This window comes from Synechococcus sp. CBW1107, assembly GCF_015841355.1.
Taxonomy (GTDB): domain Bacteria; phylum Cyanobacteriota; class Cyanobacteriia; order PCC-6307; family Cyanobiaceae; genus Regnicoccus_A.
The window spans coordinates 2,101,706-2,156,191 of record NZ_CP064908.1 but is presented as its reverse complement, the minus strand read 5'-3'; the positions used below and the strand labels follow the sequence as shown (position 1 = coordinate 2,156,191).

General features: G+C 62.5%; 58 protein-coding genes, 4 tRNA genes, 3 rRNA genes and 1 pseudogene (3 of these 66 cut by a window edge). 44 read left to right on the top strand and 22 right to left on the bottom strand.

Features of this window, described 5'->3' with window-relative positions; all coding sequences use genetic code 11:
* The 3 genes in view from I1E95_RS11210 to mtnC are tightly spaced (at most 58 nt apart) and all read left to right on the top strand, a layout consistent with a single transcriptional unit that may run on beyond the window.
* Nucleotides 1-820, top strand: the 3' portion of a protein-coding gene (locus I1E95_RS11210; RefSeq protein WP_197162295.1) for a DNA-formamidopyrimidine glycosylase. The gene continues 26 nt to the left of window position 1, outside the view; only the last 820 of its 846 coding nucleotides appear in the window; its start codon lies off the left edge, out of view; its stop codon occupies nt 818-820.
* Between the two features lie 58 nt (nt 821-878).
* On the top strand, nt 879-1,526 hold the full coding sequence (mtnB, locus tag I1E95_RS11205; protein ID WP_231594585.1) for a methylthioribulose 1-phosphate dehydratase: 648 nt from the start codon (nt 879-881) through the stop codon (nt 1,524-1,526).
* On the top strand, nt 1,523-2,323 hold the full coding sequence (gene mtnC, locus I1E95_RS11200) for an acireductone synthase (RefSeq protein WP_197162291.1): 801 nt from the start codon (nt 1,523-1,525) through the stop codon (nt 2,321-2,323). The genes mtnB and mtnC overlap by 4 nt, the downstream gene beginning before the upstream one ends.
* 93 nt (nt 2,324-2,416) lie before the next feature.
* Here mtnC and rrf read toward each other — a convergent pair.
* The 5 genes from rrf to I1E95_RS11175 all read right to left on the bottom strand — a co-directional run bounded on the left by rrf (nt 2,417) and on the right by I1E95_RS11175 (nt 7,865).
* Nucleotides 2,417-2,533: ribosomal RNA gene (gene rrf, locus I1E95_RS11195) — 5S ribosomal RNA — on the bottom strand.
* A 116-nt stretch (nt 2,534-2,649) separates the two neighbouring features.
* Nucleotides 2,650-5,525: ribosomal RNA gene (locus I1E95_RS11190) — 23S ribosomal RNA — on the bottom strand.
* A gap of 501 nt (nt 5,526-6,026) precedes the next feature.
* Nucleotides 6,027-6,099 (bottom strand) — tRNA-Ala (locus I1E95_RS11185).
* Between the two features lie 9 nt (nt 6,100-6,108).
* Nucleotides 6,109-6,182 (bottom strand) — tRNA-Ile (locus I1E95_RS11180).
* A 197-nt stretch (nt 6,183-6,379) separates the two neighbouring features.
* Nucleotides 6,380-7,865 (bottom strand): 16S ribosomal RNA (locus tag I1E95_RS11175).
* The 16S, 23S and 5S rRNA genes sit together here with 2 tRNA genes alongside, the layout of an rRNA operon.
* A gap of 835 nt (nt 7,866-8,700) precedes the next feature.
* On the opposite strand from I1E95_RS11175, the gene I1E95_RS11170 reads away from it, so the two are divergent.
* Entirely contained in the window at nt 8,701-10,152 is a 1,452-nt protein-coding gene (locus I1E95_RS11170; RefSeq protein WP_197162289.1) for a glycoside hydrolase 100 family protein, read from the top strand.
* An 83-nt stretch (nt 10,153-10,235) separates the two neighbouring features.
* Here the strand turns inward: I1E95_RS11170 and petD are convergent, their stop codons facing one another.
* Both petD and petB read right to left on the bottom strand, forming a co-directional pair.
* Nucleotides 10,236-10,718, bottom strand: a complete 483-nt coding sequence (gene petD, locus I1E95_RS11165; protein WP_094555178.1) for a cytochrome b6-f complex subunit IV — start codon at nt 10,716-10,718, stop codon at nt 10,236-10,238.
* Nucleotides 10,719-10,786: 68 nt separating this feature from the next.
* On the bottom strand, nt 10,787-11,461 hold the full coding sequence (gene petB, locus I1E95_RS11160) for a cytochrome b6 (protein ID WP_006173475.1): 675 nt from the start codon (nt 11,459-11,461) through the stop codon (nt 10,787-10,789).
* A gap of 82 nt (nt 11,462-11,543) precedes the next feature.
* On the opposite strand from petB, the gene ctpZ reads away from it, so the two are divergent.
* The 3 genes from ctpZ to minC are packed head-to-tail and all read left to right on the top strand — an operon-like array spanning nt 11,544 to nt 14,772.
* Entirely contained in the window at nt 11,544-12,797 is a 1,254-nt protein-coding gene (ctpZ, locus tag I1E95_RS11155) for a carboxyl-terminal processing protease CtpZ (protein WP_370594542.1), read from the top strand.
* The gene (locus I1E95_RS11150) at nt 12,794-14,065 is read left to right on the top strand and encodes an HD domain-containing protein (protein WP_197162287.1); all 1,272 of its coding nucleotides are present in this window, start codon (nt 12,794-12,796) and stop codon (nt 14,063-14,065) included. The genes ctpZ and I1E95_RS11150 overlap by 4 nt, the downstream gene beginning before the upstream one ends.
* Nucleotides 14,066-14,088: 23 nt before the next feature.
* Nucleotides 14,089-14,772, top strand: coding sequence for a septum site-determining protein MinC (gene minC, locus I1E95_RS11145; protein ID WP_197162285.1), 684 nt, complete (start codon nt 14,089-14,091; stop codon nt 14,770-14,772).
* On the opposite strand, the gene I1E95_RS11140 is transcribed toward minC, so the two are convergent.
* Genes I1E95_RS11140 through I1E95_RS11130 form a run of 3 tightly spaced genes read right to left on the bottom strand, consistent with a single transcriptional unit; the run spans nt 14,762 to nt 16,910 of the window.
* Nucleotides 14,762-15,331 carry a chromate transporter gene (locus I1E95_RS11140; protein ID WP_231594584.1) on the bottom strand — a complete coding sequence of 190 codons (570 nt, stop codon included), beginning with the start codon at nt 15,329-15,331 and terminating at the stop codon, nt 14,762-14,764. The two genes, minC and I1E95_RS11140, sit on opposite strands and share 11 nt — an antisense overlap.
* An 11-nt stretch (nt 15,332-15,342) precedes the next feature.
* A complete protein-coding gene (locus I1E95_RS11135) occupies nt 15,343-15,915 on the bottom strand; it encodes a chromate transporter (protein ID WP_231594583.1) in 573 nt (190 codons plus the stop codon).
* The gene (locus I1E95_RS11130; protein ID WP_197162273.1) at nt 15,912-16,910 is read right to left on the bottom strand and encodes a phosphatidylserine/phosphatidylglycerophosphate/cardiolipin synthase family protein; all 999 of its coding nucleotides are present in this window, start codon (nt 16,908-16,910) and stop codon (nt 15,912-15,914) included. The genes I1E95_RS11135 and I1E95_RS11130 overlap by 4 nt, the downstream gene beginning before the upstream one ends.
* A 34-nt stretch (nt 16,911-16,944) precedes the next feature.
* Here I1E95_RS11130 and minD point away from each other — a divergent pair, with 34 nt between their 5' ends.
* From minD to I1E95_RS11110, 4 genes are all read left to right on the top strand, one after another.
* Entirely contained in the window at nt 16,945-17,778 is an 834-nt protein-coding gene (minD, locus tag I1E95_RS11125; protein ID WP_197162271.1) for a septum site-determining protein MinD, read from the top strand.
* Between the two features lie 6 nt (nt 17,779-17,784).
* Nucleotides 17,785-18,090 carry a cell division topological specificity factor MinE gene (minE, locus tag I1E95_RS11120; protein ID WP_197162269.1) on the top strand — a complete coding sequence of 102 codons (306 nt, stop codon included), beginning with the start codon at nt 17,785-17,787 and terminating at the stop codon, nt 18,088-18,090.
* Nucleotides 18,091-18,174: 84 nt separating this feature from the next.
* Nucleotides 18,175-18,414, top strand: coding sequence for a response regulator transcription factor (locus tag I1E95_RS11115; protein WP_197162262.1), 240 nt, complete (start codon nt 18,175-18,177; stop codon nt 18,412-18,414).
* Nucleotides 18,394-18,465: transfer RNA gene (locus tag I1E95_RS11110), tRNA-Thr, on the top strand. The genes I1E95_RS11115 and I1E95_RS11110 overlap by 21 nt, the downstream gene beginning before the upstream one ends.
* 217 nt (nt 18,466-18,682) lie before the next feature.
* Here the strand turns inward: I1E95_RS11110 and I1E95_RS11105 are convergent.
* A complete protein-coding gene (locus I1E95_RS11105) occupies nt 18,683-20,014 on the bottom strand; it encodes a sialidase family protein (protein ID WP_197162260.1) in 1,332 nt (443 codons plus the stop codon).
* Between the two features lie 304 nt (nt 20,015-20,318).
* Here I1E95_RS11105 and I1E95_RS11100 point away from each other — a divergent pair, with 304 nt between their 5' ends.
* Nucleotides 20,319-21,575 (top strand): IS256 family transposase, encoded by a 1,257-nt coding sequence (locus tag I1E95_RS11100; RefSeq protein WP_197161565.1) that lies wholly within the window; start codon nt 20,319-20,321, stop codon nt 21,573-21,575.
* A gap of 483 nt (nt 21,576-22,058) precedes the next feature.
* Here I1E95_RS11100 and I1E95_RS11095 read toward each other — a convergent pair whose 3' ends face one another.
* The gene (locus I1E95_RS11095) at nt 22,059-22,538 is read right to left on the bottom strand and encodes a hypothetical protein (protein ID WP_197162258.1); all 480 of its coding nucleotides are present in this window, start codon (nt 22,536-22,538) and stop codon (nt 22,059-22,061) included.
* Between the two features lie 578 nt (nt 22,539-23,116).
* Between I1E95_RS11095 and I1E95_RS11090 the strand changes: the two genes are divergently transcribed.
* The 7 genes from I1E95_RS11090 to I1E95_RS11060 are packed head-to-tail and all read left to right on the top strand — an operon-like array spanning nt 23,117 to nt 27,085.
* Entirely contained in the window at nt 23,117-23,491 is a 375-nt protein-coding gene (locus I1E95_RS11090; RefSeq protein WP_231594582.1) for a cation:proton antiporter subunit C, read from the top strand.
* The gene (locus tag I1E95_RS11085; RefSeq protein ID WP_197162256.1) at nt 23,488-24,957 is read left to right on the top strand and encodes a proton-conducting transporter membrane subunit; all 1,470 of its coding nucleotides are present in this window, start codon (nt 23,488-23,490) and stop codon (nt 24,955-24,957) included. Before I1E95_RS11090 ends, I1E95_RS11085 begins: the two co-directional genes overlap by 4 nt.
* 38 nt (nt 24,958-24,995) lie before the next feature.
* Nucleotides 24,996-25,376 carry a Na+/H+ antiporter subunit E gene (locus I1E95_RS11080; RefSeq protein WP_231594580.1) on the top strand — a complete coding sequence of 127 codons (381 nt, stop codon included), beginning with the start codon at nt 24,996-24,998 and terminating at the stop codon, nt 25,374-25,376.
* Nucleotides 25,373-25,621, top strand: a complete 249-nt coding sequence (locus I1E95_RS11075) for a hypothetical protein (protein ID WP_197162253.1) — start codon at nt 25,373-25,375, stop codon at nt 25,619-25,621. Before I1E95_RS11080 ends, I1E95_RS11075 begins: the two co-directional genes overlap by 4 nt.
* Nucleotides 25,621-25,926, top strand: coding sequence for a monovalent cation/H(+) antiporter subunit G (locus tag I1E95_RS11070; RefSeq protein ID WP_231594578.1), 306 nt, complete (start codon nt 25,621-25,623; stop codon nt 25,924-25,926). The genes I1E95_RS11075 and I1E95_RS11070 overlap by 1 nt, the downstream gene beginning before the upstream one ends.
* Complete coding sequence (locus I1E95_RS11065) at nt 25,923-26,432, top strand: hydrogenase subunit MbhD domain-containing protein (protein WP_231594577.1); 510 nt, start codon at nt 25,923-25,925, stop codon at nt 26,430-26,432. Before I1E95_RS11070 ends, I1E95_RS11065 begins: the two co-directional genes overlap by 4 nt.
* Nucleotides 26,429-27,085: a Na(+)/H(+) antiporter subunit B gene (locus tag I1E95_RS11060; RefSeq protein WP_197162251.1), complete on the top strand. Its 657-nt coding sequence runs from the start codon at nt 26,429-26,431 to the stop codon at nt 27,083-27,085. The genes I1E95_RS11065 and I1E95_RS11060 overlap by 4 nt, the downstream gene beginning before the upstream one ends.
* A gap of 24 nt (nt 27,086-27,109) precedes the next feature.
* On the opposite strand, the gene I1E95_RS11055 is transcribed toward I1E95_RS11060, so the two are convergent.
* The 6 genes from I1E95_RS11055 to I1E95_RS11030 form a co-directional block, all read right to left on the bottom strand.
* Nucleotides 27,110-28,585, bottom strand: a complete 1,476-nt coding sequence (locus I1E95_RS11055) for a hypothetical protein (RefSeq protein ID WP_197162250.1) — start codon at nt 28,583-28,585, stop codon at nt 27,110-27,112.
* 258 nt (nt 28,586-28,843) lie between these two features.
* Nucleotides 28,844-29,002 (bottom strand): hypothetical protein, encoded by a 159-nt coding sequence (locus I1E95_RS11050; RefSeq protein WP_197162249.1) that lies wholly within the window; start codon nt 29,000-29,002, stop codon nt 28,844-28,846.
* Nucleotides 29,003-29,009: 7 nt separating this feature from the next.
* The gene (locus I1E95_RS11045) at nt 29,010-29,657 is read right to left on the bottom strand and encodes an L-threonylcarbamoyladenylate synthase (protein WP_231594576.1); all 648 of its coding nucleotides are present in this window, start codon (nt 29,655-29,657) and stop codon (nt 29,010-29,012) included.
* A complete protein-coding gene (gene prmC / locus I1E95_RS11040) occupies nt 29,654-30,613 on the bottom strand; it encodes a peptide chain release factor N(5)-glutamine methyltransferase (RefSeq protein ID WP_197162248.1) in 960 nt (319 codons plus the stop codon). The genes I1E95_RS11045 and prmC overlap by 4 nt, the downstream gene beginning before the upstream one ends.
* A gap of 9 nt (nt 30,614-30,622) precedes the next feature.
* Nucleotides 30,623-31,810 carry a DNA-processing protein DprA gene (locus tag I1E95_RS11035; RefSeq protein WP_197162247.1) on the bottom strand — a complete coding sequence of 396 codons (1,188 nt, stop codon included), beginning with the start codon at nt 31,808-31,810 and terminating at the stop codon, nt 30,623-30,625.
* Between the two features lie 121 nt (nt 31,811-31,931).
* Nucleotides 31,932-32,384: an acyl-CoA thioesterase gene (locus tag I1E95_RS11030; RefSeq protein ID WP_197162246.1), complete on the bottom strand. Its 453-nt coding sequence runs from the start codon at nt 32,382-32,384 to the stop codon at nt 31,932-31,934.
* Between the two features lie 71 nt (nt 32,385-32,455).
* On the opposite strand from I1E95_RS11030, the gene I1E95_RS11025 reads away from it, so the two are divergent.
* Entirely contained in the window at nt 32,456-33,304 is an 849-nt protein-coding gene (locus I1E95_RS11025) for a universal stress protein (RefSeq protein ID WP_197162245.1), read from the top strand.
* Between the two features lie 114 nt (nt 33,305-33,418).
* Here the strand turns inward: I1E95_RS11025 and psbM are convergent, their stop codons facing one another.
* The gene (psbM, locus tag I1E95_RS11020) at nt 33,419-33,526 is read right to left on the bottom strand and encodes a photosystem II reaction center protein PsbM (RefSeq protein ID WP_006173432.1); all 108 of its coding nucleotides are present in this window, start codon (nt 33,524-33,526) and stop codon (nt 33,419-33,421) included.
* A 42-nt stretch (nt 33,527-33,568) separates the two neighbouring features.
* Nucleotides 33,569-34,042, bottom strand: a complete 474-nt coding sequence (locus tag I1E95_RS11015; protein WP_197162243.1) for a 2Fe-2S iron-sulfur cluster-binding protein — start codon at nt 34,040-34,042, stop codon at nt 33,569-33,571.
* 236 nt (nt 34,043-34,278) lie between these two features.
* Here I1E95_RS11015 and psbB point away from each other — a divergent pair, with 236 nt between their 5' ends.
* From psbB to I1E95_RS10975, 8 genes are all read left to right on the top strand, one after another.
* Nucleotides 34,279-35,838, top strand: a complete 1,560-nt coding sequence (gene psbB, locus I1E95_RS11010; protein WP_197162242.1) for a photosystem II chlorophyll-binding protein CP47 — start codon at nt 34,279-34,281, stop codon at nt 35,836-35,838.
* A gap of 24 nt (nt 35,839-35,862) precedes the next feature.
* A complete protein-coding gene (locus I1E95_RS11005) occupies nt 35,863-35,958 on the top strand; it encodes a photosystem II reaction center protein T (protein ID WP_006042122.1) in 96 nt (31 codons plus the stop codon).
* 219 nt (nt 35,959-36,177) lie between these two features.
* The gene (gene nrdR, locus I1E95_RS11000; RefSeq protein WP_197162241.1) at nt 36,178-36,675 is read left to right on the top strand and encodes a transcriptional regulator NrdR; all 498 of its coding nucleotides are present in this window, start codon (nt 36,178-36,180) and stop codon (nt 36,673-36,675) included.
* A 104-nt stretch (nt 36,676-36,779) separates the two neighbouring features.
* Entirely contained in the window at nt 36,780-37,865 is a 1,086-nt protein-coding gene (locus I1E95_RS10995) for a 30S ribosomal protein S1 (protein ID WP_197162240.1), read from the top strand.
* Between the two features lie 32 nt (nt 37,866-37,897).
* Entirely contained in the window at nt 37,898-38,767 is an 870-nt protein-coding gene (locus I1E95_RS10990; RefSeq protein WP_197162239.1) for an HAD family hydrolase, read from the top strand.
* Nucleotides 38,742-40,004 (top strand): methionine adenosyltransferase, encoded by a 1,263-nt coding sequence (gene metK / locus I1E95_RS10985; RefSeq protein WP_197162238.1) that lies wholly within the window; start codon nt 38,742-38,744, stop codon nt 40,002-40,004. Before I1E95_RS10990 ends, metK begins: the two co-directional genes overlap by 26 nt.
* Before the next feature lie 5 nt (nt 40,005-40,009).
* Nucleotides 40,010-41,344 carry an FGGY-family carbohydrate kinase gene (locus I1E95_RS10980; protein WP_197162237.1) on the top strand — a complete coding sequence of 445 codons (1,335 nt, stop codon included), beginning with the start codon at nt 40,010-40,012 and terminating at the stop codon, nt 41,342-41,344.
* A 164-nt stretch (nt 41,345-41,508) separates the two neighbouring features.
* Nucleotides 41,509-41,778, top strand: a complete 270-nt coding sequence (locus I1E95_RS10975) for a DUF2470 domain-containing protein (protein WP_197162236.1) — start codon at nt 41,509-41,511, stop codon at nt 41,776-41,778.
* 253 nt (nt 41,779-42,031) lie between these two features.
* Here I1E95_RS10975 and I1E95_RS16930 read toward each other — a convergent pair whose 3' ends face one another.
* On the bottom strand, nt 42,032-42,184 hold the full coding sequence (locus tag I1E95_RS16930) for a hypothetical protein (RefSeq protein WP_231594574.1): 153 nt from the start codon (nt 42,182-42,184) through the stop codon (nt 42,032-42,034).
* A gap of 337 nt (nt 42,185-42,521) precedes the next feature.
* On the opposite strand from I1E95_RS16930, the gene I1E95_RS10970 reads away from it, so the two are divergent.
* The 4 genes from I1E95_RS10970 to I1E95_RS10955 all read left to right on the top strand — a co-directional run bounded on the left by I1E95_RS10970 (nt 42,522) and on the right by I1E95_RS10955 (nt 44,525).
* Nucleotides 42,522-42,594, top strand: a tRNA-Phe gene (locus I1E95_RS10970).
* 84 nt (nt 42,595-42,678) lie between these two features.
* The gene (locus I1E95_RS10965; protein WP_197162234.1) at nt 42,679-42,915 is read left to right on the top strand and encodes a hypothetical protein; all 237 of its coding nucleotides are present in this window, start codon (nt 42,679-42,681) and stop codon (nt 42,913-42,915) included.
* Nucleotides 42,916-42,952: 37 nt separating this feature from the next.
* Nucleotides 42,953-43,558 carry a chromophore lyase CpcT/CpeT gene (locus I1E95_RS10960; RefSeq protein ID WP_197162232.1) on the top strand — a complete coding sequence of 202 codons (606 nt, stop codon included), beginning with the start codon at nt 42,953-42,955 and terminating at the stop codon, nt 43,556-43,558.
* Between the two features lie 151 nt (nt 43,559-43,709).
* Complete coding sequence (locus I1E95_RS10955; protein WP_322782342.1) at nt 43,710-44,525, top strand: phycobilisome rod-core linker polypeptide; 816 nt, start codon at nt 43,710-43,712, stop codon at nt 44,523-44,525.
* A gap of 1 nt (nt 44,526) precedes the next feature.
* Here the strand turns inward: I1E95_RS10955 and I1E95_RS10950 are convergent, their stop codons facing one another.
* On the bottom strand, nt 44,527-44,931 hold the full coding sequence (locus I1E95_RS10950) for a hypothetical protein (protein WP_197162230.1): 405 nt from the start codon (nt 44,929-44,931) through the stop codon (nt 44,527-44,529).
* A gap of 221 nt (nt 44,932-45,152) precedes the next feature.
* On the opposite strand from I1E95_RS10950, the gene I1E95_RS10945 reads away from it, so the two are divergent.
* The gene (locus I1E95_RS10945) at nt 45,153-45,998 is read left to right on the top strand and encodes a phycobilisome rod-core linker polypeptide (RefSeq protein WP_197162228.1); all 846 of its coding nucleotides are present in this window, start codon (nt 45,153-45,155) and stop codon (nt 45,996-45,998) included.
* A gap of 40 nt (nt 45,999-46,038) precedes the next feature.
* The gene (locus I1E95_RS10940; RefSeq protein WP_185464120.1) at nt 46,039-46,260 is read left to right on the top strand and encodes a phycobilisome linker polypeptide; all 222 of its coding nucleotides are present in this window, start codon (nt 46,039-46,041) and stop codon (nt 46,258-46,260) included.
* A gap of 397 nt (nt 46,261-46,657) precedes the next feature.
* A complete protein-coding gene (locus tag I1E95_RS10935; RefSeq protein ID WP_185464121.1) occupies nt 46,658-47,176 on the top strand; it encodes a phycocyanin subunit beta in 519 nt (172 codons plus the stop codon).
* Between the two features lie 45 nt (nt 47,177-47,221).
* Entirely contained in the window at nt 47,222-47,713 is a 492-nt protein-coding gene (gene cpcA, locus I1E95_RS10930; RefSeq protein ID WP_094555045.1) for a phycocyanin subunit alpha, read from the top strand.
* Between the two features lie 234 nt (nt 47,714-47,947).
* Complete coding sequence (locus I1E95_RS10925) at nt 47,948-48,724, top strand: phycobilisome rod-core linker polypeptide (protein WP_185464123.1); 777 nt, start codon at nt 47,948-47,950, stop codon at nt 48,722-48,724.
* A gap of 508 nt (nt 48,725-49,232) precedes the next feature.
* Nucleotides 49,233-49,898, top strand: a complete 666-nt coding sequence (locus I1E95_RS10920; RefSeq protein ID WP_197162227.1) for a phycobilisome polypeptide — start codon at nt 49,233-49,235, stop codon at nt 49,896-49,898.
* Nucleotides 49,899-50,008: 110 nt separating this feature from the next.
* A pseudogene (locus I1E95_RS17260) lies at nt 50,009-50,191 on the top strand (hypothetical protein); the annotation flags it as partial.
* A 63-nt stretch (nt 50,192-50,254) separates the two neighbouring features.
* Nucleotides 50,255-50,710 (top strand): pentapeptide repeat-containing protein, encoded by a 456-nt coding sequence (locus I1E95_RS10915; RefSeq protein ID WP_322782643.1) that lies wholly within the window; start codon nt 50,255-50,257, stop codon nt 50,708-50,710.
* Between the two features lie 18 nt (nt 50,711-50,728).
* Nucleotides 50,729-51,928: a ferrochelatase gene (hemH, locus tag I1E95_RS10910; protein WP_185464125.1), complete on the top strand. Its 1,200-nt coding sequence runs from the start codon at nt 50,729-50,731 to the stop codon at nt 51,926-51,928.
* A gap of 114 nt (nt 51,929-52,042) precedes the next feature.
* Entirely contained in the window at nt 52,043-52,918 is an 876-nt protein-coding gene (locus I1E95_RS10905) for a phycobilisome linker polypeptide (RefSeq protein WP_197162225.1), read from the top strand.
* A gap of 52 nt (nt 52,919-52,970) precedes the next feature.
* Nucleotides 52,971-54,486: the 5' portion of a phycobilisome rod-core linker polypeptide gene (locus tag I1E95_RS10900; protein WP_197162223.1), read on the top strand. It continues 14 nt past the right edge of the window; 1,516 of the gene's 1,530 nt are visible here — the first part of the coding sequence; the start codon lies at nt 52,971-52,973; the stop codon falls past the right edge of the window.
* Nucleotides 54,463-54,486, top strand: partial view of a phycobilisome rod-core linker polypeptide gene (locus tag I1E95_RS10895; RefSeq protein ID WP_322782338.1) — the beginning only. It continues 849 nt past the right edge of the window; 24 of the gene's 873 nt are visible here — the first part of the coding sequence; the start codon lies at nt 54,463-54,465; the stop codon falls past the right edge of the window. The genes I1E95_RS10900 and I1E95_RS10895 overlap by 38 nt, the downstream gene beginning before the upstream one ends.

Below are 54,486 nucleotides of genomic sequence, written 5' to 3'. Positions count from 1 at the left end.
GGTCCGGCGCGGACTGGAGCGCCAGCTCACGGCGTTCGAGATCGAACGGGTCGAGGTGCTCAGGCCGAGGGCCATCGCCGCTCCAGAGGATGTCGATCAGTTCCGCGCCGGGCTGATCGGTTGCCAGGTGGGGGCGTGGAGCCGCAGGGGGAAGTACCTGATGGCTGAACTCAGTCGCGGTGGCCTGGCGGCGGGCCACTGGGGCGTGCATCTGCGCATGACCGGTCAGTTTCTCTGGCTTGAAGAGACCCGCGAGCCCTGCCCGCATACCCGGGTGCGGTGCTGGAGCCGTCAGGGGCAGGAACTCCGCTTCATCGATGTGCGCAGCTTCGGGCAGATGTGGTTTGTCCCCTACGGGATCGAGTGCTCGTGCGTGATGACGGGCCTGCAGAAGCTGGGCCCTGAACCCTTCAGCGCCGCCTTCAGCGCCCCCTACCTGCAGCGGAAGCTGAAGGGCTCCGTGCGACCGATCAAGGCCGCCCTGCTCGATCAGGCACTCGTGGCCGGGGTCGGCAACATCTATGCCGATGAATCCCTGTTCACAGCCGGCGTGGCCCCCCAGCGCCGCAGCGGCAGCCTCAATCTCAAGGAGCTCGAGCGGCTGCGCCGCTCGCTCATCGAGGTGCTTGAGATCAGCATCGGATCGGGCGGCACCACCTTCAGCGACTTTCGTGATCTCAGTGGCACCAACGGCAACTATGGAGGCGTCGCCTGGGTGTACCGCCGCGGCGGTCAACCGTGCCGGCGCTGCGGCCAGCCGATCCAGCGTGAGCGGCTGGGGGGACGCAGCAGCCACTGGTGCTCCACCTGCCAGCGTTGAATGGTTCCGGGGCAAGTGCGGGAGGTGGGAGAAGATGAGTGCATTCCGTAGAAGGGCCGTGCCCACATCCGTGCCCGGAGAGCAGGCCACGGCCCTGAGCACTGTCATTGCGGCGATCCATGCCAGGGGCTGGTGTGATGGCACGGGCGGCAATTTCAGCTGCGTGAGTCGGCTGGATCCCCTGGAGCTGCTGATGGCCCCCAGCGGGGTCGACAAGGGCTCGATCCAACCCGATGACCTGATCCTGGTGAATGGCGAGGCCCGGGTGATCGACGGCAGCGGAGCCGCCAGCGCAGAGACCCTGCTGCACCTTGAGATCGTCAAGCGCACGGGAGCCGGGGCCGTGCTGCACACCCATTCCCAGGCCGCCACCCTGCTCTCCCGACGTGCCCTGAAGGTCGCCGAGGCAGAGCCTGCAGTCGTGCGGATCGAAGGTCTGGAGATGCTCAAGGGGCTCGCAGGCATTCGCAGCCATGACACCTCCATCGCCATTCCCGTGCTGGCCAACGATCAGGATCTGGGTCGCCTCAGCCTGGCCGCTTCACCACACCTGGACGGAGCCCCCCATGGCCTCCTGATCGCCGGCCACGGGCTGTATGCCTGGGGCCACGATCTCTTCAGCGCCCGCCGCCATCTGGAGATCCTCGAATTCCTGCTGGAACAGAGCTGGCGTGAGTTGCTCCTGCCTCCTCATCCCAGGCCATGAATCCTCCAACTTCCACACCCCATACGGCGTCAGGAGCTGAAGCAACCGATCGCTCACGAACTGGCATCAGGCATGTGCTACTCGACATCGAAGGCACCACCTGCCCGGTGAGCTTCGTGGCCGACACTCTCTTCCCCTATGCCAGGGCCCATCTGGAGCCCTTTCTGCGGCAGCACGAACAGGAACCTGAGCTGCAACCACTGCTCTGTGCTCTCAACGAGGCCTGGCACCAAGCCGAAGACGCAGCCCAGGAGCCCTTGCAGCCCCAACACGCAGCTGTCGAGCCTCCCTGTCTCGATCAACTCTGCCGTTTTCTCCAGTCTCTGATCGATGAAGACCGCAAGCTCACCGCCCTCAAGGATCTGCAGGGATTGATCTGGAAGGAGGGCTATGCCACTGGTGCGTTGCGTGCTCCGCTGTTTGCCGATGTGGCGCCGACTCTGAAGCGTTGGCACGCTACAGGACTTCAGTTGGCGGTCTATTCCTCAGGATCGGTCGCCGCTCAGCAACTCCTCTACGAGCACAGCGATTCCGGAGATCTGCGCCTGTTGTTCGGAGGTTGGTTCGACACACGGATCGGCAGTAAACAGGATCCGGGGAGCTATCTCAGGATTGCAGACTCTCTCGCTGCACCCGCATCGAAGATCCTGTTCGTGAGTGACTCTTTGGCCGAACTCGATGCCGCCCACAGCAGCGGCCTTGCCGTGATCTTCAGCAACAGACCAGGCAATCCCGAACATGATCCAGGGTTCCATGACCAGGTCACAAGTCTGGAGCAGATTGAGTTGTCACTCTGAGCGAGCCTGCTCATAAAAAAGCCACCCGAGGGTGGCTTCTCTGATCTCCTTTCAGCTGCGCTGGAGTGATCATTGAGCGTTCAGATTGTTTTATCCTGGCATTGAGCTATTTTTGCAGGAAGCTACCCTCCAACTATCGTCGCCGCTACTGCGTTTCACAACCGAGTTCGAGATGGATCGGAGTGGGGCCACAGTGCCATGAACACCAGGAAAGAATCTGTTCGCTCTCAGGTGATCCCTGAGAACTACATAGGTAACTGATTTGGCTTTCGCCTCCTCTGTCTGCAAACTCCGCAGCTCATGCTCGTCTTGAGCAAGGCCAAGTGTTGGTCAAGCCCTCGGTCTATTAGTACTCCTCCGCTTCACACATTGCTGCGCTTCCACGTAGAGCCTATCAACGGGTGTTCTTCCCGTGACCTTACTGGCTTAAGCCATGAGAACACTCATCTTGAGGTGGGCTTCCCACTTAGATGCTTTCAGCGGTTATCCTCTCCGCACATGGCTACCCAGCGTTTACCGTTGGCACGATAACTGGTACACCAGAGGTGCGTTCCTCCCGGTCCTCTCGTACTAGGGAGAACTCCTCTCAATGTTCTTACGCATGCACCGGATATGGACCGAACTGTCTCACGACGTTCTGAACCCAGCTCGCGTACCGCTTTAATGGGCGAACAGCCCAACCCTTGGGACCGACTTCAGCCCCAGGTTGCGATGAGCCGACATCGAGGTGCCAAACCTCCCCGTCGATGTGAACTCTTGGGGGAGATCAGCCTGTTATCCCTAGAGTAACTTTTATCCGTTGAGCGACGGCCCTTCCACTCAGAACCGTCGGATCACTAAAGCCGACTTTCGTCCCTGTTCGACTTGTTGGTCTCACAGTCAAGCTTGCTTCTGCTTTTACACTCGTCGGCTGATTTCCAACCAGCCTGAGCAAACCTTTGCGCGCCTCCGTTACCTTTTAGGAGGCGACCGCCCCAGTCAAACTGCCCACCTGATACTGTCCCCTCCCCGGATAACGGGTGAAGGTTAGAACCCTAGCTCTGAAAGAGTGGTATCTCACCGTTGGCTCACCATTACCCACAAGCAATGGATCAAAGCCTCCCACCTATCCTGCGCATTCAGAGCCCGGGCACAATACCAAGCTACAGTAAAGCTTCATAGGGTCTTTCTGTCCGGGTGCACGTAGTCCGCATCTTCACAGACAATTCTATTTCGCCGAGCCTCTCTCCGAGACAGCGCCCAGATCGTTACGCCTTTCGTGCGGGTCGGAACTTACCCGACAAGGAATTTCGCTACCTTAGGACCGTTATAGTTACGGCCGCCGTTCACCGGGGCTTCAGTCGCCAGCTTCGCTTGCGCTGACCAGCTTCCTTAACCTTCCGGCACTGGGCAGGCGTCAGCCCCCATACATCGTCTTGCGACTTAGCGGAGACCTGTGTTTTTGGTAAACAGTCGCCTGGGCCTCTTCACTGCGACCACCTTGCGGTGGCACCCCTTCTCCCGAAGTTACGGGGCCATTTTGCCGAGTTCCTTAGAGAGAGTTATCTCGCGCCCCTCGGTATTCTCTACCACCCCACCTGTGTCGGTTTCGGGTACAGGCCGTCATGCCTTAACGGGTATAGGGCTTTTCTTGGAAGCTTGACATCACCCACTTCGCTGCCGTAGCAGCTCGTACTCACGCCTCAGCTCAGGGTGTTTTCACCACCCCTCAACACCTCGAACGCTTGAACCAGTAACCAACATCTGGCTGGGCTAGCCTTCTCCGTCCCCCTTCCCAAAACATGACAGGTACAGGAATGTTGACCTGTTGTCCATCGACTACGCCTTTCGGCCTCGCCTTAGGTCCTGACTAACCCTCCGCGGACGAGCCTGCCGGAGGAACCCTTAGGGTTTCGGGGCATGGGATTCTCACCCATGTTTTCGCTACTCAAGCCGACATTCTCACTTCCATGCAGTCCACGCCCGCTTACGCTAACGCTTCACCCCACATGGAACGCTCCCCTACCATTTAACAAGTTAAATCCGCAGCTTCGGTACAATGCTTAGCCCCGTTCATTTTCGGCGCAGGATCGCTCGACCAGTGAGCTATTACGCACTCCTTTGAGGATGGCTGCTTCTAGGCAAACCTCCTGGTTGTCTGGGCAATCCCACCTCCTTTATCACTCAGCATTGATTTGGGGACCTTAGCTGGCGGTCTGGGCTGTTTCCCTTTCGACCATGGAGCTTATCCCCCACAGTCTGACTGCCTAGTTTCACACAGGGTATTCAGAGTTCGTATCGATTTGGTACCGCTCTCGCAGCCCGCACCGAAACGGTGGCTTTACCCCCCTGCTATAGCACTAGACGCTACGCCTCAACGTATTTCGGGGAGAACCAGCTAGCTCCGGGTTCGATTGGCATTTCACCCCTAACCACAGCTCATCCGCTGATTTTTCAACATCAGTCGGTTCGGACCTCCACTTGGTATCACCCAAGCTTCATCCTGGCCATGGTTAGATCACCCGGGTTCGGGTCTATAAACACTGACGATCGCCCTATTCAGACTCGCTTTCGCTATGGCTCCACCATTCCCGGTTTAACCTGCCAGTGCCTATAAGTCGCCGGCTCATTCTTCAACAGGCACACGGTCACCCGATCAGTCGGGCTCCCATTGCTTGTAAGCTCACGGTTTCATGTTCTATTTCACTCCCCTCCCGGGGTTCTTTTCACCTTTCCCTCGCGGTACTGTTGCGCTATCGGTCACACAGGAGTACTTAGCCTTACGAGGTGGTCCTCGCAGATTCATACGGAATTTCACGTGCTCCGTACTACTCGGGATACAGCTAGGCCAGATTCGTTTTCGCGTACGGGGCTTTCACCCTCTATGGCGCGCCTTTCAAACGCTTCCACTAACGTCACTGGTCCACGTTGCTGTCCCACAACCCCGATGGTCGAAACCATCGGTTTAGGCTCTTCCCCGTTCGCTCGCCGCTACTTAGGGAGTCGTTTTTACTTTCCTTTCCTCCAGCTACTAAGATGTTTCAGTTCGCTGGGTTGGCTCGTGCCAGCCTATGGATTCAGCTGGCCGTTCTAGGGGTTGCCCCATTCGGAAATTCCCGGATCAAAGCGTGTTTCCAGCTCCCCGAGACTTATCGCAGGTAACTACGTCCTTCATCGCCTCTGTGTGCCAAGGTATCCACCGTGAGCCCTTTGTAGCTTGACCAATTTATCTCCACACCACCTTGCTGCGGTTGTACGCAGATTCTCCTGCTTTCATCCTCAGCTTTGGAGCAGCTGGATTTCTCCAGTTCCTCTTGCGCTGTCTCCGAAAACAAGATCAAACCCGATTCTTTCGGCAAGAACCAGGAGCAATGTGGAGTCTCGGCTCCTACTCTAGAATCGCTCCACAAACAAGCTTCAATCCCAGCAGCCAAAGCCGCCGGTTTCTACAGCTGTTCACGAAGCATCCATGAGATGCTTTATTTACAGACTTACCTATGCAGTTGTCAAGGTTCTACTGAACACCGCATCAATCAACCTCTCGGCTGATCCTGCTGGAGTCCAGCGTCTTTTCAATCACAGCCTCTACCAACTCCTGTATTCCTCAGGATCCTGGTTGAACTGTCATCTGAAAGGAAGCTAGAGTCCTTCGCCAGTACAATCATCTAAAATCACCACCACAAGCTCTCTCCCATTGCTTTCGCGATCCGGGCGGGTTGGTCAGTGGAGGTTAGCGGACTCGAACCGCTGACATCCTGCTTGCAAAGCAGGCGCTCTACCAACTGAGCTAAACCCCCAAACACGAATGGGCCATCCTGGACTTGAACCAGGGACCTCACCCTTATCAGGGGTGCGCTCTAACCACCTGAGCTAATGGCCCAGGGATTCCCTTGCGGGGTGACCTAGACAAAGTTTAGGAACTGAAAAGACATCCACGACAGCTCGTTGGTTCCCCCATCGCTGGAGCAACCTCTGGCTTCGTCTCTGTCGGTTGAGGTACCGATTAACCATCGAGATGACAGGATCATGGCCTAGCTATAATTAAGCCAGACATCACGATCAGTTATTGTCTCCCTGTTAGGAGGTGATCCAGCCGCACCTTCCGGTACGGCTACCTTGTTACGACTTCACCCCAGTCATCAGCCCCACCTTCGGCGTCCTCCTCCCTTGCGGGTTGGAGTAACGACTTCGGGCATGGCCAACTTCCATGGTGTGACGGGCGGTGTGTACAAGGCCCGGGAACGTATTCACCGCAGTATGCTGACCTGCGATTACTAGCGATTCCTCCTTCACGTAGGCGAGTTGCAGCCTACGATCTGAACTGAGCCACGGTTTATGGGATTTGCTAGCTCTCGCGAGTTTGCTGCCCTTTGTCCGTAGCATTGTAGTACGTGTGTAGCCCAGGATGTAAGGGGCATGATGACTTGACGTCATCCACACCTTCCTCCGGTTTATCACCGGCGGTCTCTCTAGAGTGCCCAACTGAATGCTGGCAACTAAAGACGTGGGTTGCGCTCGTTGCGGGACTTAACCCAACATCTCACGACACGAGCTGACGACAGCCATGCACCACCTGTCACTGCGTTCCCGAAGGCACTCCCAAGTTTCCAAGGGATTCGCAGGATGTCAAACCCTGGTAAGGTTCTTCGCGTTGCATCGAATTAAACCACATACTCCACCGCTTGTGCGGGCCCCCGTCAATTCCTTTGAGTTTCACACTTGCGTGCGTACTCCCCAGGCGGAACACTTAACGCGTTGGCTACGACACCGAGAGGGTTAATTCTCCCGACACCTAGTGTTCATCGTTTACGGCCAGGACTACAGGGGTATCTAATCCCTTTCGCTCCCCTGGCTTTCGTCCATGAGCGTCAGTTATGGCCCAGCAGAGCGCCTTCGCCACTGGTGTTCTTCCCGATATCTACGCATTTCACCGCTACACCGGGAATTCCCTCTGCCCCTACCACACTCTAGCCTTGTAGTTTCCATTGCTGAAATGGAGTTGAGCTCCACGCTTTAACAACAGACTTTCAAGGCCGCCTGCGGACGCTTTACGCCCAATAATTCCGGATAACGCTTGCCACTCCCGTATTACCGCGGCTGCTGGCACGGAATTAGCCGTGGCTTATTCCTCAAGTACCGTCATGTCTTCTTCCTTGAGAAAAGAGGTTTACAGCCCAGAGGCCTTCGTCCCTCACGCGGCGTTGCTCCGTCAGGCTTGCGCCCATTGCGGAAAATTCCCCACTGCTGCCTCCCGTAGGAGTCTGGGCCGTGTCTCAGTCCCAGTGTGGCTGATCATCCTCTCAGACCAGCTACTGATCGATGCCTTGGTGAGCCATTACCTCACCAACTAGCTAATCAGACGCGGGCTCATCCTCAGGCGAAATTCGTTTCACCTCTCGGCATATGGGGTATTAGCGGCCGTTTCCGGCCGTTATCCCCCTCCTGAGGGCAGATTCCCACGCGTTACTCACCCGTCCGCCACTAGCCCGAAGGCTCGTTCGACTTGCATGTGTTAAGCACGCCGCCAGCGTTCATCCTGAGCCAGGATCAAACTCTCCGTTGTAGTCATCATTCCTGTAAATTCCAATTAACCTCATTCTCGCTTTCGCTTGAATTTCGCTAATTTTCCTCGCAAATGATGCCGCCATTACCCAATTCCCTGACTCTCGTCAGTCATCAGTTAAGGCCTCCTTCTAGCCAGAAGGGTTCGAGAGTGCATCACACCACAGACCAACCTCAGCCACAGCTTCCCTCACAGACAACCTTTCGCGCTCTTTCCTCACCAGGGTCTCCCCTGACAATCGAGTCTCGATCACTCATCCATCGGGCCGCCGCAACGTCTTTCAGCTGCTCGTGCAACGACTTTCCAAATCACTCAGATCCGGTCGCACCGTCTTCTGCCTGAACATTCATTGACAGGCTCACCCGTGAAAGTGATCCTCTCAAAATTCAAGCAAAATCCTGATGCTTGTTTCTTTTGACGGGACCTCACACCTTTGCTGCTATCTCGTCAGACTCCTCAGCTCGGCATCCAAGCCATGCCTCCCTTGCAGGAGCTCATCGCTCAATCCCTCGCTTCAGAACCCGACGCAGCAAAAGCGTCAGTTCCTAAACTTTTTAGTTGTCCAGGTGCTCCTCCTTCAGCCTCTCGGCCTCCGGTGGCTCGCGGTGGTCTCCCGACCGCTTTGGAAACTTACAACACCGGCGGTCGGCTCTCGCCTCCCTCTGGTTCGTAAGCCCTGCAGCGCTCGCCTCTCGGCTCACGCGCAGTCCAAAAACATACCACACCTTTGGCCGCTGCTGCGTGAACAGGTGCAGAGCACTGGGCAAAGCCGCCCAGATCGCCCGTCCTGTCTATGGTTTCGCTGGAACCGGTTCCGTTCAAGAGGAGTCCAGGCTTGGCGACACATTTCAGCCAGGAGCGGCTTCGCGTCCGTCCCAGCTCTCGAGAAGACGCCGTAGTGGCGAGCGCCCGCGAAAAATTCGAGCGCACTCTGGTGTCAGCGCAGGGCTCGCTGGTGGGCTCGGTGGCGGCTCTAGCGCATCCCCGCAGCCACGACTCCCTCAATTACGGCGAAGTGTTTCTGCGCGACAACGTGCCGGTGATGATCCATCTGCTACTTGAGCGTCGCTTTGACATTGTTCGTCACTTTCTGAGCGTCTGCCTTGACCTGCAGAGCAGCACCTACCAGACCCGGGGCGTCTTCCCCACCAGCTTCATCGAGGAGAACGGCCAGCTGATGGCCGACTACGGCCAACGCTCGATCGGACGGATCACCTCGGTGGACGCCAGCCTGTGGTGGCCGATCCTCTGCTGGTACTACGTCAAGCGCAGCCAGGACTGGGAGTTCGGAGCCAGCCAGAAGGTGCAGCGGGGAGTGCAGCTGCTGCTGGATCTGGTGATGCACCCCACCTTCGAGGGCACACCGGTGCTGTTCGTTCCGGACTGCTCCTTCATGATCGACCGTCCGATGGACGTGTGGGGAGCCCCCCTGGAGGTGGAGGTCCTCCTGTTCGGCTGCCTGCGCAGCTGCGGACATCTGATGGAGATCGCCCGACGTGACCGCAGCAGCCGCCTGCTGGAGCAGCGGCTCGAGCTGACCCGACAGTGGATCCACGATCTCCGGTCGTTCCTGCTCAAGAACTACTGGGTCACCAGCAAGACGATGCAGGTGCTGCGACGCCGCCCCACCGAGCAATACGGCGAACACCAGCACGAGAACGAGTTCAATGTGCAACCCCAGGTGATCCCCGACTGGCTCCAGGACTGGCTGGAGAATCGCGGTGGCTACCTGATCGGCAACATCCGCACGGGACGTCCGGATTTCCGCTTCTACAGCCTGGGCAATTCCCTGGCCTGCCTGTTCGGACTGCTCACCGCACCGCAGCAGCGGGGCCTGTTCCGCTTGGTCCTGCACAACCGCAGCCACCTGATGGCACAGATGCCGATGCGGATCTGTCATCCCCCGATGGAAGCGGCCGAGTGGATGAACAAGACCGGATCCGATCCCAAGAACTGGCCGTGGAGCTACCACAACGGAGGCCACTGGCCAAGCCTGCTCTGGTATTTCGGTGGGGCCGTCCTTCAGCATGAGCTAAACCACCCGCGTGCGGATGCGTTGCTGATGGGGCAGGTCAGGGCCATGCTCGAGGAGTGCTACTGGTCGCAGCTCAACCAGTTGCCGCGCCAGCAGTGGGCGGAATACTTCGATGGACCCACCGGCACCTGGGTGGGGCAGCAATCCCGCACGTACCAGACCTGGACCATCGTCGGCTTTCTGTTGCTGCACCACCTGCTGCGGGTCAATCCCGCCGATGTGTCCGTGCTCTCGATCGACGGACCACCATGAAAAAAGCCGCCGTGATCAACGGCGGCTGGAATGGACAGACCGAGGGGTCCCGATCAGAGTGGTCGGCGAACGGCCGGCCCGATTCAGAACAGGCCCAGGGTGAGTGACTTGTCGATCGGAAGGGCGGCACCGATGCCCAGGTAGATGGTGAACACGGTTCCGAACAGGAAGGCGGCCATGGCCACAGGCCTGCGGAAGGGGTTCTGGAACTTGTTGAAGCTCTCGATGAAGGGGATGAGCATCAGACCAAGGGGAACCATCGTCTGCAGAGCAATGCCCAGAAGCTTGTTGGGGACGACCCGCAGGATCTGGAAGACAGGATACAGGTACCACTCCGGCAGAATCTCCAGAGGTGTGGCGAAGGGATCAGCCTTGTCGCCGAGCATGGCTGGATCGAGTACTGCCAGGCCCACCACCAAGGCGATGGTTCCCAGGATCACCACCGGAAAGATGTAGAGGAGATCGTTGGGCCAGGCGGGCTCTCCGTAATAGTTGTGACCCATGCCCTTGGCCAGCTTGGCCCGCAGGCTGGGATCACTGAGATCAGGTTTCTTGAGAATGTGCATCGAAGGCACCGGGTGGATGAAGAGTGGGGGAAGAAGCTGAATCAGTCCGCTCGCAACTGACGCTCCGATCACAAAGGACCGGAGATGCCCTGCTTGCGGATCATCAGGAAGTGCATGAGCATGAACACGGCCAGCAGCCATGGCATCACGAAAGTGTGCAGGCTGTAGAAGCGGGTGAGTGTGGCCTGACCGACGCTCTCACCACCACGGAGCAGCTCGACCATGAAATCGCCGACCACAGGGACTGCTGCTGGGACACCCGAGACGATCTTGACGGCCCAGTAACCGACCTGATCCCAGGGGAGGGAGTAACCGGTGACGCCAAAGGAGACGGTGATCACGGCCATCACCACACCAGTGACCCAGGTGAGCTCGCGGGGACGCTTGAAACCACCGGTGAGGTACACACGGAAGACGTGAAGAATCAGCATCAGCACCATCATGCTGGCGCTCCAGCGGTGCACCGAACGGATCAGCCAGCCGAAGCTGACGTCGGTCATCAGGTACTGAACCGAGGAATAGGCCTCGGCCACCGTGGGCTTGTAGTAAAAAGTCATCGCGAATCCAGTGGCGAACTGGATCAGGAAGCACACCAGCGTGATGCCACCAAGGCAATAGAAGATATTGACGTGGGGCGGAACGTACTTGGAGGAGATGTCGTCCGCAATCGCCTGGAGTTCCAGGCGCTCCTCGAACCAGTCGAAAACAGGAGACGACTTGGCGGCGGGAGACGAGTTCGCCATGCAGTGCTGGGTTGGGGTTGCGAGAGTCTACCGATACCCGCGCTTCGGCCGTGATTGCCCTCCCGTCTCCAGATCACCAGCGATGAGCCGGATCAAGCCCCTCTCCAGCCCGCTGATTCCAGGGCGCGGACGAGCCATGGCGCTGGCCCTGCTGCTCTGCGTGGGGCTGTGGCTGCACCCCGGCCCGGCCCTGGCCCTCAACGATGCCCAGCAACTGGTGGTGGAGGCCTGGCGGCTGGTGAACCAGAGCTATGTCGACCCCACACGATTTGAAACCGTGCACTGGCGGCGCCTGCGCCAGAAGGCCCTGGAACAGCCGATCGAAACCAGCGCCGAGGCCTACGACGCCATTGCCGCCATGCTTGAGCCGATCGGCGATCCTTACACCAGGGTGCTGCGCCCTGCCGACTACAAGGCGCTGCGGGCCACCACGGAGGGGAGTGTCAGCGGCGTCGGCCTGCAGCTCAGCCTGGGGGAGGACGGGCAGGGGATCGTGGTGATCGCTCCGCTGGATGGGTCACCGGCCGCCGAGGCCGGCATCAGCCCGGGCAGCGAAGTGCTGGAAGTGGAGGGCGAGTCGTGCCGCCGTCTTGGACTGGAGGCCACGGCCGCGCGTCTGCGGGGTCCATCCGGCAGCAGCGTGCAGATGCTGATCCGGCCTCCCACCCCCCAGGCCGAACCCAGGCAGGTCCTGCTGAAGCGGGAGCGGGTGGACCTCCAACCCGTGCGCTCCAGGCTGCTCGAGCGTGGGGGGCAGCGCCTGGGACTGCTCCGCATCACCCAGTTCAGCGAGCCGGTTCCCGCTGGCGTGCGTGAGGTTCTCGAGGGCTTCGGCCAGCAGGGCGTGGAGGGGCTGATTCTCGATCTGCGCAACAACTCGGGCGGTCTCGTCGAGGCAGGCGTGGCGGTGGCCAATGCCTTCCTCGCCGCCCAGCCGATCGTGGAGACCATGAACCGCGAGGGTCTGAGTGAGCGGCTTCAGGCGGCGGCAGGACAGCTCTACAGCGGGCCGATGGTCACCCTGGTGAATGGGGGCACCGCCAGCGCCAGTGAAATCCTGGCGGGAGCCCTCCAGGACAACGGGCGCTCTCCGCTGCTGGGCAGCCGCACCTTCGGCAAGGGACTGATCCAGACACTGATCAACCTGGGGGACGGCAGCGGCCTGGCCGTGACCGTGGCCCGCTACGTGACCCCCAGCGGTCGTGACATCCAGGACCAGGGCATCGCCCCCGACCGACTGCTGCCCGAGCCGGAGCCCCCCAATCCCGGCGGGGCCGATGACCACTGGCTGGAGCTCGCCGCCGAGCAGCTGCTGCAGGAGCTCCCTACGGCATGAGCCTGCGCACGTATCACGACCCCCTGCACGGGGCGATCCGGCTGGAACGCAGCCAGCCGGCCGAAGGTCTGGCGATGGAGCTGATCGACACGGCCCCCTTCCAGCGCCTGCGCCGGATCCGCCAGCTGGGCCCGGCGTTTCTCACGTTCCATGGCGCCGAGTCGAGCCGCTTCACCCATTCCCTTGGGGTGCTGCATCTGGCCAGGCTCGCCCTGGAGCAGCTGCAGCGCCAGGCTCCTCAGCTGCTCCAGGATCAGGGGGTGCTGTACGCGGCGGCCCTGCTTCACGACGTGGGGCACGCTCCGCTCAGCCACTCCGGCGAAGAGATGTATGGGCTGCGCCATGAAACCTGGTCGGCCCGGCTGGTGCGGGAGCACCCGGCCCTGCGCGAAGCTCTCGAGCGCCATGCCCCAGGCAGTGCCGATGCCGTGGCCGACCTGCTGGAGCACGGCCAGCACCGCCAGCCGGCGCTGGCCTCCCTGGTGAGCGGCCAGCTCGACTGCGACCGGCTCGACTACCTGCTCCGGGACAGCCACAGCACGGGCACCCGCTATGGCCAGCTGGACCTGGAGCGCATCCTGGGAGCCCTGACCGTGGCGCCGGACGGGAGCCTGGCGCTGCATCCGAAGGGGCTGATGGCGGTGGAGCACTACCTGGTGGTGCGCAGCCTGATGTACCGCAGCCTCTACAACCACCGGCTGAATGTGGTCTGCAACTGGTTGCTGACCCAGACGATCCAGCTGGCCCGCCGCCTGGGTCCCGAAGGGGGCGTGGACGCCGATGCGGTGATGGCGGTGTGGCTGTGGCGCCCGGAGAGCCTCGATCTGGAGACCTACCTGGCCAACGACGACCTACGCACGGGGTACCACCTGATCCGCTGGCGGGAGGCGGGGCCAGCCGATCTGCGGGAGCTCTGCGCACGCCTGCTGGACCGGCGCCTGCTCCGGGCCAGTGACGTCAGCCACCTGGAGGCCGGTGATCGGCTGGAGTTGCTGGCCCTGGCCCAGAGGCTCAGCGAGGCCGCAGGGCTGAAGCCCAGCCTGTGCTGTGCGCTGCAACAGCGTCAGAATCGGGGCTATGACCCGTACAAAGGTGGGCTGCGCCTCTGGGATGGGGAATCGCTGGCGGCCCTGGAGGAGCGTTCCCCCCTGGTGGCCAGCCTGGTGAAGCCGGTGGAGCTGGCCTGGTTGATCCATCCTCCCGAGGTGGGTGAACCCTTGCTGGAGCGCAGCCGTGACTTAGGCCGCCACCGCCGCGGCGCTGCCTAAGTTGAGCTCATCCGCGTGCGGCGATGGCTGCCGAGTTCGTGCCCGCCGCCCGCAGCGGCCTCCCCCACCAGTTGCTCCTGCCGGCTCCTGGTCCTGAGGCGGCCACCCTGCAGGTGCAGCTCCAGCAGGGCCTCAATGACGTGATCTGCAGCGGAGGGGTGTTGCTCCAGAGCGGCGACTGGCAGCTCACGGTGGCCGACCTGCGCCGCCTTGAGCATCAGCTGGCCGCCCGCCGGCTCGAGCTGCTGGGTGTGGAAGGCCGCCAGGCCCTCACCCTGGCGGCCGCGGCTGCCATCGGGCTCAGCACGCGCCTGCAGCAGAGCAGCGAGCCGGGGCCCGGCCTGGACTCCCGCAGCAGCCAGGATCTGGTGATACAGCGGGGCACCCTGCGCTCCGGCGACCATTTCCAGGTGGAGGGCACGGCCCTGGTGCTCGGGGATGTCAACCCCGGCGCCAGGGTCAGCGCCGGCGGGCACGTCTTCGTATGGGGCCGGCTGAGGGGTGTGGCCCATGCCGGCTGCCACGGTGACCCCAACGCCAGGATCGTGGCCCTGCATCTGCGGCCTCTGCAGCTGCGCATCGCCGAGGTGATCGCCAGGGGACCGGAGGATTCACCTCCTCTGGGCTTCTGCGAACAGGCCCGCCTGGTGGAGGGGGTGATCCGCATCGACCCCGCCGAGCCGAGCTGGCCCCCCTTCAGCGGTTGATCACCCCGACCCCCCCCAGCAACCCGGCCACAGCCATGAACCACAGCGGCGACAGGCGGGTGCGCAGCATCAGCACGCACACCGCGATCGACACCGCATAGGCCGGCAGACCATGGTTGGAGGTCTGGAGGATCTTCACCCCCACCGCGAACAGGATCCCCAGGGTGATCGGCCCCATCCCCCGCTCGAAAGCGAGGCGCCAGGGGGAATCCCGCAGCCGGTTCCAGCTCAGACAGGCCACCACCATCAGCAGGGTCGAGGGCAGCAGCACCGCCAGCTCAGCGGCGTAGGCACTGAACAGGCCCCAGAAGGGCCCCTCGCGCCAGGCGGCGCCCATCCCGAGCAGACCGACGATCATCGAACTGGGGCCCGGAGCCGCTTCCGCCAGCGCATAGAGATCCGCGAACTGCGCGGAGGTGAGCCAGCAGTACTGATCAACGCTGAGATGGTGGTACTCCGCCAGCAGGGTGTTGCCTCCCCCCAGCGAAAACAGTGACAGGGAGAGGAAGGTGCCGATCACCTCGAGCAACTGACTCCAGTCCCCCAGAGACAGCGGCATGCAGGCCGCCATCACGGCGGTGCCTCACCGGCCGTGGTGCCTGGCCGCGGCCAGTACCAGGCCATGGCCACTGGACCCGCCACCAGCACCAGGGGAATCAGGCGCACTTGAGCCACGGCCAGAGCCACGAAGGTGGCGGCCGCCAGGCCCAGGGCGACCGGATCGCGCCAGTAGCTGCCCAGAATCTTGAATCCCATCGAAAGGGCCATCCCCGCGGCCGCCGCGACCACCCCGGCCAGCACCCGATCCACCGCCGGGATCTGGTGCACCTGGAAATAGATCAGCCCCAGCAGCATCAACAGGCTGAAGGGGATCAGCAGGATGCCGCAGAGAGCGGCCATCGCCCCACTCAACCCCTTGAAATGGGCACCGATGTACACGGCCATGTTGATCTGATTGGGTCCGGGAAAGAGACGGGCCACCGTCAGGCCGGTGAGGAACTCCTCATCACTCAGCCAGCGTCGCTGCTCCACGACGATGCGCTGGCTCCAGGCCGAGAGGCCACCACCGAAGGATGAGAGGGCCACCTGGGCCATGCCGATCAGCAGCTCCCGGTGGTTGGGCGGTGGGGCGAGGGGGGTCATTCGTGGACGAAATGGGGGTCGGGAGGCAGTTCGCCGGTCTCGTGCTGACTGGGATCGAGGGGATCCGGAGCGCGATATTTCCTGGCCAGATCCCAGTCGTGCTGAAAGGCGGTCTTCAGGCGCTCCACCACCTGGGGGGCATCGGTCTCGATGCCCAGCTCCCGCCGGAGGTCGAAAGCACTGCGGTCGATGTTCATCGAACCAATGAGCGCGGAGACCCCATCCACCAGGATCAGCTTGGCGTGAAGCTTGAGATGCTTCTGCCGACGCACCTTCGCCCCGAAACGCTCCATCAAGCGCAGGGAGGAGAAGGTGTCGTAGATGTCCCAGTCGCTGATGCCGTGCTTGCCGCCACAGAGCACACGCACCTTCACGCCCCGCTCACGGGCGGAAATGATCCGATCAAGAATCACCGCGTCCACGAACTTGGGATGCTGGATCCAGAGCGTGCGCTCAGCGGAGTCCAGCAGGCGCGCCATCTGGCCGCGACTGTGAAAGCTGCTCCAGACCAGGCCCACGCCCAGATCCGGCTCGAAGAACGAGCGGTGCCAATCGGCCTCGAAGCCGGCGCGCACCTGTTCCACCACCGGAACTGAGGCGCTGAGGACCGCGTAATCACGGGTCTCCCTGAAGTATTTGTCGGAAAAGTTGAAGGTGGCGATCAGGGCCAGACAGTTGTCCACCACCATCGATTTCTCGTGGGTGACCGGGAAGCAGTCGCTCGTCCATGAGACGTCCAGGCCTGAAGACTGCAGCCTGGCGAAGGTCTGATCGTTCCAGCGGTCACCTCCGGAGGTGTGGGGGTTGAGCATCACCCGCACCGCCACGCCTCGGGCATGGGCCCGCAGCAGCGCCTGCTGCAGATCCTCCGACTCCAGCTTGAACAGCTTGAGACAGAGCTCCTCACGGGCCTGATCGATCAGATCGACCACCGCCTCGACGCCGTCCTCAGGCATCACCAACAGCCGTTGCTGGAAGCCGGGCTGCTCGACCATGGGCCAACTGGGGATGGGGGCCATAATCTGAGGCATGTCTGGCAAACCCGTGACAAGCGCACAGAACCGCACGATTCTGATCTGTTCAGGCAAAGGTGGTGTCGGCAAGACCACCCTGACGGCCAATCTGGGCATCGCCCTGGCCAAGCAGGGAGCACGCACCGCTGTCCTCGATGCCGATTTCGGCCTGCGCAACCTGGATCTGTTGCTGGGGCTCGAGAACCGGATCGTCTACACCGCCCAGGAGGTGCTCTCCGGAAGCTGCCGCCTCGAGCAGGCCCTGGTGAAGCACAAACAGGAGCCCAACCTCTCGCTGCTGCCGGCCGGCAACCCACGCATGCTCGAGTGGCTCACACCCGAAGACATGAAAAAGATCACCGGTCTGCTGGCCGAGCAGTTCGACTACGTGCTGATCGATTGCCCGGCAGGGATCGAAGACGGTTTCAAGAACGCCGCCGCCGCCTGCCGTGAAGCCCTGGTGGTGACCACCCCGGAGGTGTCGGCGGTGCGTGACGCCGATCGGGTGATCGGTCTGCTGCAGACCCGCGAGATCCAGCCGATCCAGCTGGTGCTCAACCGGGTGCGCCCCAGGATGATGGCCAACCAGGAGATGCTCTCGGTGAGCGATGTCACCGACATCCTGGCCCTGCCCCTGCTGGGCCTGGTCCTGGAGGACGACCAGGTGATCGTCTCCACCAACCGGGGTGAACCCCTCACCCTCAACGGCAGCCGTTCACCGGCAGGCCAGGCCTACACCAACGTGGCCCGCCGCCTGCGCGGTGAAGAGGTCCCTCTGTCTGACCCCAGCAAGGAAGGCCAGGGCCTGCGCGCCAAGCTGGGCCGCCTGATGCACACCAAAATCTTCTGAGCCGCGATGACCTTGCGCGATTTCATCGACAAGCTGCTCGGTCGTCAGCCCGCCAGTGCGGGCATGGCCCGCGAAAGGCTCCAGCTGGTGCTGGCCCACGACCGCAGCGATCTCAATCCCGAATTGCTCGAGCAGATGCGGCGGGAAATTCTCGAGGTGGTCTCGCGCTACGTCGAGATCGATCTCGAGGAAGGGGACGTGAGCCTGGAAACCGAGGACCGTGTCACCGCTCTGGTGGCCAATCTGCCGATCCGGCGCGCACGTCCGGTTCCCCTGCCGGCCGGCGGCGACAAAGCAGCGTCCACCGCCTGATCTCCTAAGTCCGGTCCGGAGTGCGGGACTCTCCAGACCTGGGAACCCTGAATGGACTCCGTTCGAGGACCAGGACAGGCACCCATGACCCATGGCGACCCGATGAACACCCCCAGCCCGGCCGAATGCCGTGTCCTGGATGGACTCTGCCGTGGCCTCAGCAACAAGGCGATCGCCGCCGAACTGGTGCTGAGCCCGCGCACGGTCGAGAGCCACATCTCTAGCCTGCTGGCCAAGACGGGACGGCGCAATCGCTGCCAGCTGCTCCTCTGGGCACAGCTCGAGCGATACAATCACGACGATGCCGGCTTAGCTCAGTGGTAGAGCAGCGCTTTTGTAAAGCGAAGGTCATCGGTTCAAATCCGTTAGCCGGCTTCATTCCTTTGACATTGTTTTTTTAAGTTCGGGCTGATCCTCCATGACTCAGACTCCTGAGATGATCCCGGCGCTGAGCCAGCCGATCGACTGTCAGATTCATCATCCAGGCGAAGGTTTTCCCTGATCGACACGCTCAGGGCATGGGCGCAGCGTCAGCCTTCAGCGGGCCTGGAGGCTGATGGGTGATGGGTGATGGTCGAAGAGTGAAGGAGCACTAAGCGACCTCGTAATACACCAGTGAGTTGAAACCATTGGTTGGTTCAACCTGCTGAAAGACAGGAAGAGTATCCTTCGCATATGCAGGAGTTTCCAGCCGGGCATTCCCCGGATTCTCAACGATGTCTTGGGTCAGCCTGGCCTCCACGGCCCAGCTGTCTCCGCCGTCGACACTCTCGCTGACCTCCAGGAATTGCTCTCCCCCAGCATTGACCTCATAAGCGATGTGAATACTCCCGTCATCCAGGATGCTGATCTGCATATAACTGCCGCTTCGATAGGACGTAATCTCAACAGGATCATCCCAAGTGTCAGTTGCGTTGTCATACCGCAAGTAGACGACTCGCTGCTCACCATTATTGGTGGCGACATGAATATTTCCCTCCTCATCAGTCACCGAACTGAAGTGGGTTCCGTTGGGATCCTTCTGTGTATCCCCTTTCACTAAAATCCGCTCGGATTCAAGCTTAGCTCCAGTGGCCCCATCTTCTGAGTAATCAATCCAATTAAGAGTATTTCCGTTCGTATACAGCAGACCCACGCCATCATCTGTCGCAATGATATCGCCGGACATTCGTCCATCACCCTTCGTATTCTCGACCCCCTGATCGACAATGGTCCATGTCGACCCTTGATCCTCGCTGTAGCTGACTCTCAAGCTGGCCTGGCCAGTAGCCCGGTCTGTTGCTGTACAGGCCACCACGATGGTGCCATCTTCTGTAACCGTAATGGAAGGCCTCTCTAGCCTGAGCGAGGAAGGACTCGAATAGACAGACGTGGAGTCAACCGTCCAGGAAACATCATCTTCGGAATAACTCAGAATAGAGAGAGCCACTCCACCATTACCCGTCGTGTATACCTCATAAAGCTTGCCATCGACGATCAGCCCATCAGCACGGGAGGATCCGCTGGAATTCTCCAGCGTGGCAGTCTCCTCCCATGTCAGCCCACTGTCATCACTTGAATACAGTGACAAATGGCCATTCGTGTTGGCCATTACATGAACAGCCCCATCGTCGGTCACCCAGGAATGATCCTGAAATCGCGAGGAGATCATTCCCTCGTTGCCGTTCGTGATGGTAGTGGGGATACCCGTGACGACATCAACGGAATCGGAAAGCGACGAGGCCTCCAATGGAGCTCCTGCTCGTTCACCCAGATCCATCGAAGTGGCAAGAAGACCCTGGGCCGCCGGAGGCAGATCCAGATCAAGCCACTCAACCAGTGGCAGCGCCAACTCAGCGGCCACATCAAGATTGTAGAAACTCAGCCCACTGCCGACTCCGAGCGACTCGAAGGAAGTCAGCTCAAGCAGAAAATCCTCAGCCACGCCACCAATGCAAATACCATGAATCAAAGACTAACCACAAACAGGTGAGTCATACCGTTTGAAATCATTGTTCATATCTCAGGTTACAGAACTCTGTCATTCACAGGGTCATAAGGCCGACCATCCTGATTCGGGCCAGGGAACAGGATCAAGGAGCGGCGTCCCAGCAAGTGGTGTAACTCAGGAGGATCAGCCCCGGCGTAGCCGGGGCTGACGGCTCACCTCCCTCAGATTTCAGCTGTGGCAATGGGTGGGCCGGTCTGTGACCCTGTTCGGAGAACTACCACCAAACCGAACACAGACCATGACCCTCACCCATAGTGGCGCCTCCGAGCTGAGCCAGCTCATGGAGGGCACCACCGCTGGCGCCCTGATCCCAGAGATCGTGCGCCGGGGTTTCCAGGACCTGCTGGAAGCCGAGGTTTCTGCCCTCACGGGCGCTCAACTCCATGAGCGCTGCCCCGATCAGCGCTCCACCCATCGCAACGGCTACCGGGAGCGGCTGCTCACCACCCAGGTGGGCGACCTCAGCCTGGCCATTCCCAGGTTGCGGCAGGGCAGCTTCTTTCCCAGCTGGCTGGAGCCACGCCGCCGGGTGGACAAGGCGCTCTACGCCGTGGTGATGGAGGCCTACACCGGCGGGATCTCCACCCGCAAGGTCGACGCCCTGGTGGAGGCGCTGGGCGGGGCCAGCGGCATCTCCAAATCGGAGGTGAGCCGCATCTGCCAGGGGCTCGATGAGCAGGTGAAAGCCTTTCTGGGCCGGCCGCTTGACCATGCCCGCTTTCCCTACGTCTACCTCGACGCCACCTACCTCCACGGCCGCCTGGGCCGAAATATGCAGGTGGTGTCGCGGGCGGTGGTGGTGGCGATCGGCATCAATGCCCTCGGCTACCGCGAAGTTCTCGGCATTGCCGTGGGCGACAGCGAGGCGGAGGGCTTCTGGCGTCAGTTCCTGGGCTCACTCAAGGAGCGTGGCCTCGACGGCACCCGCCTGGTGATCTCGGATGCCCACCTGGGCCTGACGGCAGCGATCAAGCGGATGTTCCAGGGCAGTAGCTGGCAGAGGTGCCGGGTGCACTTCCTGCGCAACCTGCTGAGCCATGTGCCCAAGGCCGGCCAGGACATGGTGGCCGCTGCCATGAAAGCGGTGTTCGTGATCCAGGCTCCAGATCAGGTGCGCGCCCACTGGCAGCGGGTCACCGAGATGCTGCGCAAGCAGTTCCCCGGCGCCGTGCCCGTGATGGAAGCCGCCCGGGACGACGTGCTGGCCTTCCTGCACTTCCCCCAGGAGCACTGGCGCAAGGTCTGGAGCACCAACCCGCTCGAGCGCCTCAACAAGGAGATCAAACGCCGCACCAACGTGGTCGGCATCTTCCCCAATGATCCAGCGATCGTGCGCCTGGTGGGCAGCCAGCTGCTGGAGCAGCAGGAGGAATGGCAGCTGGAGCGTCGCCGCTTCTTCTCTGAGGCCACCATGGCCAAGATCCCAGAGCCAGAAGAGCCCTTGGAGCTCACCGATGCAGATCCGAACGCCCAGCCGGCTGCAACCATCAGCTGAAGCGCACCAGCTTCTACCTCGATCTACACAGAACACATCGATCGCTGAGTTGCCAATTCAGCGATCAGGGTTCATAATGGATCAATGGAGCTGCGCAATCAGCTTCCAAGCAGTCATCCCCTGACTGCTCCTGTTCACCCTCCGGAGAGGGTCACAGGACCTCCTGAGTTACACCACTCGGAGGGGCGCTACCGGATCAAGGGCAACTCGGCACGAAGAGGATCGTGCCTGTCGTGGAGCAAGCCACAGGATCACTGGGAGTATTATTCGATGCAACTCCGCCGATATCGTCACCCACCAGCGAGATCGAGCCTCGATCTTCAGGATTTGATAAACTATAAGGAGTCCCAATGATCTGACCAGCAGTGACAGTGAAGCGGGAGCCGAGACGCTCATCCGTCGTGTATTCCAGGCCCCCGGAGAAGGTGTCTCCCTGACGCACGGCCATGCAAGAGCGAAATCCAGGGAAGGCATCGACTCCTGTCAATCATAGTAGTAGCCACCAACAAATCCTCTGAGATCTCCATTCCCCCAACTCAGCAGCCTGGCGCCTGCTTCCAGATCCAGTCCCGCCAGGGCAGACTCGTAGACCTTATCGATTTGCGTAGGGGACTTCATGGTGGCCAGTAACAGATTTCTCTCGAAGTTCAGCCCATCCAGCGTTGTACCCAGGTTTGCTCTCTGACTGAAAATCAAGTTTCTTGTTTCGCCGATTGGCAGATAGCCATTGAGGCGAACGTCCCAGTTCGACCCCAGCAGCTCAACTCCGCCTCCCAACTGCGAGAACGTGGAGGCACCCGTATCACGGATGTCATATCCAGCGCAAGCGCCATAGACAATCTCTTGATCTGACGAATAGTGTCGGCAGTCAAAAACAACCTTACCTCCAAGGTTGGCATCAAGCGTGGTGAAGTTCAGGCGGGCTTCCGTGAACCCCAGAAATTGACCTGGAAGCTGAAACAAGGGGAACAGTGCCTACAGACTGCCGAACGAGCTCTCATAGCCGAGCCCAGGACCTGTGCTGAACTGCCCCATGAATCTCGGCTGAATCCTGGGCACCGCTGCAGTCCCGGCGCCGGCGGGATCAACCTGAATTGATGAAGGCTCCTGCTCAGATGACGTGGGGCCCAGCTCACACAGCCGGCTCTCCGGTCTGGCTTCAACCGGTGACAGAATCGACCAGGTCAGGAAAGGAAGGGCCCCATCCAGATCGCCAGGCTCTTGTGCATCAGAGAACGGCTAGTCACTGACTTGTCATACAAGCTTCCTTCCAGCCGGAAAACCATCACCTGCAGGCAGTTCGGCGTCCAGGAAAGGCAGACAGACAGCCACGCCCCATGGAGAAGACCCAAGTTCCGGTACGATCAGGACCTTCCAAGCATGCCTCCTGACGGAAAGGACATCCGTCAGGCCCATGAGGATCGAGCGCTCCCGGCCCGACACGATTCGTGGCAGCAGAGAACCGTTCCTCGGCCTCAGGGAAGGATCGGTCTCCGACAGGTACAGTCCGGACTCTTCACCAGCACTCGACACCACTCCTCGTGCCAACCGTCACCTCCGCATGGATCTTTCAGGGTCTGTTCCTGCTCACGGCACTAGGCGGCTTCATCGGCTTACTGTTGCGCCGCAACCTCTTTCTCAAAGTGCTCTGTCTGGATGTGATGAGCACCGGGGTGATCAGCTTCTTCGTGCTGGTGGCAGCACGGGAGGGACTACGCACACCGATTCTGGCCAGTCCCTCTGAAGCCGCCTCCTTCAGCCTTGCGTTCGCCGATCCCGTGCCTCAGGCTGTGATTTTAACCGCCATCGTGATCGGATTCTCCGTGCAGGCCCTGCTGCTGGTGGTGATCACCCAGCTCTCCCGCCGTGAGCCCATGCTTCAGACTGCTGACCTGGAAGAGGCCGCCGGCCGATGACCTCGCTGGCGATCGCCTGGTTGCTGCTGCCCTTCCTGCTCGCCTTCGCTGCCATCCTGCTGCCGCGGTTCGGCTGGGCCCTGAGCCTGGGCATGTGCAGCCTCTCCCTGCTGGCAGGGCTGGCCACCGCCTCGACCGCCCTGCCTCTGGCCCTGCTTCTGAGTGGCCGCTATGGGGTTTCGCTGCTGCTGGACAGCTTCAGTGCACCTTTCCTGCTGCTGAATGCGCTGGTCTGCGGTGCGGTGGTGCTCGAGAGCCGCAGTCGCCAGCGAACGGGATCATTCTGGCTGGTGCTGTTGGTTCTGCACGGTGGTATCAATTCCGCTCTGGTTTGTCACGATCTGATCAGCCTCTACGTGGCCCTGGAGGTGGTGGGCATCGCCTCCTTCCTGCTGATCTCCGAACCCGGCACTCTGAAAACGATCTGGATCGGGCTGCGCTATCTGCTGGTGGGCAGCACGGCCCTGCTCTTCTATCTGATCGGTGCCGCGGAGATCTTCCGGGGCAGCGGATCCTTTGCATTCGAGAGTCTCAGTGCAGCTCCGGTCGGTGCCCTGGCTCTGCTGCTGATCGGCCTGCTCACCAAGTCGGGGCTGTTCCTCTCGGGGCTCTGGCTGCCTCGGACCCATGCGGAGGCGCCCGCGGAAGTCTCGGCCCTGCTCTCGGGGGTGGTCATCACGGCGGGAGCGGCACCGCTGGTCAGGGTCAGCACCTTCTCCTCTCCGCTGGCCAGCACGGTGCTCTGGTTCGGATTGGCCAGCGCCCTGCTCGGCCTGATCTTCGCCCTTCTGGAAACGGACGTGAAGCGCCTGCTGGCCTGGAGCACGGTGTCCCAGATGGGGCTGGTGGTGCTCTCGCCGGCCACCGCCGGCCTTTTCGCCCTCGGCCACGGGGTGGCGAAAGCCAGCCTCTTCCTTGTGGCACGGCGCTTTCCCAGCCGCCGGCTGGACAGCTGGTCTCAGACTCCCCTTCCGACCGGGGTGTGGCTACCCATGCAACTGGCCAGTCTCTCCATAGCGGGCTGCCCGTTGCTGGTGGGCTATCTGGCCAAGGATCTGCTGCAGGCCCGGCTGACCGGTGGAGTGGCGCTCCTGGTGCTGGTCCTCTCGGTCGGCACAGCCGCGGTCTACGCCCGGTTATGGGAAAGTCCCCTGGCCTGGTCCACCCTCCAGGCCTCCTCCAACGCCCCTTCCGGAGGAGGAGTCACCCTGTTGATCCTGGTCCTGATGCTCTCCAACGGCCTCGGATTCCTGTCCACCGAACAGATTCCATGGGCGGTCGCCTTCTCCGCCGAAGCCCTGCTCAAGGCGATCGCCGTTCTTGGAGCCGGGTGGATCGTGCATCGTCTGCTGGCCCCCTGGAGAGCGGTTGTCGCGCTGCCCGACCTTGAAGGTTTCGATGACCTGATCGGCGGCATGGGGATCGTGGGAACAGGTCTGGTGCTTCTCCTGAGGCTGACGGCATGAGGGGAGCCCGGCGGCACTGGCAAATTTCAGCTGTCTGGATGCTCGGCACCGGCTTCCGCCTGGGCATCTGGCTGCTGCTCACCTCAGATTTCAGTCGGTTCAACCTGCTGGCCGGCCTCGCTCTCGCCCTGCTGCTGCCGCGGTCCAAGGTCAGCGTGGAGGACCCCAGCCTGCTGCTGGGCTCGCTCTGGAGGGTGCTGAGGGCTGTGCCTTCGGCCTATGGGGAGGCTCTGCTGCTGATCGTCCGGCCGCACCGCAGCGAACGGCTGGTGATCATGCCCGGCTCGGGCAGCCGCTCGGCTCTGGTCATGTTTCTCGAGGTCTTTCACATCACTCTGACTCCCCTCACCATTGCGCTCGGCAGGCTCTCCGACGGCTCCTACCTGGTCCACAGACTGGAACGGGGAGCTCCACGATGACGCTGCTGGTCTACCTGATGGTGCTCGCCCTCCTGATGCCCGTGTTCGTGGTGCTGCGTAAGCCCGATCTCTGGCACCGGCTGGCCGCCTTCGCCAGCATCTCGACCAAGGTGTCCATCCTGATGCTGGTGTTCGATGTGGTCCGCGGCGACCGGATGATCGGGGTGGTGGGAGTGATCGTGCTCAGCGTGGGCAACGCCGGGGTGATGCTGCTGGCCAACCTGCTGAGGGAACTCGACGCGTGATGACGTCCACCTTCATGACCCTGCCACTGATCCCGCTGTTGAGCGCCCTGCTGCTTGGTTCAGGGCTGCTGTTCTGGCTGCTGGGCACCTGGCCCCTCCTGGGGCGGAGCACCTACCTGGCGAAGCTGCACGCCCTCTCGGTGGCGGACACCCTCGGCTCGGCACTGATCGTGCTGGGGCTGCTGCTGCGGCAACCCCAGGAATGGACCGTGCTCAGCCTCGCCCTGATCTCACTGGTGATCTGGAACACCTTGTTCGGCTACGTGCTGGCGTTCTGCTCCCGCAGACCCGGGTCCCAGCCTTGAACGATTCTCTGGCCCTGCTGCTGCCGATCGCAGCCCTGCTCCCGCTGACAGCCGCCCTGCTGATCCTGCAGCGGAGTCCATTCCAGACCCTTGTCCTTCGCGGCATCCTCGGCGCTGTCGCCACGCTCATCTACGCCCTGCTCGGTGCGGCGGATGTGGCTCTGACGGAAGCGCTCGTGGGGACCCTGCTCTCCACCACGCTCTACGCCATAGCCCTGCGATCCTCGATGGTGTTCCGTCTCACGCTTGTGGACGGAAGCCAGCTCGACGACAGCCGCCGGGCTCTTCTGGAGCAGTGGATGCAGCAGGCCTACCTGAGACTCGAACTGGTTGAGGACGACCCCCATGGGTGGCTGAGCCCGGAAGGCCAGCTGCGGATCGAGTCCCCACGGCTGCTGGCTCAGCTCGACAGTCTCTCTGGAGCCGGGGACTGGCGGGCCACGGGGGGCGAGCTGGTGGCCCTCTCGGATGAAGGGGCAACTCCCCCTGGAAGGGGACAGCCGTGAGGATCCTCTACCTGCTGGCAGCAGTCTTTGTCTGCGGACTTCCCCTCGGCGACGGGACACGATCGGCCGCCACCTCGGGGGTGGTGCAGGCGATCGCCGAGTTCAGTGCCGTGCCCAATGTGGTGTCGGGAATCATCCTGGATGTGCGCCTCTACGACACCATCGGGGAGGTGATCGTATTCAGTCTTGCAGCGCTCGGCGTCAAGCAGCTGCTCAGCGGGGAGAGGCCGGCCCAACGCATCAGGGCCATGGACGACCCCCCCTCGATCGTGCTCTGTCAGCTCGGGGCCACGGTCAGCGCTCTTGTGGCGGTGGAGCTGGCCGTGAGGGGTCATCTCTCGCCAGGAGGTGGATTCGCCGCCGGAGTGGCGGGCGGCACCGCCATCGGCCTGCTTGTGGTCAGCGGTTCAGCGGAGCACACCGAAGCCCTCTACGCGCGCCTCCACGCCGAAACCTGGGAGAAGCTGGCGGTGATCACCTTTCTGGTCCTCGCCCTGCTGAGCCTCGAAGGACTGAGGCTGCAGCCGGGATCCTTCGGCAGCCTGGCCAGTGGTGGCTGGATCCCGCTGCTCAACGTCCTGGTGGCGATCAAGGTGGCCCTGGGGTCGTGGTCGATGCTGCAGCTGTTCGTGCGCTATCGCGGACTGCTCTGATCGCCTCCGTGCAGGCTGGAGCCTTCAGGCCTCAACCCACGTCTGCAGGAACCACTGAGAATCCAACGGTTCATCGGACGCGGAAGCGCTTTCACCGGCCCCCTGGGAAAGACCGGCAACCTGATACCCCTCCACCTGCTGGTCATACCACATCGCACTGGCCCCATCGAGGCTTCCGGTCGAGCTGATCAGAACGTTCTCCTCGGAACCGGTCTCGACCATGGAGCTGCCGCCCTGATGCATGAGGTCCTCCCACGTCTCCGAGACCGACCAGCCCGGCTGACCCTGATCCATCGGCAGAGCGATCCAAGTGAAGTCCCTCAGCACAGAAGACGACTGTTCGGACGACTGTTCGCTGGTGCTGAGTTTCAGGGTCGACGACTCGGACTCCACCGCAACCGCTGGATCCGGATCCGCCACGACTCCTGTCGAGGCCCGGAAGAGACTGGGAGGAGTATTATCAAATAGCCTGACACTTTGCACATTATAATAAACAACCAGGCCCTCTTCAGTGGCAAATGTTTCTGGATCGTTTCGAGCCAGGGTTGTGGGCTCGCTGACTTGGCGATACACAGGCCCTGAAGAGCCAAGACCTGCCAGCCAGACTTCCGATTCCGCCTGGACACTGAGCTCATCCTTGGCCACGAAAGAGATCCCGGAACGACCGTCATAGACAAAAGGCTCCGGGGAATAGATGAGTTCTCTGCCTGTGGGGGGGCTTAACTCAAGAGCCTTGGACCAGGTGCCGCCAGACTCCACATAGATTCCGAGGGTCTGAGGAGATTGACCGTCCTCAAGGGTCATGAGGACAAGACCACCATCGCGCTCTGGCGCCTCCCAGATCCATGGCTTGGATTTATCGGTTCCTCCGAAGGTCAGCTGGGTGGTGCTGTCGAGATCCACATCGTATAGAAAGACCTGCCGAATTCCGTCTACCTCCTGAGCAAAGACGAGCTGATCGCTCTCATCATTCACCCAACGGGCACCCTTGGTTCGCTCCGAGGTGACCAGACCGGTGTCTCCCGTGTCGTAGTCGTACCAGAGCAGATCAAACCCTCCCTGATCGTCAGCCTGTCGGAAGATGAATTTGGGATCAGGCTCCCCTGCTGCAGTGCTGCCATTGGGGCTCCCTCCGGTTACAAGGAACTGGGTCTCCCATTCGGTCCCATTCCGGCTGGCACTCCAGACCTCCCAGGTACTCGGGTCCTCGGAAATGGCCTTGGTGTAGAGAATGTCCGAACCAGTCTCGCTCACGATCCACTCAGGCCCATTTCCGGTGGCGGCGTCCCCCTGGTCTGCGATCGGAGCCAGCCCAACGTCCAGCAGCACCTTGTCCTCCAGCTGGATGTCTCCGGTGACGGGATCCACCGGAGCCACCCAGAGCCGGCCCGCCTTGTCCTGCCAGCAGACCTGGGAGGTGTCCTGATCAAATTCAGGGTCAGTGACACCTTCACCGGCAGCGACATTCTCCTCATCAGGAGTGAAGTCAGTAATGATCACGCCAAAAGCCTCCTGGAGTCACCCCGCTATACTGATTAAGCCATCTCCGCGTCAGAAGGGTACCCAGGAAAAGTTTTGCAACCTGTCACAGACCGGGGCATCACGAACAGCGTGATCTGGCCGCAGATTTAGTTTTTTTAAGCGCGTTGACCACCTGGATTGCATGGCGTTGCGGTTCATCAATCGCGCCGGTGCGCGGGCCGCGACACCCGGAGTCCAGGCGCCGCCATGACCGCGAGGGAGGCGGATGGTCCAGGTTCAGGCCTTCCGCCCGGCCAGCAGGAATCCGAGCAGGACCAGGGCGATCCAGAACCAGCCGCGCAGCTCGAACAGGGGCGTGCCCCAGACCAGCAGAGGCTCGAGCAGGGCGTGGCTGAGGCTCATCAGCGCCACCAGAGTCAGACCGAGCCAGAGCATGACGGGCTCAGGGCAGACAACCTGAGGGCATCACAGCACCAGCACGCAGAACCCGCCACTCGCCTGTCGCCGTCCAGGCCAGAACGGTGCTGGCCGCTCCGCCAGGAGTTGGCCAGGGCAGAGGAGCGAGCAGGGGCAGATCCGGAAACGTCAGCGCCGCCTCGGTGGCACTGAGGCAGGCCGGCTCCCCCGAAAGGTTGGCGCTGGTGGTGGCCAGGGGGCCCGTGAGACGAAGCAGGTCCAGGGCAGGTCCACAGGCTGGAATTCTCAACCCAAGGCTGGCGCCCCCTGGCTCAGCGCCAGGATGGAGCTCCGCTACCCGAGGGCCAAGGGCCGGCAGCACCAGGGTGAGGGCACCAGGCCACCAGCGGGCGGCCATGGCTTGCCATTCCTGGCGCACCTCCAGACCCAGTGCCGCAAAGAGGGGATCAGGATCCGCCGCCATCAGGATCAGAGGCTTGGCGCTGGGGCGATGTTTCAGAGCCCAGAGCTGCTGCGCGAACTCAGGCCGGGCGGCCAGGGCTGGAACGGTATCGGTGGGGAACAGGGCTGCCGAACCGGCGCAGAGCCGCTCGGCCAGGGACAAAGGATCCATGCCGAGGGGAGGCTGACTGCCGGACGGGTGGATCGGCTGGTGGTCGAAAGTGCTGGTCATCCGCGGCAGCGACGGGACAGCGTGAAGCGCCACTGTCCCTCCAGGTCGCGCTGCGATTCCACCCGCTCCAGCCCGGCGGCGTGGAGCAGCCCGCGCACGCGATCGGCCTGATCGTGGTGATGCTCCAGAAGCAGCCACCCCCCCGGGGCCAGGGCACGGGGAGCCTCTTCGGCGATGCTTCGGATGGGGTCCAGGCCGTCAGTCCCGCCGTCGAGGGCGAGGAGAGGCTCATGGCAGCGCACCACCGGCTCGAGATCGGCCAGCAGGGCCGTGGGGATGTAAGGGGGGTTGCTCACGACCAGGTCCAGCTCACCCCAGTGGGAGCGCAGGGGCTCCCACCACTGGCCGAGGTGCAGCGTGACCCGATCCTGGAGACCGGCCTGCCTGAGATTGATCCGCGCCAGGGCCAGCGCCTGCGGGCAGCGATCCACCGCCACCCCTCGGGCCTGCGGGAGGGCCTGGGCCAGGGCCAGCGCCAGGCAGCCCGATCCGGTGCCGAGATCGGCCCAGGTCAGTGGCCTGTGGACCGGGCTTGGCAGGGCCGGGGCCAGATCGAGAGCCAGATCGGCCAGCACTTCGGTTTCCTGGCGTGGAATGAGCACAGCCGGCGACACCGCCAGGGAGAACTCCCGCCAGGGACACACACCCACCAGGTACTGAAGCGGGATCTGGCACTCCAGATGCTGCCGCCAGAGAACGGTGAGCTCACCCAGGCCGGTCTGCAGCGGCACGGCTGAGGCCGGATCGAGCCAGACCCGCTGCAGCTGGGTCCAGCGCAGACCGGCACCGAGGTCGAGCAGCCAGTCGAGATCGGCGGGGCAGCCCCCTTCCCCCAGGCGCTGCCGCCGCCAGGCCAGCAGCTCGGAGCCCGGGATCAGCTGACCTGGGGCAGAAGGGTCCGGGCCGGCAGGAGTGAGCCCGGGCGAAGCACTGGGGAAGGGCCTGGAGGCAGCCATGGCCCAAACTTAGACAGAGGAGCCCGAGGCAGGGCGCCAGCGAAGACCCGGTTCCGCGCGCACGCGGCCCGCCAGCTCCAGATGCAGCAACTGGGTGGCCAGCTCAGCCCCAGGCCGGCCCAGGGCCTGGGCCAGCTGCTCCAGAGATGCCCCATGGCCCAGGGCGTCCAGCAGGGCCTGATCCGGCGCTTCAGCAGGTCCGGCGGGAAAGGAGCTGGCCACCGTGGAGGTTGCTTCAGGGCGGACCAGGGGGCCAGGGCCCAGCTGAGCGATCAGATCCGAGGCCGCCAGCAGCGGACTCGCCCCCTGGGACAGCAGGCGATTGCTGCCCAGGGCGGAGCCCTTGCCGGCGTCGGCGGGCACCACCCAGAGCGGCAGCCCCTGCTCCCAGGCCAGGGCGGCGGAATGGAGCGCCCCACTCGACTCGGGACATTCCACGACCACAACCGCCTGGGCCAGCGCCACCTGAAGACGATTGCGGGCGGCGAAATGGCCCCGCCGCACGGGAGTGCCCCGGGTGTGCTCGCTCACCAGCAGACCATGGCGGGCCACGGCCGCCTGAAGGGCCTGGTGATGGTGCGGATAGACACGATCGAGCGGGGTGCCGAGCACACCGACGGGCCGTCCGCCCCAGTCGAGGCATCCGCGGTGCACCGCGGCGTCGATGCCCTCCGCCAGGCCACTGACCACGGGCCAGCCGGCTTCGGCCAGGGCGGCGCCCAGCGCTTCGGCCATGGCCACCCCGTGCACCGAGGGTCGGCGGGTGCCGACCACCGCGATCGCCTGACGACACCGCAGGGGTGCCCAGAGGGATCCTCGGCCCGTCCAGTGGAGGACCAGCGGCGGCCGCTCGAGCTGATTCAGGGAGGCAGGGCGGGCAGGGTCACCCGGCACGAGCACCCGCCGTGGAGCCTGGGCAGGCCAGCCTCCCGCTCCCAGTGGATCCTGGCCCCAGCACTGGCGGTGAACCTCGATGCTGGCCAGCACGCCAGGTCCGAAACCGCTCAGGCGGGACAGCTCGGCGCCGCTGGCCGTCCAGGCTGCCGCCAGCCCGCCACAGGCTCGCTCCAGCTGGCCCAGGCGGCGCCAGCCCAGGCCTGGACAACGGCTCCAGAGCAGCCACCACAGCCTCCGTTCAGCCCAGCCCGGGCCAGGGCCCCGATCGAGGCCGGAGCTGAACGGACCGGGGCGATCCATGGGCTCCGGAAGGGAACCTCTTTCGGTGACAGCGGACGCGGAGACGGCTCCACCCCGGGATCGACACGCCAAGGACAGCGACACCAGCTCACCCATGACCAGGCTCTTCAGTACAGATGTACTAGCACGTTCCAGCAGGCCCGTCGAGCAGCCGCTGGAGCGCGCTCTCCAGCTCCGGCGGATAGCGGCGCACCAGCTGAAGGCCCGCTCCCTGGCGCCGCACCAGCGCCAGCTCCACCCGCGCTTCCGCCGCCAGCTGCCCGCCACTGAGCGTGAAGCGGCTGATCCAGGGCAGCCGCAGGCCCCGACGGGGCTGGGCCTGGCTGCGCAGGTCCACCAGTTCGCCATGGCCCACGGCCTGGCGATAGTCGATCTGCAGCGTCAGCACCGGCAGCTCAAGGCCCAGGGCCGACAAAGCGGCATAGGGAAGCCCCGCCGCGGCCAGGGCCTCCACCCGGGCTTCCTCCAGCCAGGCGAGATAGGCGCCGTGCCACATCACGCCGCCGTGATCGGTGTGCTGAGGCAGGACCCGTCGCCGCAGCAGCCAGCTGCATCCCCCCTCTTGCCACTCCATTACAGCCTCTCCCGCCACGGCTCGACCTGCCAGATGCAGGCCATAGGCTGCCGGAGAGCCGCGACAGCCTCGTGTTCCGCAATCTGCTGATCGCCGATTCCGGCAAGGGCCACGTCGAAGAGATGGTGCGCATGCTGCGCGAACTCCCGGCATTCCGCCAGGCCAGGCTCAACCTGCTGCACGTGGTGCCCGAGCAGGCAGGGGAGGATTTCCAGCAGCACATGCAGAAGGCGGCCGGCATCGTGGCCGACGCCATCCAGCAGCTTGGCCTGGATCCTTCCGATGTCAACGCGATCATCCGCCAGGGCGACACCAAGCAGACCGTTCTCAAGGTGGCCGACGAGCTTGATGCCGATCTGATCCTGATGGGATCGAGGGGACTGGGACGGCTTCAGTCGATCCTGGCCAACAGCTCCAGCCAGTACGTCTTCCAGCTCTCGACGCGGCCGATGTTGCTGGTGCGCGACGACCTCTACGTGCGCCACGTGAACCGGGTGATGGTGACCCTCGACGGCACAGGCGTGGGTGACGATGCCCTCAGAATCGCCTGTGAACTGGTGCGGGAGATCCCCGGGGGCACCCTCACGGGCGTGCACATCTCCCGCCAGGACATTCAGCCCAGCCGCGGGGGCAGAAGCCCAGCCGACCTCGTGATCGAGAAAGCGGTTCAGCGGGCTCGCTCGCTGGGTGTTGAGCTCAAAGGCGTCCATGGCACCGGCGACGTGGGCCGCGGGGTCTGTGCGATGGCCGACGAACTCAAGGCCGATCTCCTCGTGATCGCCTCCCAGGACCGCAGACCCCTGGTGGCCAAGAGCCTGGTCGACATCGACCGGCTGCTGGGAAGCTCAGTGAGTGACTACATCCGTGTGCACGCGCCGACACCCGTGCTGCTGGTGCGGGAGCCCGAGTCGGCCCGCTGAGCCCAGCAAGGCTTCATGACAAGGCCGCCGTCGACCGTGACTCACGGCTGACGGCGGCTGGGGTCCTGCGAGCAGGCCGGTGATCAGGGGCGGCTTGGAGGCCCTGGGATCTGCCTAACCTTGCTCACGGCTGCTGGTCTGGATGTAGAGAACGATCAGGAACACAGCCGGAACCAGCACGAACATGAGGCTGGCCACAAAACCCAGATCATTGGTTTCCATGGGAGCTCTAGGGCGGGTTGAGGATGGCGTGGGGGGACCGTATCACCCACCGATGGAGCCTTCCTCCGCCGCTTCACCGGCCGTAGCGGTTGGCTCGGGGTCCCCAGGTTCAGCCACAGACGGCTCCTCCACCGCGGGCCAGGCCGTGGGTCCTGCCCCCAGAGGCTCGGCCCTGGCCGCCGCCAGCAGAGCCTCGCGATCCGCGAGACCCGCCTGAGGTCTGGTGAGCACCACCAGCGAGCGCTGCACCAGGGCCTGACAGGCCAGGCGCCAGCCCTCGGGGCGCCTGCGCAGCTTGCGGTCCTCCACGGCGGTGCGTGGGGTCAGCGCGCCCGGAGAGGCTTCAGCCACCACATCCACGAAGCAGGTGATGCACTGACCGCAGCCCCCGCAGTTGCCGAGCTGCCCCTTGAGCCCGTACAGCTCCAACCCTTCACGCAGGGCCACCTCCCGCAGGTTTTCGCCGGGGTAGCACTCAACATCACGGCCCTCACGGACGAAGCGGATCACGGGCATCGGGACCAGAGGCGGAGACCTCCATTCTGGGCCCTTGAGGTTGAGTTTTGTAAACAGCTGGCAGGGCAAACGGCCGGATACCGCGTCACGGCTCGTTTCAGCTCCCCGGCAACGCTCCCGCAGGCCAGGGGAACCCCTTACGATCCCCAACACGGAACGATCCTTTTGATCGTCCGCTGTTTGTGCAGACGTCATGTCGTCACAGGCAGCTGTTAGTTACCCCGGACCTGACCCCCATGGGATTGCCCTGGTATCGGGTGCACACGGTCGTGATCAACGACCCGGGCCGCTTGCTGGCCGTGCACCTCATGCACACCGCTTTGGTCGCCGGCTGGGCCGGCTCCATGGCGCTCTATGAGCTCGCCATTTTTGATCCATCCGACCCGGTGCTCAACCCGATGTGGCGCCAGGGCATGTTCGTCATGCCATTCATGGCCCGCCTGGGTGTGACCGGCAGCTGGAGCGGCTGGAGCATCACCGGAGAAACGGGAGTCGACCCTGGCTTCTGGAGTTTCGAAGGAGTAGCCGCCGCCCACATCATCTTCAGCGGACTTCTTTTCCTCGCCGCCATCTGGCACTGGACCTACTGGGATCTGGAGATCTGGCAGGACCCCCGCACCGGGGAGCCGGCCCTCGATCTACCCAAGATCTTCGGCATCCACCTGCTGCTGGCTGGACTCGGCTGCTTCGGATTCGGAGCGTTTCACCTCACCGGCGTCTTTGGTCCGGGGATGTGGGTCTCCGACCCCTACGGCCTCACGGGACACCTCGAGAAAGTGCAGCCCGCCTGGGGACCTGAAGGGTTCAACCCCTTCAACCCGGGCGGGATCGTGGCCCACCACATCGCCGCCGGCATCGTGGGCATCATCGCCGGCATCTTCCACATCACCACCCGACCACCTGAGCGCCTCTACAAGGCTCTGAGGATGGGGAACATCGAAACGGTTCTGGCCAGTGCCATCGCCGCCGTGTTCTTTGCCGCCTTCATTGTGGCCGGAACCATGTGGTATGGCTCAGCGGCCACACCGGTCGAGCTGTTCGGTCCAACCCGCTACCAGTGGGATCAGGGGTATTTCCGCACGGAGATCAACCGCAGGGTCCAGACGGCCCTGGAGAACGGCGCCACCCCCGAGGAAGCCTATGGGTCCATTCCCGAGAAGCTGGCCTTCTTCGACTACGTCGGCAACAGCCCGGCCAAGGGGGGTCTGTTCCGCGTCGGTCCGATGGTCAACGGCGACGGACTTCCCACCAGCTGGCTGGGTCACATCAGCTTCACCGACAAGGAAGGCCGCAACCTCCAGGTGCGCCGCCTGCCCAACTTCTTCGAGAACTTCCCTGTGGTTCTGGAAGATGACCAGGGCATCGTCAGAGCTGACATTCCCTTCCGACGGGCCGAAGCCCGTTACTCCTTCGAGCAGACGGGCGTGACGGCCACCATTTACGGCGGTGCCCTCAACGGCCAGACCTTCACGGATCCCGCCGCTGTCAAGAAGCTGGCCCGCAAGGCCCAGCTCGGTGAAGCGTTCGAATTCGACCGCGAGACTTACCACTCAGACGGCACCTTCCGCAGCTCACCCCGCGGCTGGTTCACCTTCGGCCACGCCACGTTTGCCCTGCTCTTCTTCTTCGGGCACATCTGGCACGGCGCCCGCACCCTCTACAGGGATGTGTTCGCCGGCATTGACCCCGACCTCGGTGAGCAGGTGGAGTTCGGCCTGTTCCAGAAGCTTGGAGACCGCAGCACCCGCCGTCTACCCGAGGGTTACGTCCCACCGGCTGGCACCAAGCTCAGCTGATCGCCCCCACTCAGGAGAGTCTCCATGGAGAGCTTCGCTTACATCCTCATCCTCACCCTGGCGATCGCCACCCTTTTCTTCGCGATCGCCTTCCGCGATCCCCCGAAGATCGGCAAGTGAGATCCACGGCTCTCTGAGCCCGTGGACACATCAAGCCCCCGCCCCTGCGGGGGCTTTTTCATGTCGGTAGCCATCAGCAACAGGCCCGTCACACCCGAAACTGTTGCCTCAGGGGATATCGCAGCGACGGCACCGGCGCAGTCCTGGGCACTCCTCACTTCTCATTCGGAGCTCTACTGACTACACTTCCACTAACCAAACCGCATGGGTCGTCAAGGGATGCAATGTCCCTCCTGCCAACACACCGACAGCCGGGTGCTGGAATCCCGATCCGCTGACGCCGGCCGCAGTGTGCGGAGGCGGCGTGAGTGCCTCCACTGCGACTTCCGTTTCACCACCTACGAACGGGTGGAAACCGTCCCGATCACGGTGATCAAGCGCACGGGCACCCGAGAGATCTTCAGCCGCGGCAAACTGCTGCACGGTCTCGTGCGAGCCTGCGAAAAAACCGGTCTTGAGCCGGCACGGCTGGAATCGGTGGTTGATGACATCGAATTGCAACTCCAGCAGCAACGCCACGGCCGGGAGGTGAGCAGCGCTGAGATCGGAGAACTGGTTCTGCAGCAGCTCAGCGAAATCAGCGAGGTGGCCTACGTGCGCTTCGCCTCGGTCTACAGGCAGTTTCAGGGCATCAGCGACTTCGTCGCCACCCTCGAGGGTCTCAGCCGACGTCCCTCCCGCCAGCACCCAGATGGTGCCCTGGCCGCCGTGCGCTGAGCCCCAGCGGTGGGTTGATTTGTATGATCGTGGATCGCGTGCGCCTGTCGGCGGGCAGGCACGCGGCTCCCTTCATTCTGCCCCGGGCAGACCGCCACCCTTCCATGACCGTGACCCCTTCCGAGATCAGCAGCACCGAGGCCGAACTGGATCCGACGGGCGAAGCCCTGACTGATCTGGATCCGACGAGCGAGACCTCGGCTGACCTGAACCTCGACATTCCGGAAGAGGTCCCCACAGCCGACGATCCCAGCAGCCGCGCCGCCAGCCGCGACACCGATGGTGCCGGCTTCACGCTGGAGGAGTTCGCCTCCCTGCTCAGCAAGTACGACTACAACTTCAAACCTGGCGACGTGGTGAACGGCACCGTGTTCGCCATGGAGCCCAAGGGCGCCATGATCGACATCGGCGCCAAGACCGCCGCCTTCATGCCCCTGCAGGAGGTCTCGATCAACCGGGTGGAGAACCTCTCCGACGTGCTGGAGCCCGGCGAGGTCCGTGAGTTCTTCATCCTCAGCGAGGAGAACGAGGACGGCCAGCTCACCCTCTCGATCCGCCGCATCGAGTACCAGCGGGCCTGGGAACGGGTGCGCCAGCTCCAGAAGGAGGACGCCACCATCTACAGCGAAGTCTTCGCCACCAACCGCGGCGGCGCCCTGGTGCGGGTGGAGGGCCTGCGCGGCTTCATCCCGGGCAGCCACATCAGCACGCGCAAGCCCAAGGAAGATCTTGTCGCCGATTTCCTCCCGCTCAAGTTCCTGGAGGTGGACGAGGAGCGCAACCGCCTGGTGCTCAGCCATCGCCGCGCCCTGGTGGAGCGCAAGATGAATCGCCTGGAGGTGGGCGAGGTGGTGATCGGCACCGTGCGCGGCATCAAGCCCTACGGCGCCTTCATCGACATCGGCGGGGTCAGCGGTCTGCTGCACATCTCCGAGATCAGCCACGAGCACATCGAGACCCCACACACCGTGCTCAACGTCAACGATCAGATGAAGGTGATGATCATCGACCTCGACGCCGAGCGGGGTCGCATCTCCCTCTCCACCAAGGCTCTCGAGCCGGAGCCCGGTGACATGCTCACCGATCCCCAGAAGGTGTTCGACAAGGCCGAGGAAATGGCTGCCCGCTACAAGCAGATGCTGCTGGAGCAGGCCGAGGAGAACGAACCGATGGGCGTCACCCTCGACTGAACCCCATAGCCTGGGGTTCCTGCACTGATCCGATGGTTGAACTGCTCCTGCGTGGTCAGCCCCTGGGATCGGTGGCCGCCGTCCTCTTCGACAAGGACGGCACCCTCAGCCTGAGTGAGCCAGGCCTCCTGACCCTGAGCCGCGCCCGTCTCCAGGCATGCCTGGAGCTTGTCCCTGAAGCGGACCGACGCCAGTTCCAGAGCCTGCTCGAGCGGGCCTATGGCCTGCTGGGGGATCAACTCCACCCGGCGGGCACCACAGCAGTGGCCAGCCGCCATCACAACCTGATCTCCACCGCCACCGCCTTCTGTCAGGTGGGCCTGGATTGGCCGGAGGCCCTGGCCCACAGCGAAACCGTGTTCGCCTCCATCGATCGTGAGCACCTCCAGGGCCACGGGGCCCGTCCGGGCGAGGCACCCCTGGCGCCGCTCTCCGAGGGGGTGAGGCCCCTGCTGCTGGAGTTGCACCGCTCCGGAGTGCTGCTGGCGGTGATCAGCAACGATGACAGCGAGGGAATCCACCGGTTCCTGGGCGGCCACGGGCTCTCTGATCTGTTCCGGGAGATCTGGAGCGCCGACATGCGGCCGGCCAAACCGGACCCAGGCGCCGTGCACGCTCTCTGCGCCAGGCTTGGCGTCAGCCCCTCAGCCTGTGCCCTGATCGGGGATGCCAGAAGTGATCTGCGCATGGCCGAGCGGGCAGGGGTGAGCCTGGCCCTGGGCTACAGCGCCGGCTGGAGCAGCACGCCGCCTCTGCCTGAGCATCTGCCCCGAGTGGATCACTGGCACGAGTTGCAGGTGGCCGCTTCCTCCGGGGGGACCCCATCAGCAGAGCCGGACGATAAGCTCAGCCATCCTGAGGTCGGTGCAAGCCGGGATGAGCCGCTACGTCTTCACATCTGAATCGGTCACCGAGGGTCATCCCGACAAGATCTGTGATCAGATCAGCGATGCCGTTCTCGATGCCCTTCTGAGCGCAGATCCTGCCAGCCGCGTGGCCTGCGAAACCGTCGTCAACACCGGCCTCTGCCTGGTCACCGGCGAGGTGAGCACCACGGCCCGCGTCGACATCACCAGCCTGGTGCGGGGCGTGATCGAAACGATCGGCTACAGCGGCGCCAAAGCCGGTGGCTTCGATGCCAACAGCTGTGCAGTGCTCATCGCCCTCGACCAGCAGTCGCCCGACATCGCCCAGGGCGTCAATGAGGCCGATGACCACGACGGCGACCCCCTTGACCTGGTGGGAGCGGGCGATCAGGGCATCATGTTCGGCTTCGCCTGCGACGAGACCCCGGAGCTGATGCCCCTGCCGATCAGCCTGGCCCACCGCCTGGCCCGCCGGCTGGCCGCCGTGCGTCACGACAACACCCTTCCCTACCTGCTCCCGGATGGGAAGACCCAGGTCAGCGTCGTTTACGAGAACGATCGGCCGGTGGCGATCGACACCCTGCTGATCTCCACCCAGCACATGGCCGAGATCGACGGAATCAGTGATGAGGCGGGCCTGCGCCAGCGCATCGCCGATGACCTCTGGACCCATGTGGTGATCCCAGCCACCGCCGATCTGCCGCTGCAGCCCGAGCGCGCTGCGGTTCGCTTTCTGGTCAATCCCACCGGCAAGTTCGTGGTGGGCGGCCCCCAGGGTGATGCGGGCCTGACCGGGCGAAAGATCATCGTCGATACCTACGGCGGAACGGCGCGCCACGGCGGTGGAGCCTTCTCCGGCAAGGATCCCACCAAGGTCGACCGTTCGGCGGCCTACGCCGCCCGCCACGTGGCCAAGAGCCTTGTGGCCGCTGGTCTCGCCCGGCGGGTGGAAGTGCAGCTCAGCTATGCGATCGGCGTGGCCAAGCCCGTGAGCATCCTGGTGCAGAGCTCCGGCACCGGCAAAATCAGCGACGACGACCTCACTGCCCTGGTGCAGGAGCACTTCGACCTGCGTCCCGGCGCGATCATTGAGACCTTCGGCCTGCGCGATCTTCCCCGCCTGCGGGGGGGGCGGTTCTATCAGGACGTGGCCGCCTACGGCCATTTCGGCCGGCCCGATCTGAACCTCCCCTGGGAGGATGTGGGTGAAGCGGCCGCCAGGCTGCAGCAGGCCACGGCCGATCGGGTCCCCGTGGGCCAGCCAGCCGCCTGAATCCCTTGCCGGTTCGCCGCGGCGGCGCCGAGATCTCTGCCCTGGCGGCGGGGGTCGACCTGGGCAGCAGCGGCATCCGCCTGGTGGTGATTGATGCACGGGGTGAGGTGCTGGCCGAGCTGGCCACGGCCTACCCCGGCAACTTCGACGATCCGGATGGCTGGCGACAGGGTCTGATCACGCTGGTGCAGGAGCTACCCGTTCAGCACAGGCATCGGCTGGGCAGCATCAGCCTCGATGGCACCTCCGGCACCCTGCTGGCCTGCCGCTCCGACGGCACCCCCCTCGGCCCAGCCCTCGCCTACAACCTGGCCTGCCCCGAGCAGGCAGGGGCCCTCTCGGGACTGGTTCCTGCCGGTTGCTCCGCCTCCAGTGTCAGCGGCAGTCTGGCCAGAGCCCTGCGCTTGCTGGGCCCGCTCGCGGGGGAAAGGGCAGGGACCTGGGCAGCCACTGATCTGCTCCTGCGCCATCAGGCCGACTGGCTGATGGGCTGGTTGCTGGGTGACTGGCGCTGGGGAGAGGAAGGAAACAACCTGCGCCTGGGCTGGGATCTCAGACAACGACACTGGAGCGGAGATCTGAAACGGCAAGCGTGGGCGGCAGCGTTGCCCGAGGTGGTTGCCAGCGGCAGAGCGCTGGGGACGCTGGCTCCAGGCTCAGCCGCTGCCCTGGGGCTCCCGGATTCCTGTCTTGTGGTGGCCGGCAGCACCGATGCCAACGCCGCGGTGCTGGCGGCCGATCCAGCTCCCGGAGACGGAGTCACGGTGCTCGGCACCACCCTGGTGCTGAAGCAGTTCGTGACGGAGCCGATGGCAGCCCCGGGGCTGAGCTGCCATCGGCTGGGGGGGCGCTGGCTGGTGGGCGGAGCCTCCAACGCCGGTGGGGGAGTGCTGCGTCGGTTCTTCAACGATGCCGAACTGGAGCGACTCAGCCGTCAGATCGATCCCTCCAGACCCAGTGGGCTGGAGTACCGGCCGCTGCCATCGCGGGGGGAACGCTTTCCCGTCGATGATCCTGATCTGCTGCCGATCCTGGAGCCCCGGCCGGTGAGCGATGTGCTCTTCCTTCAGGGTCTGCTGGAAGGGCTGGCCAGGATCGAAGCCCAGGGATGGGCACGGCTGCGCCAGCTGGGTGCACCACCGCTGCAGCGGGTGATCAGCCTGGGGGGCGGGGCCCGCAATCCCCAGTGGCGGCAGCTGCGGCAACAGGCGATCGGCCTGCCGGTGCTCAACCGTCCAGGCCTGGCACCGGCGCTGGGCATGGCAAGGCTGGCCCTCAGCGCTCTGACGACGCCTGCACCGAAGATGGAGCCGCCTTCACCACCACCTGAGACCCCATGAACGAACGCCTGCGAACCGTGATCTCGATGGCCCTGTTCGTGATTCTGGCTGGCTACGTCGGTTTCAGCGCCATCAGGCTGGGGCTGCTGCTCTGGCAGCGATACGCGCTGGCCTGAGCCCCTGCTCCGCCACAATCAGCCCAGACCCCTGCCTGCCCCTCCGCCATGGCCAGCGATCCCCTCACCGAAGCTGTCAGCGACCGGATCTGCCGCCATATGAACAAGGATCATGGTGAAGCGGTGCTGGCCTACGCCCGCCACTACGGCGGGGCGCATCAGGCCAGCACCGCCCGCATGCTTCGGGTCAGTCCCGAGGCGATGGAACTGGAGGTGGATGGCGCCAACCTCTCGGTGCCCTTCGACCATGTGCTGAGCGACAGCGAGGACGCCCACCGCACCCTGGTGGCCATGCTCAAGGCCCTGCCAGCGTCCTGAGCTGGGAACACTGAGCGGCAACGTTTCGCCCAGTCCGGGAGATCGACACCATGGTCCAGGCCCTGCTGAGGGGATGCCTCGAGCTGATCACCCAGGCCACCTGCCCGCTCTGCGGCTGCCCAGCCGAGTCCGGCGGTGGTCGGCGACGTGATCAGCCACAGCCCTGCCAGGACTGCCGCCAATCGCTGGGGCTCGAGGCCCAGGCTGGGCTGTGCGGTCTGGAGCCCATGCCCTGGTGGGCCCTTGGCCTCTATCAGGGGGCGTTGCGGAGCCTGCTGCTGCGCCAGCGGCGCGAGCCCGGCAGCCAGGCGGTTCCCTGTCTGGCCCGTTCTCTGGCGGAGACCCTGCCGGCACCGCTGCGGGAGTCGAGCGTCGTGGCGATCCCCAGCTGGAAACAACGGGCCAACCCGCTGCCACTGCTGATCTGTCAGGGGATCGGCCTGCCCCGCCTGGCCCTTCTGGAACGCAGCCGGCCCACCCTGGGGCAGCACCACCTCAACCGCCGCCTGCGTGGACTGAACCAGGAGGGGGCCTTCCGGCTCGTCCCCGACGGTGTCTCCCGCAGCCGGAGATCGCGCCGGGGTCTGTTGCTGGTGGATGACATTCTCACCACAGGAGCCACGGCCATGGCCGCAGCCGCAGCCCTCGAGGAGGCCGGATACCCGGTGCTGGGGCTGCTGTGCCTGGCCCGGACGCCCGCTCCGGGCCGTGATCTAAGATCCTGCGGTGCTGCCGAGCGGCCGGCCGGGATAGCTCAGTTGGTAGAGCAGGCGACTGAAAATCGCCGTGTCCCCAGTTCAAATCTGGGTCCTGGCATTCTTTCCTGAAGGACCTGGTCCAAGGGTCCGACCCATCCATCACCCCGGTGGGTCTTCCTCGAAGCTGCCGTGCCCTGACGCGATGCGAACCCCACCCGAGCCACCGTCCAACCAGCAGTTCAGCAATGCCGACAGCTACGGAATGGCCTTCGACGAAGCCTGGGGCCGGATCGGCGACCTCGATCCAGCTGATCCAGTGGCCCGCGACAGCGCCCTTGAGCGGGTGATCACCTCCTTGAGCGATCACCCGTTCGCCCTGAGCCAACCGGAGCTGGTGCGCCAGGTGGCGGAATTCCGCTTGCGTCTGCTCAGGCGCTGAGGCCGCTGCGGCAGCCCGGCCCCATAGGATTCGCCCCATGACCAGCTCCCTGACGCGCCTGGTCCGGATGCTGAGCGCTGGGTTCAGCAATCAGGATCAGGCTTTCGAGAACCCCCCCCTCTACGCCCATATCCTGGTGCGCTTTCGGCCGCTTCCGCAGCTGGAACCAGGCTCCCTGCTGCTGGAGCAGTCTTACGCTTTCGCGCCCGGCCAGCCCTACCGCATCCGGGTGCTGCGTGCCGAGAGCGTCACAGACGGCAGCCTGCGCATCCACAACCACTCCATCCACGACGAGCGGCGGTTCTGGGGAGCTGTGGAGGATCCAGAGCGGATGGCCCAGATCCAACCCGAGGATCTGCGTCTGCTGGAAGGGTGCACCTATGTGGTGCGCGAGCAGGGAGAAGGCTTCGTCGGGGAAGTGGAACCCGGCTGCCGCTGCCTGGTGGAGCGCAAGGGGGCCACGGCCTACCTGGTGAGCAGTTTCGAGCTCGACGGGCAGTCAATGCGCACGATCGACCGGGGCCACGACCCGGCCACCCACGACCAGCTCTGGGGATCTCTGGCGGGGCCGTTCGAGTTTCAGCGTACCGACGACTTCAGTGCTGAAATTCCAGGCGCCTGGCTGGAGCGATGGGCGAGCTGATCGGACCCGGCTCCAGGCCCGCTCAACAAAAGGAAATGAAGCTGCCTAAATCAATTAAACCCAAACAGTGAGGCTCTGTAAGGTCTTTTGTCTCTAGGGGTTTGTGCTCACCAGGGATGCTTAGGTTCGTCGCCACCTCACCCACGACCCCATGGCCCTGCCCCTGCTTGATCTCAAACCCGTCACCCTGAATGCACGCGTCGCCAGCCTGGCCGTCGGCAACGAAGAAGAGCCACGCCGCACACCTGAAGGGGTGAGGCGCAGCCCCCAGGCCATGGATGAGCTGATTGAAAGGGCCTACCGCCAGATTTACTTCCATGCCTTCAAAGTCGATCGGGAGCCCAGGCTGGAATCGCAGCTGCGTCGAGGTCAGATCAGCACCAAGCAATTCATCCGGGGCCTGCTGCTTTCAGACAAGTTTCGCAGGGATTTCTATCGCTGTAACAGCAACTATGATGTTGTGGAGCAGGTGGTAGGCCGTGTACTTGGCAGGCCGGTGCATGGCAGTCGCGAACGGATTGCTTTCTCGATTCTGATCGCCGCCGAAGGATTCCCGAGTTTTGTCGATGCCCTGCTCGACTCCCCTGAATACATCGACACCTTCGGCGAAGACGAGGTTCCCTACCAGCGCTCCCGCGTCCTGCCCGGACGCAGCCCTGGGGAGATGCCCTTCAACCAGCAGGCTCCCCTCTATTCCTCCTACTGGCGCGACATCAGCGGCTCCCTGGCTCCAGCCGGCCCGTTCAGCGGAGGCAACCAGCTGGAGCGTGGTCTGCGCTCGGCCGCTTGGGTCGATGGGACAACCGCCGAAGCAGGCCAAGGCGATCTGGCTGGGGCTTGCAGCCATCGGTGGACTCGAGCTCCTGCGGATTCTGATCACCACCGCAGCTGCCATGCTCAGCACAGGCTCTGCGGGCTGAGGGAGCCGGGCCAGCCGAAGCCTTCATGGGCAGCCGTGGCGGCCTGAATCAGGCGATCAGTTCATCCATGAAGGGCTGCTCGCCCTCCTCGGGGAAAACGGACTCCGATCCGAACTCACCTGGGGAGGGGGCCGCATCGCCCAAGACCCGCAGGGGCCTGACCGGGTCGCCGGGCAGGGCTGAAGCCGCTGGGCCCTGGCGAGACTGCTCCAGCAGAGCTTCCAGTCGGCTGAGTCGATCATCGGTCTGCTCAAGCAGATCCATGACAGCGGCCGAATCAACACCCTCCTGGTCACGCCCAGCCAGCAGGTGGGCCTGGTGCTCCTCCAACCGCCCCAGACGTTCCTCCAACTCCAGGAGGCGCAGGGTGAGGGTTTCGCTGAGCTCACCAAGGGCCTTGAGCTGGACGCCGAAGCGAAGCGGCCAGGCTTCGGAATCAGGTGCCGATGTCATGGGTCAGGCAAGGACCGCGATGGCCGGATGCTATCGGTATCTTCTCCAGGCGCCAGGGGCCGAGTTTGTAACGATTCCGAAAACCCTTGGTGAGAGCGGAAGAGCCCCCATAGGATCCGGCTTGCAGACAGCATCGTCGGGGACGCTGTGGCCTGTGTTCAGCCTCCCTCGATGACCCCCGACTCCCTCACATCTCCCTTCACTTCCCGGCCTGCACGCCCATGACACTCGTCTGTGCTGCCTACCTGGGCATAGATCGCTTCGAGAACGCCCGCGACAAGGACAACTGGTCGAACGCCACCGAAGCCGACACCGCTGGCCTGATCCGCTCGGTCTACCAACAGGTGCTCGGCTACCAATATGTGATGAAGAGCGAGCGGCTCGAGGGTCCCGAGTCGCTGTTTCGCCGTGGCTACCTCAGCGTGCGTGAGTTCGTGCGCCAGGTTGCCAAGAGCAATCTCTACAGGCAGCGTTTCTTCGAGAGCAGCAATCCCTACCGATTCATCGAACTGAACCACAAGCATCTGCTCGGCCGGGCACCCCAGAACAAGGCCGAGATGCTGCACCACTTCACGATCCTGCAGAACGCAGGATTTGACGCCGAGATTGATTCCTACATCGACAGCCCCGAGTATCAGGATCGCTTCGGCGAAGAGCAGGTGCCCTACATGCACGGCTGGAACTACTCCGTCGGCCAGCAGGGTCTCCAGTTCTCCTACCTGCTGCAGCTGACCCGTGGCGCCGCGGCGTCGATCAAGGGCGACATCGCCAAGAACCTGTCACGCCTCAACCCCTCGGTTCACAAAGAGGCTCCGATCCCCGTGGTGAGCTCCAACGCCAAGGGCTCCGCCTTCCGCTCGGTCGAGTCCGACGGTGTGACGCGCATGGGGGTGGGCGCCGGTGAGCAGGGCCGGACCTACCGGGTCGAAATCTCGGGATTCAACAACTACCGCCTGCACAAGCGCAGCAACCGGGTGAGATTCATCCCCTTTGCCAAGCTGCTCGACTATCAGCGCCAGATCCAGCGTGAAGGCGGCCGCATCGCCAGCGTCAGCCCCGTCAACTGACTCCTCCTCAACCCCACACCCCCATCGTTCCTCCCCCGTCATGAAGGTCTCTGCAGGCACCCGCGGCAGCAGCTTCAGCAGCAACCGCCAAGTCACGATTCAAGTCACCGGACTGGCCAACAACGCCTATGTGCGCAGCTCCGATTGCACCATGCAGGTTCCCTACACCCGCATGAACGAAACCATGCGGCTCGTTCATCGCCTGGGTGGAACCATCACCGGCGTGAATGTGAGCGGCTCCGGCGACAACTCTGACTCCTGAGCGCAAGGCAGACCTGATCCAGCTGCAGCCCCCTCAACGTGGGGGCTTTTTTCATGGCCGCCACCCTCCTGAATCTGACTGTTCAGCCCGCTACACAAGTGTCCCCTGCCGGGGCTGCGCCAAAGCCGAGACCGCCTCTGCGAGCCTGAGCCCCCCCCCGGGGGGCAGAACCGTCGTCAAGGGGATGACCGTTTGTGAATCATCGAGCAAGTCGACGGCCCAAGGGTTGAAAATACCTAGGTCCAGTCGAGGGCTTTCTGGTCATCGGTCGGTGCAGCCGGTTTTGCCGGTGAGCACCAGATACCCACCCCTTGGCTCGCGAGTTCGCCTTGGGCGCTCTCGCTCTGGAATACCCAACTCCCGACCCCCACCCGTCGAGAACAGGAGCTTTATTTACATGTTCGACGCCTTCACCAAGGTCGTTGCTCAGGCTGATGCCCGCGGCGAATTCCTCAGCTCTGCCCAGATCGATGCCTTGGCGTCGGTCGTCGCAGACAGCAACAAGCGGATGGATGCCGTCAACCGGATCACCTCCAACGCTTCCATGATCGTTGCCAATGCAGCCCGCGATCTGTTCGCTCAGCAACCGGCGCTGATCGCACCCGGGGGCAACGCTTACACAAGCCGCAGGATGGCCGCATGCCTTCGTGACATGGAGATCATCCTCCGCTACATCACGTATTCCATTTTCACCGGAGACACATCCATTCTCGAAGATCGTTGCCTCAACGGCCTGCGGGAAACCTATCTTGCCCTTGGCACTCCTGGCGCTTCTGTCGCCGAAGGTGTACGCAAAATGAAGGATGCCTCCATTGCCATCGTCAACGATCGCGGCGGCATCACATCGGGCGATTGCAGCAATTTGATCTCCGAAATCGGCACCTACTTTGATCGCGCCGCCGCCGCCGTGGCCTGATCAGCATTCCCTTTCAGGACAATCCTTCCGCTCCCCCCTTCACCCATGTCGAAGACTCCGCTGACCGAGGCTGTCGCAGCTGCCGACTCCCAAGGCCGCTTTCTCAGCAACACCGAAATCAATGCCGCCTTCGGACGCTTCACTCGAGCCAAGTCGGCTCTTGAGGCTGCTAAAGGATTGACAGCCAAAGCAGACACCCTTGTGAATGGCGCCGCGCAAGCCGTCTACAGCAAGTTCCCCTACACCACCCAGATGCAGGGGCCCACGTACGCTGCCGACCAACGCGGGAAGGACAAGTGCGCCCGTGATATCGGTTACTACCTGCGCATGGTCACCTACTGTCTTGTGGCTGGTGGCACCGGTCCAATGGACGAATATCTGATCGCTGGCATCGATGAGATCAATCGTACCTTTGAACTTTCTCCCTCCTGGTACGTGGAGGCCCTGAAATACATCAAGGCCAACCACGGCATGAGTGGAGAGCCTGGAACCGAGGCGAACAACTACATCGACTATGCCATCAACGCGCTTGTCTGAAGCAGGCAAGGCGACCTGAGATCGCCAGTTTTCAATGATGCTGGCCTCCTTCGGGGGGCCTTCTTTATGTTTGGGCTAGCCAATTGGGATCACTTCACAGCCACAGCTTTTACCCTCTGTTCAAGGAACCTCGATCCGCGAGCAGGGGAAGTGACGATTGGTGTGGATCCCTTCCTCCCGCCCGCACAGGCCCATTGATCCAGGGGAAGATTTCGTTCAAGCTATCAAGTCACCATGGCACTGCCTTTGCTTTCTGTTAAGCCGCTCACCATGAATGCGCGGGTCGCCAGCTTCACCCTGGCCGGCGAGGAAGGCAGTCGGCAGTCTCAGTCGGCTGCGCGCAGCATCAACGGGACCTGCGATCGACGTGACCTGGATATCCAAATCGAGCAGGCCTATCGACAGATCTACTTCCACGCCTTCAAGGTGGACCGCGATCCCATGCTCGAATCCCAGTTGCGCGAGGGTCAGATCACCATGAGGGACTTCGTGCGTGGCCTGCTGTTGTCGCAGAAGTTCCGCGACGACTTCTACCGCTGCAACAGCAACTATCGGATGGTCGAGCAGACCATCGGCCGGGTGCTTGGAAGGCCCGTCTACGGCGAGCGGGAACGCATCGCCTATTCGATTCTGATCGCCCAGGGTGGCCTGGCTTCCCTGGTGGATACACTCCTGGAGTCTGAGGAGTACATGCAAAACTTTGGCTACGATACAGTACCCTTCCAGCGGTCCCGTGTTCTGCCTGGACAGGCGGTGGGCACGATGCCCTTCAACCAGCAAGCGCCCCGCTATCAGGCCTACTGGCGGGACAGCATCGCCAAGCGAACTCCCGCACAATCGATGCTGTGGCAGAACAGCACCATGGGTCAACGGCCTGCCTGGCTGGCCAATGCCCCTGCTCCATGGGCCCGCAAGCTCTGGTTGAACACCGTTGCTGCGGGGGGCTTCGTAATCACTGGACTGGTGCTTTGGATCGCCATCTCCATGCTCAGCACTGCTGGACGGGGCTAGTGTTCAAGAGGTTGGGAATGGTCCGAGTTCCTGGAAAAAACGCTAAGGGGAAGGGGGAGCACACCACAGGGAGAGATTGTCATGAGTGATTCTTTTCAAAGATTTCTCACCATGCTGAAGTCAGCATATGGTCAGCATGACATTCTCGTTGACGAAGGGCAAACTGATCTACGCCTAAACCTTCTCCCCGAGACCATTGATCTATGGGGAGCCACTTACTCTCAGGCAGACAATCCAGACAACAATCTTCTACTTGCCTGCTCCAGTTCAAGCGGACCCATTGAGGATACGACATTGACCTGGGTTGTCGGATCCGCAATCCGCCATGTTCACGTTAGCAGTGAGGATGAGTGTTGGCAGCTCTTTCATGCGCTCGGGCTGCGACCTAGCTTGGCAGATGCGATCGTCCGTCATTGTCCTGGCATAGCAAATGGAGCCATCTGGGCCTTGTATAATGAACGACATGGACATCTAGTCGCAACTCCTGTGGTCTCTGCAGGGTTGGGACGTGAGGCAATGGCCAGGTTCTCCTCGATCTCCTCATGAAGGCAAAATCATCGATGCTGCAGAAGTGATGGCGAAAAACTTGCCTGAGATGATTGCAGGGGCTCGCATCCTTGGTCTTGCTCATGACAAGACCCTCCCGGCGAATGTTCGTGCAATTTTCCGGCATGCTGATGATGAGAGCAGGCCTTTGACCACAAAGGAATTCGATGAGATTTGCCAGTTCTCCTCCATTGATTCCGAACCCCTACGCCTGCTTCAAGAGAACGCCTCACAAGTAGTAGCAGATGTCAAGAGAAGATTGGTGGCAGAGGATCCTGGCCTGATCAAGCCCGGTGGATCACTTTTCCCGGAAAGTCGCTCCGAGGCATGCTGGCGCGACTGCTGGCATTTTCTCCGCATTGCCATCTATGCCGTGGCCGCTGATCGGCAATCGTTCACGCACCCACCAGGAGTCAGCGGCTTGCGTGAACTTTATCGAGAACTGGCCGTTCCTATCGACAGCATGGCGAAGGCTTTATGCTACCTGCGTGAAGTCTCATCTATTCACTACGGATCGCTCGGCGGAAGCAAGGATACCTGGCGCCTTGAAATGGTCATTCGCCATCTGGAGGAGATGATCAGGGAGTTCTCCTGCCAAGCTGGAGAGGTAGGAGCCCCTGTTCTGTGATGTTTTATTTCTCCATCGTGGAGCGCACTCTTCCTAGGGGGTCCACAGGGCTCCCCAGCAGTAACCTGAACTGGGAGAGTTCCATCTTTGCAGATTGTTTCTAAGTATTCGTGGGCCTCGTGCATAGCGCATCGCAATCCTCCTTAGTGCCTGGTTGGCTTCCTCCGGAATCCAAACTCCCTTCCAACCAGGCCATCGGTCGTGCTTTCGACGCTAGAGGAGCTGATTGGCGTGAGCTGGATCTCGGTGCTACTGATCTCACAGAAGCACGCCTTTGTCGTGTCGATTTAAGGGGAACGAATCTGAGTAGATGCACACTCGATGGAGCCGATCTGCGACTGGCTCGATATGACGGCATGACCATCTGGCCAGACAACTACGAGTTTCGAGGTTCCGGTGCAGTAGGACCCAAGGCCAAGTTAAGCGGCCACTTTCTCAATAGCGCCGATCTTTCCGGCATGGACCTGAGCGGCTCCCTATTGATGGGTGCATACCTCAGCGGTGCAGATCTCAGCGGTGCTTGCCTCAGAGGAGTGCGCCTGGCAGGAGCAGATCTGCGTCATGCTGTGCTGCGCGGTGCTCTTTGCGAAGGGGTGCGTTTCTCAGGTTGCCAGCTGGATTATGCCGATTTTCGCGGGGCGAATCTGACCGATGCTGACCTTTCCGCAGCCGAATCGATCCGTGGTTCCGACTTCACGAGCTCATCAGGGCTGGACTCTATTCGAGAGACCTTGATCGGACGGCCGTTCCAGGAGCTGGACTGTTGGAACCCGCTCACTCGCCGTACGACCCGCGACAGCCTGATGACCTAAACATTGCCGCCTGCATGTATGGACCATCACCCTCCCACAGACCATGTCAAGGTCGGCGTGGTTCTCCTGAACCTCGGAGGCCCTGAGCGGATCGAGGATGTCGCCCCGTTCCTCTACAACCTGTTCTCCGATCCGGAGATCATCCGACTGCCGACCCCGGTGTTGCAGAAGCCCCTCGCTTGGCTGATCAGCAGCCTGCGCAGCAACAAGTCCAAGGAGGCTTACCGCTCCATCGGCGGCGGGTCCCCCCTACGCCGCATCACCGAGCAGCAGGCCCGCGAACTGCAGAGCGAACTGCGGGGGCGAGGCATCGAGGCCACCAGCTACGTAGCCATGCGTTATTGGCATCCATTCACCGAGTCGGCCGTGGCCGATATCAAAGCGGACGGGATAGATCAGGTGGTGGTGTTGCCTCTCTACCCCCACTTTTCGATCAGCACAAGCGGATCCAGCTTTCGAGAACTGCAGCGCCTGCGCCTGGCCGATCCAGGCTTCGCAAAGCTTCCGATTCACTGCATCCGCGGTTACTACGACGACCCCGGCTACCTAGGGGCCATGGCCGAACTGATCTCTCGGGAGATTCAGGCCTGTCCCGAGCCCGGCAGCGCCCATGTGTTCTTCAGCGCCCATGGCGTGCCCAAGAGCTACGTGGAAGAGGCGGGCGACCCCTATCAGAACGAGATCGAGACCTGCGCCCGCCTGATCATGGAAAGACTGGCCGGCGACCTGGGCCACTCCAACCCCTACACCCTGGCCTACCAGAGCCGTGTGGGCCCAGTGGAGTGGCTGAAGCCATACACCGATGAAGCCCTACATGAGCTTGGTGAAGCAGGCGTGAAGGATCTGGTGGTGGTGCCTATCAGCTTCGTGAGCGAGCACATCGAGACTCTCGAGGAAATCGACATCGAATACCGGGAGATCGCCACACAGGTCGGCATCCTTAACTTCCGCCGTGTACCGGCCCTCGACACCACCCCCTCCTTCATCCACGGCTTGGCCGATCTGGTACAGCAAGCCCTGGCCGGACCGGAGATAAACCTTGACCAGGCAGCCACACTTCCCACCAAGGTGAAGCTGTATCCACAGGACAGGTGGGCCTGGGGCTGGAACAACAGATCGGAAGTGTGGAACGGGCGGCTTGCTATGCTGGGATTCTTGGCAATCCTGATGGAATTATTGAGCGGCAATGGACCTCTCCACGCCATCAGACTGCTTTGAGGTAGGGCATCACTACTCTCAATTTTAACTACATAGTTTAGCTTTATTAAGAACTCAGTGGGAGCCTGCAATGGTGTTTGATCATAACAGGGTCACTCAAGTTCTGCGTTCACAATGGCTTTTGGTCCCGCCTCGCTCCTCGGCGTCGAACGGTTTGACAGCCAGGACCCACTTGAACTGCTACCAAACGATACGGACGCCAAGAAAGAGCAGCTCATCCGTGCCGTGTACCGGCAGGTTCTCGGAAACTCCTATGTGATGGAAAGCGAGCAGCAGCTGGTCCCCGAATCCCAGTTCAAGCTGGGGGAGCTGAGCCTGCGCGAGTTCGTACGCAGCGTTGCCAAAAGTGACCTGTATCGTGCTCGTTTTTTTGATTCCTGCCCTCGCTACCGCTACATCGAGCTGGCCTTCCGCCACCTCCTGGGTCGGGCCCCAGCCGACTTTGCCGAGATGCGCGTCCATGCCGAACTTCTCGATAGCAAAGGATATGAAGCGGATATCGACAGTTTCATAGATTCAACGGAGTATCAGGACACCTTCGGTGAGTGGACAGTCCCCTACCACCGTGGCTGGAAGACCGAAAGCTGCAAAACCATGCAGGAATTCACTTGGAGCTTCCAACTGCTCCGTGGTGCCAGCAGCAGTAGCTTCAAAGGCAATCTTTCCGGCAAGGCAGCACGACTAGGTGGCAATGTCTATGTGAATCGCCCACTCCCAGTCGTCCCTCCCTCCTCCACGGATACACAAGGATGGAGCTTCAGGCCTTCTGCCAATTTCCAAGACGCCGCAACGCGACTGGGCGTCGGCGCCGGCCAGGAGGGTCGTATCTATCGGGTTGAGGTAACGGCCTACAGGGCCAACTCAATTCGGCCGATTTCACGCTACAAAAAGTCCAATCGGACTTATTTCGTCCCCTTTAACAAACTGTCCCAAACCTATAAGGAAATTCACCGTGAAGGAGGGGTGATTGCCAGTATCACTCCGGCCTAATTAACGGACTACTTTGTTTTCTCTTTGCCGACTCCCTCGCCACTGCAAAACCATGTCTTCCCAGTCCGTAGCCCTGAGCTTTGGTGCCACCACTCTCCTCGATGCACCTGCTTCTTACAAGCCCGGCGCCGATGAGACGAGCCTCAACCTCGTGATCAGCGCCTCTTACCGGCATGTGTTCGGCAACACCATGCCCATGGAAAGCGAGCGTCTTGACGCTGCCGAATCGCAACTACGCAACGGCACAATCTCCGTACGCGATTTTGTCCGCTGCCTGGCCAAGTCACCCTTCTATCGTGCACGCTTTTACGAAGCAGTTACGCCTCACCGTTCGGTTGAACTGGCCATCAAGCACCTGCTGGGGCGTCCTCCCATCGACGAAGCTGAAGTGGGCACGCACGTAGCGATAGTCGCCAAAGAAGGCTTCGAAGCGGATGTCGACGCCCTGATCGATTCCGACGAGTACGCCTCGGCCTTCGGAGAACACACGGCGCCGCATATCCGTTCCTGGAACAGCCCAGAAGGGGCAGCACAGTCGTCCTTCAATCGCATCGCCTCGCTGGAGCAGAACTTCGCTGGCAGCGATAACGCAATGGGGTCACGTAGCCAGTTGCTGACCAGCCTCGCAATGGGACAGCCAATCACCATTCGTCTGCCGGCACATGCTTACCTTACCCAGTCCGGAAGAAGCCTTTCTGGCTCGGGTATGAGCAGTAGAGGAGCCTTCGCTCCTGTGCGCCGCAACAGCAGCGATGGCGGTGATAGCACAAGCCTGAGAGGTGATCTGTATGTGGGCTTCGGTCTTGGCCAGCGCAGTCAGGAGGTCTTCCAGCGTTGCCAGGGAGACACTGCCGACCAGATCCAGGCACTGATCCGTGCCACCTACCGGCAGGTGATGGGTAACCCTCACCTGATGGAAAGCGAGCGCGTGCTCACCTCAGAAAGCAAGTTCATCGAGGGTTATCTGAGCACCCGTGAGTTCGTGCGTTCCATTGCCTGCTCCCAGGAATACCGTCGCCGCTTTTTTGAATCCAACGCTCCCTATCGTTTCGTAGAGCTCAACTTCAAGCACCTGCTCGGCCGCGCACCAAACTCCCAGGCGGAAGTGAGTGAACACATCCGTCTGCTGGCTGAAAAAGGCTATGAGGCAGACATCAGCAGCTACCTCGATAGCACCGAATATCAGACGTACTTCGGTGAAGATACAGTTCCCTTCCCCCGTATCCAGACGGAGAATGGCCGCGAGCAGATCGGATTCAATCGCCAACTGTCTCTGGTGGCGGGATATTCAAGCAGTGACACCATTCAGAATTCCTCAAGTCTGGTGAATTCACTGGCGGCCAAAGCGCTCCCTGCCGGATGGAGCAACACAACCGTGCGGATCAATCGCTCGAGTGTCTTCAGCGGCTCTGTCGATCCCACCACAAAAAGGTATCGGATCGTTGTACAAGCGCAACCAGCTGGAGGGCGCCAGCGCACCCCGAATGCCAGCTATTTGGTATCCGGCAAGGACATGACGACCCAGCTGGGTTATATCCATCGCCGTGGAGGCCGAATTGTCTCAATCA

Excerpts from the sequence above, each read along its gene's own strand:
- I1E95_RS11130 (WP_197162273.1), bottom strand. The coding sequence starts at position 16,910 with ATGGTCGAGCAGCCCGGCTTCCAGCAACGGCTGTTGGTGATGCCTGAG.
- I1E95_RS10925 (WP_185464123.1), top strand. The coding sequence starts at position 47,948 with ATGGCACTGCCTTTGCTTTCTGTTAAGCCGCTCACCATGAATGCGCGG.
- mtnC (WP_197162291.1), top strand. The coding sequence starts at position 1,523 with ATGAATCCTCCAACTTCCACACCCCATACGGCGTCAGGAGCTGAAGCA.
- I1E95_RS11005 (WP_006042122.1), top strand. The coding sequence starts at position 35,863 with ATGGAGAGCTTCGCTTACATCCTCATCCTCACCCTGGCGATCGCCACC.
- psbM (WP_006173432.1), bottom strand. The coding sequence starts at position 33,526 with ATGGAAACCAATGATCTGGGTTTTGTGGCCAGCCTCATGTTCGTGCTG.
- petB (WP_006173475.1), bottom strand. The coding sequence starts at position 11,461 with ATGGCGAACTCGTCTCCCGCCGCCAAGTCGTCTCCTGTTTTCGACTGG.
- I1E95_RS10965 (WP_197162234.1), top strand. The coding sequence starts at position 42,679 with ATGCGAACCCCACCCGAGCCACCGTCCAACCAGCAGTTCAGCAATGCC.
- I1E95_RS11015 (WP_197162243.1), bottom strand. The coding sequence starts at position 34,042 with ATGCCCGTGATCCGCTTCGTCCGTGAGGGCCGTGATGTTGAGTGCTAC.
- I1E95_RS10995 (WP_197162240.1), top strand. The coding sequence starts at position 36,780 with ATGACCGTGACCCCTTCCGAGATCAGCAGCACCGAGGCCGAACTGGAT.
- nrdR (WP_197162241.1), top strand. The coding sequence starts at position 36,178 with ATGCAATGTCCCTCCTGCCAACACACCGACAGCCGGGTGCTGGAATCC.
- I1E95_RS11140 (WP_231594584.1), bottom strand. The coding sequence starts at position 15,331 with ATGCCGCTGTCTCTGGGGGACTGGAGTCAGTTGCTCGAGGTGATCGGC.
- I1E95_RS10905 (WP_197162225.1), top strand. The coding sequence starts at position 52,043 with ATGGCTTTTGGTCCCGCCTCGCTCCTCGGCGTCGAACGGTTTGACAGC.
- I1E95_RS10950 (WP_197162230.1), bottom strand. The coding sequence starts at position 44,931 with ATGACATCGGCACCTGATTCCGAAGCCTGGCCGCTTCGCTTCGGCGTC.
- I1E95_RS10940 (WP_185464120.1), top strand. The coding sequence starts at position 46,039 with ATGAAGGTCTCTGCAGGCACCCGCGGCAGCAGCTTCAGCAGCAACCGC.
- cpcA (WP_094555045.1), top strand. The coding sequence starts at position 47,222 with ATGTCGAAGACTCCGCTGACCGAGGCTGTCGCAGCTGCCGACTCCCAA.
- minC (WP_197162285.1), top strand. The coding sequence starts at position 14,089 with ATGGCTGCCGAGTTCGTGCCCGCCGCCCGCAGCGGCCTCCCCCACCAG.
- I1E95_RS10975 (WP_197162236.1), top strand. The coding sequence starts at position 41,509 with ATGGCCAGCGATCCCCTCACCGAAGCTGTCAGCGACCGGATCTGCCGC.
- I1E95_RS10945 (WP_197162228.1), top strand. The coding sequence starts at position 45,153 with ATGACACTCGTCTGTGCTGCCTACCTGGGCATAGATCGCTTCGAGAAC.
- I1E95_RS10935 (WP_185464121.1), top strand. The coding sequence starts at position 46,658 with ATGTTCGACGCCTTCACCAAGGTCGTTGCTCAGGCTGATGCCCGCGGC.
- psbB (WP_197162242.1), top strand. The coding sequence starts at position 34,279 with ATGGGATTGCCCTGGTATCGGGTGCACACGGTCGTGATCAACGACCCG.
- I1E95_RS11075 (WP_197162253.1), top strand. The coding sequence starts at position 25,373 with ATGACGCTGCTGGTCTACCTGATGGTGCTCGCCCTCCTGATGCCCGTG.
- I1E95_RS11030 (WP_197162246.1), bottom strand. The coding sequence starts at position 32,384 with ATGGAGTGGCAAGAGGGGGGATGCAGCTGGCTGCTGCGGCGACGGGTC.
- I1E95_RS10990 (WP_197162239.1), top strand. The coding sequence starts at position 37,898 with ATGGTTGAACTGCTCCTGCGTGGTCAGCCCCTGGGATCGGTGGCCGCC.
- I1E95_RS11115 (WP_197162262.1), top strand. The coding sequence starts at position 18,175 with ATGACCCATGGCGACCCGATGAACACCCCCAGCCCGGCCGAATGCCGT.
- I1E95_RS10915 (WP_322782643.1), top strand. The coding sequence starts at position 50,255 with ATGACCATCTGGCCAGACAACTACGAGTTTCGAGGTTCCGGTGCAGTA.
- minE (WP_197162269.1), top strand. The coding sequence starts at position 17,785 with ATGACCTTGCGCGATTTCATCGACAAGCTGCTCGGTCGTCAGCCCGCC.
- ctpZ (WP_370594542.1), top strand. The coding sequence starts at position 11,544 with ATGAGCCGGATCAAGCCCCTCTCCAGCCCGCTGATTCCAGGGCGCGGA.
- I1E95_RS11070 (WP_231594578.1), top strand. The coding sequence starts at position 25,621 with ATGACGTCCACCTTCATGACCCTGCCACTGATCCCGCTGTTGAGCGCC.
- I1E95_RS11080 (WP_231594580.1), top strand. The coding sequence starts at position 24,996 with ATGCTCGGCACCGGCTTCCGCCTGGGCATCTGGCTGCTGCTCACCTCA.
- I1E95_RS11150 (WP_197162287.1), top strand. The coding sequence starts at position 12,794 with ATGAGCCTGCGCACGTATCACGACCCCCTGCACGGGGCGATCCGGCTG.
- prmC (WP_197162248.1), bottom strand. The coding sequence starts at position 30,613 with ATGGCTGCCTCCAGGCCCTTCCCCAGTGCTTCGCCCGGGCTCACTCCT.
- I1E95_RS10955 (WP_322782342.1), top strand. The coding sequence starts at position 43,710 with ATGGCCCTGCCCCTGCTTGATCTCAAACCCGTCACCCTGAATGCACGC.
- I1E95_RS11135 (WP_231594583.1), bottom strand. The coding sequence starts at position 15,915 with ATGACCCCCCTCGCCCCACCGCCCAACCACCGGGAGCTGCTGATCGGC.
- I1E95_RS11045 (WP_231594576.1), bottom strand. The coding sequence starts at position 29,657 with ATGACCAGCACTTTCGACCACCAGCCGATCCACCCGTCCGGCAGTCAG.
- minD (WP_197162271.1), top strand. The coding sequence starts at position 16,945 with ATGTCTGGCAAACCCGTGACAAGCGCACAGAACCGCACGATTCTGATC.
- I1E95_RS11085 (WP_197162256.1), top strand. The coding sequence starts at position 23,488 with ATGACCTCGCTGGCGATCGCCTGGTTGCTGCTGCCCTTCCTGCTCGCC.
- petD (WP_094555178.1), bottom strand. The coding sequence starts at position 10,718 with ATGCACATTCTCAAGAAACCTGATCTCAGTGATCCCAGCCTGCGGGCC.
- I1E95_RS11035 (WP_197162247.1), bottom strand. The coding sequence starts at position 31,810 with ATGGATCGCCCCGGTCCGTTCAGCTCCGGCCTCGATCGGGGCCCTGGC.
- hemH (WP_185464125.1), top strand. The coding sequence starts at position 50,729 with ATGGACCATCACCCTCCCACAGACCATGTCAAGGTCGGCGTGGTTCTC.
- I1E95_RS10960 (WP_197162232.1), top strand. The coding sequence starts at position 42,953 with ATGACCAGCTCCCTGACGCGCCTGGTCCGGATGCTGAGCGCTGGGTTC.
- I1E95_RS11050 (WP_197162249.1), bottom strand. The coding sequence starts at position 29,002 with ATGCTCTGGCTCGGTCTGACTCTGGTGGCGCTGATGAGCCTCAGCCAC.
- metK (WP_197162238.1), top strand. The coding sequence starts at position 38,742 with ATGAGCCGCTACGTCTTCACATCTGAATCGGTCACCGAGGGTCATCCC.
- I1E95_RS11100 (WP_197161565.1), top strand. The coding sequence starts at position 20,319 with ATGACCCTCACCCATAGTGGCGCCTCCGAGCTGAGCCAGCTCATGGAG.